Source organism: Muricoprocola aceti (genome assembly GCF_025567005.1).
GTDB classification, from domain to species: Bacteria; Bacillota; Clostridia; order Lachnospirales; family Lachnospiraceae; genus Marvinbryantia; species Marvinbryantia aceti.
In genome coordinates, this window is record NZ_JAOQKE010000015.1 from 1 (window position 1) to 45,051 (window position 45,051).

At 43.1% G+C, this 45,051-nt stretch carries 23 protein-coding genes, 2 pseudogenes, 2 riboswitches and 1 other annotated feature; of the genes and pseudogenes, 3 read left to right on the plus strand and 22 right to left on the minus strand.

The features are described 5' to 3' along the window. Positions 1–353, plus strand: a pseudogene (locus OCV47_RS16225) (transposase); the annotation flags it as partial. Here OCV47_RS16225 and tnpA read toward each other — a convergent pair. From tnpA to OCV47_RS16230, 9 genes and pseudogenes are all read right to left on the minus strand, one after another. Continuing rightward, positions 341–703 carry an IS66 family insertion sequence element accessory protein TnpA gene (gene tnpA / locus OCV47_RS11100; RefSeq protein WP_262655134.1) on the minus strand — a complete coding sequence of 121 codons (363 nt, stop codon included), beginning with the start codon at positions 701–703 and terminating at the stop codon, positions 341–343. The pseudogene OCV47_RS16225 and the gene tnpA overlap by 13 nt on opposite strands. A 424-nt stretch (positions 704–1,127) precedes the next feature. Continuing rightward, the gene (locus OCV47_RS11105; protein ID WP_317244331.1) at positions 1,128–1,472 is read right to left on the minus strand and encodes a type II toxin-antitoxin system RelE/ParE family toxin; all 345 of its coding nucleotides are present in this window, start codon (positions 1,470–1,472) and stop codon (positions 1,128–1,130) included. An 8-nt stretch (positions 1,473–1,480) separates the two neighbouring features. After that, complete coding sequence (locus tag OCV47_RS11110; protein ID WP_262655135.1) at positions 1,481–1,639, minus strand: hypothetical protein; 159 nt, start codon at positions 1,637–1,639, stop codon at positions 1,481–1,483. Positions 1,640–1,750: 111 nt separating this feature from the next. Beyond that, positions 1,751–2,089 (minus strand): annotated as a pseudogene (locus OCV47_RS11115) (tyrosine-type recombinase/integrase); the annotation flags it as partial. A gap of 99 nt (positions 2,090–2,188) precedes the next feature. Continuing rightward, positions 2,189–2,408: riboswitch (cobalamin riboswitch) on the minus strand. Positions 2,409–2,474: 66 nt separating this feature from the next. Beyond that, complete coding sequence (locus OCV47_RS11120; RefSeq protein WP_262655136.1) at positions 2,475–3,815, minus strand: MATE family efflux transporter; 1,341 nt, start codon at positions 3,813–3,815, stop codon at positions 2,475–2,477. A gap of 163 nt (positions 3,816–3,978) precedes the next feature. Then, positions 3,979–4,167: riboswitch (cobalamin riboswitch) on the minus strand. An 881-nt stretch (positions 4,168–5,048) separates the two neighbouring features. Next, positions 5,049–5,537 carry a leucine-rich repeat domain-containing protein gene (locus OCV47_RS11125; RefSeq protein ID WP_317244332.1) on the minus strand — a complete coding sequence of 163 codons (489 nt, stop codon included), beginning with the start codon at positions 5,535–5,537 and terminating at the stop codon, positions 5,049–5,051. Between the two features lie 354 nt (positions 5,538–5,891). Next, positions 5,892–7,181: an IS110 family RNA-guided transposase gene (locus OCV47_RS11130; protein ID WP_262655137.1), complete on the minus strand. Its 1,290-nt coding sequence runs from the start codon at positions 7,179–7,181 to the stop codon at positions 5,892–5,894. Between the two features lie 281 nt (positions 7,182–7,462). Next, positions 7,463–7,996, minus strand: coding sequence for a recombinase family protein (locus OCV47_RS11135; protein ID WP_331481296.1), 534 nt, complete (start codon positions 7,994–7,996; stop codon positions 7,463–7,465). Then, complete coding sequence (locus OCV47_RS16230) at positions 7,968–8,099, minus strand: recombinase family protein (protein WP_320812851.1); 132 nt, start codon at positions 8,097–8,099, stop codon at positions 7,968–7,970. The genes OCV47_RS11135 and OCV47_RS16230 overlap by 29 nt, the downstream gene beginning before the upstream one ends. Before the next feature lie 187 nt (positions 8,100–8,286). Between OCV47_RS16230 and OCV47_RS11140 the strand changes: the two genes are divergently transcribed. Then, positions 8,287–8,541 (plus strand): helix-turn-helix domain-containing protein, encoded by a 255-nt coding sequence (locus OCV47_RS11140; RefSeq protein ID WP_262655138.1) that lies wholly within the window; start codon positions 8,287–8,289, stop codon positions 8,539–8,541. A gap of 441 nt (positions 8,542–8,982) precedes the next feature. Here the strand turns inward: OCV47_RS11140 and tuf are convergent, their stop codons facing one another. The 4 genes from tuf to rpsL form a co-directional block, all read right to left on the minus strand. Further along, positions 8,983–10,170: an elongation factor Tu gene (gene tuf / locus OCV47_RS11145; protein WP_117447976.1), complete on the minus strand. Its 1,188-nt coding sequence runs from the start codon at positions 10,168–10,170 to the stop codon at positions 8,983–8,985. 124 nt (positions 10,171–10,294) lie between these two features. Further along, positions 10,295–12,412, minus strand: coding sequence for an elongation factor G (gene fusA / locus OCV47_RS11150; protein WP_262655139.1), 2,118 nt, complete (start codon positions 12,410–12,412; stop codon positions 10,295–10,297). 15 nt (positions 12,413–12,427) lie between these two features. Continuing rightward, positions 12,428–12,898 carry a 30S ribosomal protein S7 gene (rpsG, locus tag OCV47_RS11155; protein ID WP_249307005.1) on the minus strand — a complete coding sequence of 157 codons (471 nt, stop codon included), beginning with the start codon at positions 12,896–12,898 and terminating at the stop codon, positions 12,428–12,430. Positions 12,899–13,090: 192 nt separating this feature from the next. Beyond that, positions 13,091–13,513 (minus strand): 30S ribosomal protein S12, encoded by a 423-nt coding sequence (gene rpsL / locus OCV47_RS11160; protein WP_117447979.1) that lies wholly within the window; start codon positions 13,511–13,513, stop codon positions 13,091–13,093. A gap of 232 nt (positions 13,514–13,745) precedes the next feature. Here rpsL and OCV47_RS15795 point away from each other — a divergent pair, with 232 nt between their 5' ends. Next, complete coding sequence (locus OCV47_RS15795) at positions 13,746–14,684, plus strand: VanZ family protein (RefSeq protein ID WP_317244330.1); 939 nt, start codon at positions 13,746–13,748, stop codon at positions 14,682–14,684. A gap of 68 nt (positions 14,685–14,752) precedes the next feature. Here the strand turns inward: OCV47_RS15795 and rpoC are convergent, their stop codons facing one another. From rpoC to OCV47_RS11210, 9 genes are all read right to left on the minus strand, one after another. Then, on the minus strand, positions 14,753–18,460 hold the full coding sequence (rpoC, locus tag OCV47_RS11170; protein ID WP_262655140.1) for a DNA-directed RNA polymerase subunit beta': 3,708 nt from the start codon (positions 18,458–18,460) through the stop codon (positions 14,753–14,755). Between the two features lie 14 nt (positions 18,461–18,474). Further along, positions 18,475–22,323 carry a DNA-directed RNA polymerase subunit beta gene (rpoB, locus tag OCV47_RS11175; protein ID WP_262655141.1) on the minus strand — a complete coding sequence of 1,283 codons (3,849 nt, stop codon included), beginning with the start codon at positions 22,321–22,323 and terminating at the stop codon, positions 18,475–18,477. A gap of 288 nt (positions 22,324–22,611) precedes the next feature. Beyond that, complete coding sequence (locus OCV47_RS11180; protein ID WP_262655142.1) at positions 22,612–23,676, minus strand: PTS sugar transporter subunit IIC; 1,065 nt, start codon at positions 23,674–23,676, stop codon at positions 22,612–22,614. A 217-nt stretch (positions 23,677–23,893) separates the two neighbouring features. Next, entirely contained in the window at positions 23,894–24,601 is a 708-nt protein-coding gene (gene deoD / locus OCV47_RS11185; protein WP_262655143.1) for a purine-nucleoside phosphorylase, read from the minus strand. Positions 24,602–24,801: 200 nt separating this feature from the next. Beyond that, positions 24,802–25,593: an alpha/beta hydrolase gene (locus OCV47_RS11190; protein ID WP_262655144.1), complete on the minus strand. Its 792-nt coding sequence runs from the start codon at positions 25,591–25,593 to the stop codon at positions 24,802–24,804. Positions 25,594–25,746: 153 nt separating this feature from the next. Further along, positions 25,747–26,121, minus strand: a complete 375-nt coding sequence (gene rplL / locus OCV47_RS11195) for a 50S ribosomal protein L7/L12 (protein ID WP_117447984.1) — start codon at positions 26,119–26,121, stop codon at positions 25,747–25,749. A 116-nt stretch (positions 26,122–26,237) separates the two neighbouring features. Next, positions 26,238–26,726 carry a 50S ribosomal protein L10 gene (rplJ, locus tag OCV47_RS11200; RefSeq protein ID WP_117448002.1) on the minus strand — a complete coding sequence of 163 codons (489 nt, stop codon included), beginning with the start codon at positions 26,724–26,726 and terminating at the stop codon, positions 26,238–26,240. A 44-nt stretch (positions 26,727–26,770) separates the two neighbouring features. Continuing rightward, positions 26,771–26,911 (minus strand) — a sequence feature (ribosomal protein L10 leader region). Positions 26,912–26,946: 35 nt separating this feature from the next. Further along, positions 26,947–27,333: a hypothetical protein gene (locus tag OCV47_RS11205; protein ID WP_262655146.1), complete on the minus strand. Its 387-nt coding sequence runs from the start codon at positions 27,331–27,333 to the stop codon at positions 26,947–26,949. 122 nt (positions 27,334–27,455) lie between these two features. Next, on the minus strand, positions 27,456–44,513 hold the full coding sequence (locus OCV47_RS11210) for a PKD domain-containing protein (RefSeq protein ID WP_262655147.1): 17,058 nt from the start codon (positions 44,511–44,513) through the stop codon (positions 27,456–27,458). Positions 44,514–45,051 lie beyond the last annotated feature (538 nt).

Below are 45,051 nucleotides of genomic sequence, written 5' to 3' on the forward strand. Positions count from 1 at the left end.
GTCCTACCTGCGGGAACAAATACTCTATGGAACGTGCTACCAGTATGTCCTTTAAGCTCATTCCTGTCCAGCACCGGCACTGCGTTTTTACTATTGATGAAGACCTCAGACACTTTTTTCTAGACTATCCCGATCTTCTTCACTGCCTTTTCCACTCTGTTACCAGCGTGATCTGCCGTATGTTTCACAAACTCAATAAATCCCAAAATTTTACTCCTGGATTTATTATGGTTCTTCACACCTTTGGCAGGGATTTGAAATGGAATCCCCATATTCACTGCCTTATCTCTGAAGGCGGCTACAGTGATGACGGTTTCTGGTGTAATGTTTCCCATTTTGATTATACTTTCCTACTCTGCAACTTTTCAGCAGGCATGTCCTGAAAAATATCTATGGAGATACCTGCACGGTTATGGATCCGCAGCAGCGGCTGGCCATCCATGGCTGGCAGTTTTTCAGGTGATTTCGCTGGTATATGATCAGCCATTGCTATTTCAACAAATGCCGGTGTTTCCGGTATCTGTTCGAGACAGGCTTCCCTGACTCTTCGGAGGCGGTAGTAATAATTCGCCTTTGTGATGTTGTTCTGGCTGCACCACGTTTCGACATCCATTCCTTCTGGGCGGTTACGGCAGGACTGTATTTGTTCAGCCCATTGGCGTAATCGTACCTGCTGTGCAACAATACTTGGTTGTGTAGTCATAATTCTGCTCCTAATTATAGGGAGTATAAAAAGTTGAGACTTAACTTTTTATACCAGTGTAGTATTTATGACTATTATTGCAGAAATATGTGGTATAGTAAAGGTACTCAGGTTGCACCGTTTACGAAAAACCCCGGAAACCTTGCGGTTCCGGGGCATCTTACGCTACAGTACGATACACACGAAGTGTATACTAAAATATATAATTATTATCTGTCAATCAGTGATTACTCGATGATAGAAGCAACACGGCCTGATCCTACAGTACGTCCACCTTCACGAATTTAAGAAAGTGTTTATCTGGTTCATTTTCCTTGATTTTAAGCCTTTTTTATAAACTCTATCGCTTGAAAATCATATTCAAAACGACCATTTTTAATTTTTCAGGGTCAAAACGAGGTCAGGCACTGTATATATTTTCCAGTTAAATGTTACCCTGCTCACTCAGCCATCGTTTCAATATGTACTCCCGGTTCATTCCATCCTGCAGGACCCTAAGCACCGTCAGTACTGCTTTTTCCTCATCTATCACATAGAAAAACAGATATGACTTATATGGTTTCAAATGAATATCGTAACCTCTATATTGAAATCCTACTGTATTATAACCAGCCGGTAACACTTTCAGGCTTTTTTCCGCCTCTTTCATTTTTTTAACGAAGCTATCACCTAACTCACGATACTTAAAAGTATCTAGAATGTATTTTTTCATACCCAACATGTCATCTCTGGCACTATAAGTATATTCAACACTGTATATGCGGCTTATACATCACCTTATACTCTTTCTAATTCTTTCCACATATCTTCTGCCGAGATAACTCTTCCATTTTCCATATCATCAATCGCAGAATCCAATTTAGAAAAAAGAACATTTACAGCATCATCTAATGTATATCTCTCATCTGATTTTCTTACTGTCTGTACTGCTTCCATTCGAATTACCTCCTCCGTTTTTTTATAGTATATCACGTTTTCTACAATTTCACCACAAAAAATACTGTGATACCAAAATACTTCTTTATATACAGGTACCACAGTATCTTTTCATTTTTTTGTGTTAAGCATTTCTGCGAGTTTTTTCTGTTCATTTGGATACAAATGTCCATATGTATTGAGCGTGATCTTAATGTCTTTATGTCCCAGTCTCTCTTTTATCATCAATGGTTCAACACCCTGATGGATCAAATAAGCGACATGACTGTGCCGGAGATCATGCACACGAATTCTCTTTACTCCTGCTTTTCCAATATGATTTTTCATTTTATGCTGCACTGCCTCAGCTACCACAGGAAAGATTCTCTCATCATCTGGATATTTGTACAAGCGATTAACATAATCCCTGATTTCATTTTTAAGAAATTCCGGAATATCAATCGTCCTAACAACGCGTAAAAAAGAAAAAAGTCATAGAAGCTGAACGTAAATCAGCTACTATGACCGTCTTTTTTCATAGCAAAAACGTCTAACAAATTACTCGCCTGTCAAACTCTCTCCCATGCAGCAGTTCTTCTGACTCGCACATTTCCGAAAACTCATTTCTTCGAACCAATCTGCCTTCTCAGGTTTCCCCAATGACTGGCTTTCACCGTGAATGGTTCATCTGTGCTTACGGCGGCGGTACCGTTTGTGGTTCTAACACAATTCTCTATTCTCCGGCTAAGGCTAAACGCTCAAAGCCGACACTGCAATTCTGATATTTATTTCTATTAGTTAAATAGCTAACACTTATGCTTTAGTTTGTCAATACACTAACGTGTAAAAGTGCATTTTATTTATTCCATTTATGATACAGGAACTGGAACATAACAGTAAATACCACGCCCGTTACGATCCAGGATGTAATGTAGATCCAGATAATACATTCCATGCTTTCGAAGTGAGGTAATACAAAGAAAATTGCAAGCACACGAAGCACACAAGTAAAGGTAAGTGTCAGCACAGTTGGGATCAGTGTCTGACCGGCACCGCAGATTGCTCCACTGAATGCTGCATATAAACCATAAAACACATAGAATGGCGCCATCAGACGCATATATTCGATCACCAACGGAATAACTGCCGGTGCATCAGAATCCGGTACAAAGAGATACCCAAAAGATCCTGCTGCAAAGAAAAGCCCTATGCTTACTAAAGCAACCGGAACTACCGTCAATGCAACACCTATAAAAGTACCCTTGTATGCTCTCTTATGCTGATTTGCGCCCAGATTCTGAGCCACAAAAGTAGACTGAGCAGATCCCATAGAGTCGGCAATCAGCCAGATCAGCAGATCCAGAGTTCCACATACTCCCCAGGCAGCAATGACATCCGTGCCTCTGCCATTGACCGCAGAAGCTACAATAGAATTGGCTATCGGGAAAAGAATCGACTTGATACCTAAAGGAATACCAAGCGTTACCATACTTCCTGCGTGGGCAAAAGAGAATTCCGGATAGAGGAAGATTTTCTGCTTTTCTTCTTTGGAAATCCTCTCGATCACATACAACGCAATGATCGCACTGATAACCTGTGACATAATGGTAGCATATGCCGCTCCGGCAACACTCCAGCCAAATACACCAACAAAGAGATAATCGGCTGCCACATTAAACAGACCACACACAATCAGGATGTATAAAGGGGTTGCAGAATCTCCATAGGCACGCAGAATACCTGCTGCATTGTTATACATAACGGTAGCAAAAATGCCTGCAAAATAAACTCGTACATAAGATAAAGTCAGTGCAAAAATATCTCCCGGTACTTTCATAAGTGTCAACATCCACGGTGCCAGAGATACACCGATCACAGAGAATACAATACCCATCACAATGGACATCGTCAGTGCAGTACGAACAGACTTGCCAAGTTCATCCTTATTTTTAGAACCATAATATCTGGAAATGATAACGGTCATACCGCCGGAAAGACCTCCCATAAAATTAAGCGGGAATTTAAATAAAGTAGCGACCGAATTAATCGCCGCAAGTCCAGTCTTTCCCACAAATCTTCCAACAATAATCGAATCTACCGTCGTATACATCTGCTGAATGATGCTGCCGGCTATGATCGGCAACACAAACATGGTCAGTACAAACCATACTTTTCCTTCTGTCAGATCCTTCTTCATCGTTGTTTTTTTCCATTTCTTTTTCCGAACATTCTGTATCTCAACAACAATAATTAATAAAAAGGTCTATCCCGCAAGGAACAGACCTTTTGTATCAAAAATAAGCATAGTAATCAGAATTACCATACCGATTTGCACAAGGTTCCTGTGACCCGCAGGAAGTATCTCAATAACCAATCAGGCCTGTCTTCTGACTTACAGATTTGCGATCTTTTTCTCCTTCCCAAAGACGAATCTCATCTTCAGTGGATCTACGAAAAAATCTCCCTGCTTACAGCGGCGGCACCGTGCGGGACTTACACCCGGCTTCCAGACTCTCCTGTCGGAGAGCACCTGATGGCTGCATCGTTATTTTTATTGCTTATAATAGCACATTACTGTCCAACTGTCAACGCAACTTCTTCCGATCTTTTTCAATAATTCAACAATTAAATGGGAATTCTATTTTACAATAAACAATTTTAGTATCAAAAAAATTTGCAATCTTATAACGAAAAAAGAGCTTCCCGATTTCTCGAGAAGCCCTGTAAAATCAATGAATATTTAATTATTCGATGATAGAAGCAACACGGCCTGAACCTACAGTACGTCCACCTTCACGGACTTTGAGATTGTTATATCTGATGATAAACGGCTGCTTTCTGTGGCTTTATTGTTTTTAATTTATTATTTTATGTAGGATATTGGTAATTCTGAGAAATTTTGTAGCCAAAATGTAGCCAGTTTTATAAAGCAACCATTTTCTTAAAAAATGAAACAAGGTCTTGCAGCCCTATGAATCCATTGATATAATCATTGCATGGGTGCTACCAAAAAACGGTAGGCGGTTAGTCCTTCAACGGAGGGTTGCAGAGTGCCAGTGGCACTCGTTTTGCAACGACCGAAGTGAAACGAAGAACTGTGACCCTCCGATTACATAGAAATCCCCAGAGCTTTCTGGTGGAAATCTCTCGAAAGGAGGGCTAAGCCATATGAGTATTGTTGACCTCATTGCAGTCATAAGCTTCGGCTTAACCTGCTTTGGAATAGGATATACCTTTGGTAAGGATATTAACAAGACACAAAAATAGCCGCCCCGGTCTGCTAAACTAGGCGGCAATTTTTGCCAAACTATTTATCGGACTAACCGTCTATCGGTAGCACTCTTTCTATAATCATACTAACACGATAAATCAAATATGTCAAAATCTTTTTTCTCATTACAAGCAGCTGGTATTGCCAGCCACCTGCTTTTTATTTCTTATAAATTGCCTTTCCACTCATTCCTTTTGATTTTAAAAGCTTCTTATACGCATTCAACTTTTTCGCCGGAACTCTGACCGTCGGTTTTAAATATGTTCCTGTAAAAGCTTTTGTACCAATGGTCTTGCTGGACAATGCGCTTGTCTTAAAGGTAATGGTTCTAAGTTTTTTACAATTATAGAATGCCTGCTTTCCAATACTTTTGACTGTGCCAGCAATTGTAATACCGTTCAAGCTTACACAGTTAGCAAATGCTCTGCCTCCAATCTTCACAATACTATTTCCACCGCTTACTTTACTCAATTTTTTGCATCCATAGAATGCATTTGCTCCTATTACGGTTACGTTCTTTCCAATGGCAACAGTTTTAAGTACTGTATTATTCTTAAACGCATTTGTAGAAATTCCCGTAACTTTATTTCTCTGTATCTGGTACGAAAATAGTGAATTTTGGGTGCACGAAGTAAAACGTCTTCTTATTTCATTTTACATGGCCTTGTGTGTACCCATCCATCTACGGCAGCGAACCTCCCATGTCTACCAGGATCATCAGTCTATGCCGAGTCCTAACTTCTCTCGTCCCGCCTGTCCATAACCAGGGTGTCAGCTCAGCTCCTTTACAGGGTCATGCCCTCTGGAATATATTCCTGCCGACTACTGGCTCATTCTTTGTTTGTTGTATTACTGACTTCTTTCCTGTAACAGCACCTTCTGGTGGACGCTTTCCTGTTACATTCCATTTACTTCTTAATTCCAGCTATCATGGCTGGTCTCAGCCTTCCAGTTCCCTCTCTGAAGGGCTCAGACCGGCCATGATACACTGTTTCTTTCTCTTTATGCTGCTGGCTGTATTTCTGGTCTTACGATGTCATTCAGCATCTTCTGACCATCATAATCCACACCTTTGGTTAGTATCGTATAAAATATCCGGATCAGCTTACATGCCACCGCTATCACTGACTGCATCTTTTTCAGTGGATTTTTCTCCCTTGTCCGGTAATAACTATGGATTTCTTTAAACTCTTTGTTTTTTCCGATCACGGATATCGCAGATTCATATAATGCATATCTCGAACGCTTTCTTCCTCTGTGACTGATCCGGCTTTCTCCGTTATGTTTCCCAGAGCTGTCCGCAACAATCGCATAACCGGCAAGCTTCTGCACTTGTTTCGGATTATCAAAACGTCCAATGTCTCCTACTTCTGCAATAAAGCAGCTCACTGTCTTTATCCCTATCCCATTGATCTCCATCAGCTTATCTATATAGGGAATCTCAGAAAGCGTTTTCTCTATTTCTTCCATAAGTTCATCCATCCGTTTCTTATATCCTTCGTAATCTTCCAACAGGTTTCGGATCTCTTTTCTGACACTTCTTGGTGCTTCCGTATTTCCGATGCTGTGCTCCGCTGCTGTTACCAGGGTCGTTGCCCTCTTAATCCCAGCGCCTTTCAGCCTTGCATCTCTCCATATCTTGTTTACACCTTCCACTCCAAGTTCCCTGATATCACAGGGCAGCGATGCCTGTTTGATTACCATCAGTCCGCTTACTGCATCCGGATTCCTGTAAACGTCTTTGATCTCCGGAAAATAAATGCTGAACCAGCGGGCCATCCTGTTTTTGATCCTTGTGATCTCTTCCTGTGTCTGAATTCGAAGGTTAGACAGATTTCTGATTTCTGCATAGATCCCGGTTGGAATATATGGATATGAGAATCTTCCTTCATTTACCAGACCTGCAATTGTTTTTGGATCTTTACGGTCATTTTTACTTGGATTATTGTCATCCAGCTCTTTGGATTTCTTGACATGATGCGGATTCACATGTACCGGCTTCATTCCCTGTTCCTGCAGGTACGCTCCAAGGTTCAGCCAATAGTGACCTGTTGGCTCCATTCCTGGAATAATAACTTCCATTCCATGTTTCTCTACTATATCGTCCATCCATTCTTTGAATGCTGCAAATCCAGCTTCATCGTTACTGAAAGCAAACGGCTTCTTTGAGTACTCATAATTGCGCCAGCTAAAAGCCCTTGCATAATGGGTTTCACTTCCCACATCAATACCAATGATTAAAGTTTTTTCCGTAATAGATGCAATTTTTGCGTTCTGTGTGTTATAATTCATTTCAAGTACCTCACTGTTTAATAAGATTTTTTACTAACCGTGCAAAGTCAGTAATCTTATTTTACTCTGAGGTATTTTTTTCTCAACCTTCTTTCTCGGAATTCCTTATATTTGAATTATACAAGAAGCTCCTTTATTTTCATAATAAGAACAGCTCATATTCATTTTCCCCCTATTTTTCATAAAGTAGACATTAAGAAACATATATGATACAATCAAATACAAAAGATAAATCACAAAAAAAGCATGAAAAACAGTATTTTTACTGCTATTTCATGCTGCTACTCAGATGTACCAAAATGTCTACTATTCGACACGTTTTCCTCAACTTCTTTTCTATATCTCCTATAAAATGTCGTGTGACTGATTCCAAGTATATCTGCCGCCTGCCTTGTCGATACTTCTCCATTTTTACACTTTTGACATATCTCTTTAAATTGATCAGGCATTTTCTTTTCTGGTCTGCCAAATCTCTTTCCGTTACGTTTTGCTGCTGCAATTCCTTCTGCCTGCCGTTGGTTAATAAATTCCCGTTCTGTTTGTGCTACATATGCAAATATCTGCAATACCAGATCTGCGATCAATGTTCCTGTTAAGTTTCCTGCTTTCTGTCGAGTATCCAATAATTCCATATCCAACACCAATATATCGGCTTTTATCTCTTTTGTAATATACTGCCATTGGACCAGAATATCGTTATAGTTACGCCCCAGTCGATCAATACTTTTGACAATCAGTAAATCTCCGGGTTTTAATTTTTTCATCATTTTCTGATATGCCGGTCTATCAAAATCTTTTTCCCGACTGATAATCACAATATATATTTTTCTTTTTAACTTTGTAAGGTTCCAGAGCCAACAGCTGCCTGTCTACACTTTGTTCCTTAGTGGATACTCTAATATATGCATACTTCTCCATTTTCTGTCCTCCTGCATTTTTTATAATACAGTAGACATTTGTACATCCAAATTACCTACAAGTAGGTAATAATTCAATATTATTCTTTAATTTGCTTAAAGTCAACTATGCAAAGGTAATTTTATAATTTCCCTCTGTTATGATGATTTCAACTTTACAAAGGTAACTACTCATAACAGGTGACCATATGAATTATTCCGATATTTATGCATTACGCATTCGACAATTATGCAAGAACCGTAAAATCACTATAAATAAACTTGCAACATTAGCTGGACTGAAGCAATCTACGATCGATAACATTATAAGAGGAAAGAGTAAAAATCCTAAAGTAAGAACACTCCATAGAATTGCTAATGTATTTGGCATGACCTTAAGTGAATTTCTCGATTTTTCAGAACTCAATGACTATTCCATTGATGATGAAGACGAGAATGAATAATGACAGGACGAACCCTCACTGATCTTCTTCCAGAAGCCGGCGGGCTTCTGACCAACTTTTGGCCAAGTTCTATATACTGGATGAAGAAGGCCGCAAACAGCTTTTTGACTATCTGGACTATCAGGCCATACGGCATACGGATAAAGAACATGAACGTAATCTGAAAAAAATTTAGAATATACGAATTGCCAATGACGAAATGTAGCCATCATGTAGCCACTTTATTTCAGTAAAGTGATTACATGGTGGCTTTTTTGTCCTAAATATCTTAGTTTGAATATGGACATTTTTGTATTTAAGATTGGTTCGACAGTGTCGCACCTATTTCTTTCATACAACAGAAAAACCCCGGAAACCTTGCGGTTCCGGGGCATCTTACGCTACAGTACGATGTACACGAAGTACATACTAAATTATATATGATGATCTGTCAATCAGTGATTACTCGATGATAGAAGCAACACGTCCTGATCCTACAGTACGTCCACCTTCACGGATAGCGAAAGTAAGACCCTGTTCCATAGCGATTGGGTGGATCAGTTCGATTGTCATTTCTACGTTATCACCAGGCATGCACATCTCTGTTCCTTCTGGAAGAGTGATCAGACCTGTTACGTCAGTTGTTCTGAAGTAGAACTGTGGACGATAGTTGTTGAAGAATGGAGTATGACGTCCACCTTCATCTTTTGTCAGAACGTAAACCTGAGCTGTGAACTTTGTATGGCATGTAACTGTACCTGGTTTAGCAAGTACCTGTCCACGCTGGATATCTGTTCTCTGAACACCACGAAGAAGAGCACCGATGTTATCACCAGCCTGAGCTTCATCAAGGAGTTTACGGAACATTTCTACACCAGTTACAACTACTTTACGAGTTTCTTCTTTGATACCAACGATTTCAACTTCGTCAGATACATGAAGAACACCACGTTCTACTCTACCAGTTGCAACAGTACCACGACCTGTGATAGAGAAAACGTCCTCTACAGGCATCAGGAATGGCTGATCTGTAGCACGCTGTGGATCTGGGATGTATTCATCGATTGTGTTCATCAGTTCCATGATCTTGTCTCCCCATGGTCCCATTGGATCCTGCAGAGCCATCAGAGCGGAACCTTTGATGATTGGGCAATCTGTGAATTCGTATTCTTCCAGCTGTTCTGTGATTTCCATTTCAACGAGTTCAAGAAGTTCTTCATCGTCTACCATATCACATTTGTTCATGAATACTACGATGTAAGGTACACCTACCTGACGGGACAGAAGGATATGTTCCTTTGTCTGAGCCATAACACCATCAGTAGCAGCTACAACCAGGATAGCACCATCCATCTGAGCAGCACCTGTAATCATGTTCTTAACGTAGTCAGCATGACCTGGGCAGTCAACGTGTGCGTAATGTCTCTTTTCTGTTTCGTATTCTACGTGAGCTGTAGAAATTGTGATACCACGTTCTCTTTCTTCTGGAGCTTTATCAATGTTTTCGAAATCTGTAGCTGTGTTACCAGCAACTCTTTCAGACAGAACTTTTGTGATAGCTGCTGTTAAAGTTGTTTTACCATGGTCAACGTGTCCGATGGTACCGATATTACAATGTGGTTTGGTTCTCTCAAATTTAGCCTTTGCCATTGTGATTTTCCTCCTTAAAACTATGCGCTTTATGCGATTATGATTGTTATAAAATATAACAGGCTATCTAAGATTATATTTCAAATCTTAGATATTTTCAAGCCCATTTTTATTTAATTCTTTCTTATTTAGCCTTTGCACTCAGTACTTTTTCCTGTACGGACTTTGGAACTGGCTCATATTTCTCGAAGAACATTGAGTAGTTACCACGTCCCTGTGTTTTAGAACGAAGGTCTGTAGAATAACCGAACATTTCAGCAAGAGGTACATATCCACGAACGATCTTTCCGCCGCCGATATCATCCATACCTTCGATACGTCCACGACGAGAGTTGATATCACCGATAACATCTCCCATGTATTCTTCCGGCATAGTTACTTCAACCTTCATGATCGGCTCAAGTAAGATTGCTCCGCCCTTCTTCATAGCGTCCTTGAATGCCATAGAACCGGCAATGTGGAATGCCATTTCAGATGAGTCGACTTCATGGTAAGATCCGTCGTATACGTTAGCGTGTACACCCAGTACAGGGAATCCGCCAAGGATACCAGACTGTGCAGCTTCTTCGATACCTTCTCCTACAGCTGGGATGTATTCCTTAGGAATCGCACCACCAACTACAGTAGACTCAAACTTGAAGGTTTCTTCGCCGTTTGGATCCATAGGTGTGAAGATAACTTTACAGTGACCATACTGTCCACGTCCACCGGACTGTTTTGCATACTTGCTGTCAACATTAACTTCTTTTGTAAAGGTCTCTTTGTAAGCAACCTGAGGTGCACCTACATTCGCCTCTACCTTAAATTCACGAAGCAGACGGTCAACGATGATTTCCAGGTGAAGTTCACCCATACCAGCGATGATGGTCTGACCTGTTTCCTGATCAGTATGAGCACGGAATGTAGGATCTTCTTCTGCAAGTTTTGCAAGAGCTTCACCCATTTTGCCCTGACCAGCTTTGGTCTTAGGCTCGATAGCCAGCTCGATAACTGGTTCTGGGAATTCCATAGATTCCAGAATTACCGGATGCTGTTCATCACAGATGGTATCACCTGTCGTTGTGTTCTTGAAACCAACTGCTGCCGCAATATCTCCTGAATATACTTTATCCAGTTCCTGTCTCTTATTAGCGTGCATCTGAAGGATACGTCCTACACGTTCCTTTTTGCCCTTTGTTGCGTTCAGTACATAAGAACCGGAATTCATAGTACCTGAGTAAACACGGAAGAATGCCAGTTTACCAACAAATGGGTCAGCCATAATCTTGAATGCCAGAGCGGAGAATGGTTCTTCATCAGAAGAATGTCTTTCCACTTCGTTTCCTTCCATATCCACACCCTTGATAGATGGGATGTCGATAGGTGATGGCATAAAGTCGATAATAGCATCCAGAAGTTTCTGAACACCTTTGTTACGGTAAGCTGTACCACAGCAAACCGGAACTGCTGTACATTCGCATGTACCTTTTCTCAGAGCCTTCTTCAGGGCTTCAACAGATGGTTCTTCACCTTCCAGATATTCCATCATCAGATCATCATCCAGTTCGCAGATTTTTTCAACCAGCTCTGTATGATACAGTTCTGCATCTTCCTGCATATCTTCTGGAATGTCTACGATAGAGATATCTTCACCCTTTTCGTCATTGTAAATATATGCCTTCATCTCGAACAGGTCGATGATTCCCTTGAATTCATCTTCCTTACCGATTGGCAGCTGAAGAACAATAGCGTTCTTACCAAGTCTTGTTCTGATCTGATCTACTGCACCATAGAAGTTAGCGCCAAGGATATCCATCTTGTTGATGAATGCCATACGTGGTACATTATAGGTATCAGCCTGACGCCATACATTTTCTGACTGAGGCTCAACACCACCCTTTGCACAGAAGACGCCGACAGCGCCATCCAGTACACGAAGGGAACGTTCTACTTCTACTGTAAAGTCAACGTGTCCTGGAGTATCAATGATGTTGATACGATGTTCCAGAGCACCTGGCTGAGGCTTACAGTTTTCCTGATGTGTCCAGTGACAAGTTGTAGCTGCTGAAGTAATTGTGATACCTCTTTCCTGTTCCTGCTCCATCCAGTCCATGGTTGCAGTACCTTCATGAGTATCACCGATTTTATAGTTAACACCAGTGTAATACAGGATACGCTCTGTCAGTGTGGTCTTACCAGCATCGATATGAGCCATAATACCAATATTTCTGGTTCTCTCCAACGGATATTCTCTTCCAGCCAAGGTAAATTCCTCCTATTAGAATCTGTAGTGAGCGAAAGCTTTGTTTGCTTCTGCCATCTTGTGCATGTCTTCTTTTCTCTTTACAGCTGCACCTGTATTGTTGGCTGCATCCATAATCTCATTCGCAAGTCTTTCTTCCATAGTCTTCTCGCCTCTCTTGCGGGAGAACATGGTTAACCAGCGAAGAGCTAATGCCTGACGTCTGTCAGCTCTTACTTCGATAGGTACCTGGTAGGTAGCTCCACCGATACGTCTTGCCTTTACTTCAAGTACAGGCATAATATTGTTCATAGCTTCTTCAAATACTTCGATAGCTGGCTTTTCAGTCTTCTCAGCCACTCTATCAAATGCTCCGTATACGATCTTCTGAGCTACACCTTTTTTACCATCTAACATGATGTTGTTGATGAGCTTTGTAACCACTTTGTTATTGTATAACGGATCTGCTAATACGTCTCTTTTCTGAGTATGTCCTTTACGTGGCACGTTACTTCCCTCCTTAATATATTCATTAATTCATCGGTACTCACATGTGTCGTTCTAATGTGTTCGTGCTCGAAAGCTTCTATTTAAACCTGCAACCACCTGGTAATAGAACCCCGGCACTAATACTAGTTCTGTTTGTGATACGAATTATTTTACTAATTTATATTACTAACTAAAATCGATATCTAAGAATTATTTCTTAGCGTCTTTTGGTCTCTTTGCTCCGTATTTGGAACGAGCCTGTCTTCTCTTAGCAACACCTGCTGTATCCAGTGTACCACGGATGATGTGGTATCTTGTACCTGGTAAGTCTTTTACTCTACCACCACGGATAAGAACTACGCTATGCTCCTGCAGATTGTGTCCTTCACCTGGAATGTAGCTTGTTACTTCGATGTTGTTTGACAGACGAACTCTGGCGATCTTTCTAAGAGCTGAGTTAGGCTTCTTAGGTGTAGCTGTCTTAACAGCTGTACAAACTCCTCTTTTCTGTGGAGCAGATGTATCAGTGCTTTTCTTCTTCAGGGAGTTAAAGCCTTTCTGAAGAGCTGGAGCAGTAGATTTTTTGGTTGTTGTCTGTCTGCCTTTTCTTACTAACTGATTAAATGTTGGCATTCTTTTTACCTCCTGTGTTATTCCCCCATTGGGGTGTGGTTGCCGGCTATTCATTCTTGAATAATTCCGTATGTGCGCACTTCTACCTTGATTGTTTTGTCACGCACGGTTAAATTATAGTAAGTTCGTTTCTGTCTGTCAAGAACTTTCTTATTATTTTCTAAAAACAATAGACTTATTTTTCTTCCCATGGTATCATAAGGGACAAATTTAAAAATAAAGGAGTGTTTTTATGATCCGAACTTTATTAAAACCCCTTTCTTTCATTCCTGCCATTTTACTGATGGTGATGATCTATCAGTTCTCTGCTCAGCCTGCTGATGTCTCTTCGCAGTTGAGTTATAAAGTCAGTTATAAGATTGTCGAGACTGCGGACAATATTTTTGAAACAAACCTGGATTATTGGCAGATGGATAACTGGGCTGTGAGAATCAATGGTGTTACCCGTAAATTGGCTCATATGACAGAATATTTTGCTCTTGCTGTTGCCGTATCCTTTCCATTATATGTATATGGAGTGCATGGTATCTGGCTGATGCTTCTGGCCGGCATCATCTGTGTGGGATTTGCTGCCGGGGATGAGTACCATCAATCTTTTATAGCCGGGCGTGGTCCTTCCGTAAGAGATGTAGGAATCGACAGCTTTGGTGTTTTCTGGGGAATCATTCTGGTACGAATCATTGGATGGACCGGAAGAAAGACTATTTTCCGTCCCCGTAAGAAAAAAGTAAAGGTTAAGAAAGTTAAGCAGTATAACAAAAACTATCAATATAACAACTTTGAAGATGAGGATGATCTTCCTCCTTATCAGCCGGGCGGTGCATATCCACCTTATCAGGGACAGCCTCCGTATTCAGAATGGCCTCCTTATCAGCAGCAACCGTATCCGGGACAACCTCCGTATCCGGAGCAGCAGCCGTATCCGAATCAACCGCCTTACCAGCAGCAGCCGTATCCGAATCAGGTTCCTTATGAACCGATGCCTGATACCGATGAAATTCATGATCATGACGAGTTTGATTCCGATGTACATTCAGACCACCATAAGGAACCTTTCTTTATGAAGAGTGCCTACGATGGAGAGCCAAAGGCTTATGATCCCAAAGATCCTTTTCAGGATTGGATGGATGATTATTTTCCAGTAGATGATGAACATCCTGCTTCTAAATAGTTGTTTTAAAAAAATGAGCCATTCACATATGTGAACAGCTCATTTTTTTATCTTTGATTATCTGGATCTTATTCTTCTGTTTCAGTAGCTTCTTCCACTTCTGCAGTCTCTTCTGAAACATCTTCTGTTACTTCTTCTGCTGCAGCATCAGCAGCCATATCTTCTACTTCATCATAATCCATCTCGTCATCAAAAAGAATATCATCATCTTCTGCTTCATCCTGCATATATTCGGTATTCAGATGAACATTGCGGTATCTCTTCATACCGGTACCAGCTGGGATCAGTTTACCGATGATTACGTTTTCTTTCATACCAATCAGTGGATCGATCTTACCCTTGATCGCTGCTTCTGTCAGTACCTTAGTGGTTTCCTGGAAGGATGCAGCTGACAGGAAGGAGTTAGTAGCCAGGGATGCTTTTGTAATACCAAGCATTACCTGTTTTCCTTCTGCAGGCTCTTTGCCTTCTTCGATCATCTTTTCATTGGTATCTTCAAAGTCAAGAATGTCAACCTGTGTTCCCGGAAGGAAATCAGTATCTCCAGCTTCCTCAACTCTGATCTTCTGCAGCATCTGACGTACAATCACTTCGATATGTTTATCGTTGATTTCTACACCCTGCAGACGGTATACACGCTGTACTTCCTGGATCATGTAATCCTGTACGGCACGAACACCCTTGATTCTTAAAATATCATGTGGATTTACGCTACCTTCGGTCAGTTCATCACCGGCTCCCAGTTCTACGCCATCCAGAACTTTAATTCTGGAACCATATGGGATCAGGTAAGTCTTAGACTCTCCTGTTTCCTGATTGGTCACGATAATTTCACGTTTCTTCTTCGTATCACGGATCTCAACTTTACCGGCGATCTCAGTGATGATTGCAAGACCCTTTGGTTTTCTCGCTTCAAAAAGCTCCTCAACTCGAGGAAGACCCTGTGTAATATCTCCACCAGCCACACCACCGGTATGGAAGGTACGCATGGTCAGCTGTGTACCAGGTTCACCGATAGACTGTGCTGCAATGATACCTACGGATTCACCTACCTGTACCGGTTCACCGGTTGCCAGGTTGGCACCATAACATTTTGCGCAGACACCGATATGTGACTTACAGGTCAGCACAGTACGGATCTTAATCTTTTCGAATGGCTTGCCTTCTGCATCTACACCTTCGGACATGATCTTTGCAGCACGCTTCGGTGTGATCATATGGTTAGCCTTTACAATCACTTCACCATTCTTATCACAGATCGTCTCGCAGGAGAATCTTCCTGTGATACGTTCCTGAAGGCTTTCGATCTCTTCTTTACCATCACGAAGTGCCTGTACATACATACCAGGTGCTTCCTTACCTTCACAGCAGTCTGTCTCACGAATGATCAGATGCTGTGATACGTCTACCAGACGTCTGGTCAGGTAACCAGAGTCAGCGGTACGAAGAGCTGTATCGGACAGACCTTTACGAGCTCCATGAGCAGACATGAAGTATTCCAGTACGTCCAGACCTTCACGGAAGTTGGACTTAATAGGAAGTTCGATGGTGTGACCGGTTGTATCGGCCATCAGTCCTCGCATACCTGCCAGCTGTTTGATCTGCTTATCAGAACCACGGGCTCCTGAGTCAGCCATCATGTAGATGTTGTTGTACTTATCCAGACCATCCAGCAGAGCTTTGGTCAGAATATCATCGGTATTCTTCCAGGTCTCAACAACTTCTTTATAACGTTCTTCTTCTGTGATCAGACCACGTTTGTAGTTTCTTGTGATCTTATCTACAGTATCCTGAGCCTCAGCTATCAGCTGTGGTTTCTGTGGTGGCACAGTCATATCGGAAATGGATACGGTCATGGCCGCTCTGGTAGAATATTTGTAACCCATGGACTTGATATCATCCAGCACTTCTGCTGTCTTGGTAGCTCCATGTGTATTGATAACTTTCTGAAGGATCTGTTTCAGGCCTTTCTTACCTACATGGAAATCAACTTCCAGGGCAAGATCATTGTCATGATTGCTTCGGTCTACAAATCCAAGGTCCTGAGGAAGGATCTCGTTAAAGATAAATCGTCCTAGTGTAGAGCTTACTGTTCCTGTCTTCTCTGTTCCGTCCGGCATTGTCTTAGTAACACGAACGTGAATCTTTGTCTGAAGAGTAATTACCTGGTTCTCATATGCAAGAATTGCTTCGTTGACACTCTTGAAGAACTTACCTTCTCCCTTTGCTCCGGGTCTTTCCTGTGTCAGATAGTAAATACCAAGGACCATATCCTGTGAAGGAACGGCTACAGGGCCGCCATCAGACGGCTTCAGAAGGTTGTTCGGTGAAAGAAGCAGGAAACGGCACTCTGCCTGTGCTTCTACGGACAGCGGAAGATGAACCGCCATCTGGTCACCATCGAAGTCGGCGTTGAACGCGGTACAAACCAGTGGATGCAGCTTAATCGCTTTTCCCTGCACCAGAATCGGTTCAAATGCCTGAATACCAAGTCTGTGCAGTGTAGGAGCACGGTTCAGCATGACCGGATGCTCTTTAATAACCTGTTCCAAAACATCCCATACCTGCGGTTCCAGTCTCTCAACCATCTTCTTGGCATTCTTAATATTGTGAGAAGTACCGTTTGCCACCAGTTCTTTCATAACGAAAGGCTTGAACAACTCAATCGCCATCTCCTGTGGCAGGCCGCACTGGTAAATCTTCAGTTCAGGACCAACAACGATAACAGAACGCCCGGAATAGTCAACTCGTTTTCCGAGCAGGTTCTGACGGAAACGTCCTGATTTACCCTTTAACATATCCGACAGGGACTTCAGTGGTCTGTTACCCGGTCCGGTTACCGGACGTCCTCTACGTCCGTTATCAATCAGAGCATCCACAGATTCCTGCAGCATTCTTTTTTCGTTACGAACGATGATATCTGGTGCGCCCAGCTCTAACAGTCTTTTCAGACGGTTGTTACGGTTGATAATACGACGATACAGATCATTTAAGTCAGATGTGGCAAAACGTCCACCATCCAGCTGTACCATCGGACGGATATCTGGCGGGATAACCGGAATGACAGTCATAATCATCCACTCTGGTTTATTTCCAGATTCACGGAATGCTTCTACGACTTCCAGTCTCTTTACGATACGGGCACGCTTCTGGCCTGATGATTCAGCCAGAGCAGCCTGTAATTCTGCAGATTCCTTGTCCATGTCAATTGCTTCCAGAAGCTCTTTGATGGCTTCTGCACCCATGCCAACACGGAATGTGTCTCCATAGGCTTCTCTTGCTTCCTGATATTCTTTCTCTGTCAGCACCTGCTTATACATCAAGTTAGTATCACCGGCATCCAGTACAATGTAGTTCGCAAAGTACAGGACTTTTTCCAGTACACGCGGTGATAAGTCCAACATCAGACCCATTCTGGAAGGGATACCCTTGAAATACCAGATATGAGAAACTGGTGCAGCCAGTTCAATATGACCCATACGCTCTCTACGAACGCTGGATTTGGTAACTTCTACACCACAGCGATCGCAGACAACACCTTTATAACGGATTTTCTTATATTTACCACAGTGGCACTCCCAGTCCTTGCTAGGTCCGAAAATACGTTCACAGAAAAGTCCGTCTTTTTCCGGTTTCAGTGTTCTGTAGTTAATGGTTTCCGGTTTCTTTACTTCTCCATGGGACCACTCTCTGATTTTCTCAGGAGATGCCAGGCCAATCTTGATCGCATCAAACGAAATTGGCTGATAAACTTCTTTATTTGTTACTTCTGCCATGAATGGTTCCCTCCCTATTCTACATCGTCATCGAAGCTGTCATCCACATCAACGGTTTCTTCATCTTCGGACTCCTGTACATCTACAAGTTCATCACCGGAGAATTCCTGCTGGCTGAATCCATAGCTGCCAAAGGAATTTTCCTCACGCTTATAGCCTCTGTCTCCTTCAATGACGGAACGGATATCTGTTTCACCATAATCAACAGTTTCCATAATCTCTACTTCCTGCTGGTTCTCGCCAAGGACTTTCACATCCAGACCAAGAGCCTGCAGCTCTTTCAGCATAACCTTAAAGGATTCTGGAATACCCGGTTCAGGAATATTCTCACCCTTAATGATTGCTTCATATGTCTTCACACGACCAACAACGTCATCAGATTTTACTGTCAGGATTTCCTGCAGTGTGTAAGATGCTCCGTATGCTTCCAAAGCCCAAACTTCCATCTCTCCGAAACGCTGACCACCGAACTGAGCTTTACCACCCAGAGGCTGCTGTGTTACCAGTGAGTAAGGACCCGTAGAACGTGCATGGATCTTATCATCAACCAGGTGATGCAGCTTCAGATAATGCATGTGTCCAATGGTTACAGGGCTGTCAAAGAACTCACCTGTTCTACCATCACGAAGTCTTACCTTACCGTCTCTGGACAGTGGCACACCCTTCCACAGTTCTCTGTGATCTCTGTTCTCATACAGATAATCCAGAACTTCCGGAAGCAGCTCTTCGCCATGTTTTGCTTTAAATTCATCCCATTCCAGATTGACATAATCGTTTGCCAGATCCAGAGTGTCCATGATATCAATTTCGTTTGCACCGTCAAATACCGGAGTAGAAATGTTAAATCCAAGGGCTTTTGCTGCAAGACTCAAATGAATCTCCAGCACCTGTCCGATATTCATACGAGAAGGCACACCCAGAGGATTCAGCACGATATCCAGTGGACGTCCGTTTGGCAGGAATGGCATATCTTCTACTGGTAATACACGGGAAACGACACCCTTGTTACCATGACGTCCGGCCATCTTATCACCAACGGAAATCTTTCTCTTCTGTGCAATATAGATTCTGACTGCCTGATTTACTCCAGGTGCCAGTTCATCTCCATTTTCTCTTGTGAATACTTTTGCATCTACAACAATACCATATTCACCATGAGGTACTTTCAGAGAAGTATCTCTTACTTCACGTGCTTTTTCACCGAAAATTGCGCGAAGCAGTCTCTCTTCTGCTGTCAATTCTGTCTCTCCCTTAGGAGTTACTTTACCAACCAGGATATCACCGGCACGAACTTCCGCACCGATACGGATGATACCTCTTTCATCCAGATCCTTTAATGCGTCATCACCCACACCAGGAACGTCTCTTGTGATCTCTTCCGGTCCCAGCTTGGTATCACGGGCTTCTGCCTCGTATTCTTCAATATGAACAGATGTGTATACGTCGTTCATAACCAGTCTTTCACTTAACAGAACCGCATCCTCGTAGTTATAACCTTCCCATGTCATGAAACCGATCAGTGGGTTCTTACCAAGAGCGATCTCACCATTAGAAGTAGAAGGTCCGTCTGCAATAACCTGTCCTTCTGCTACACGATTGCCTTTGAATACGATTGGCTTCTGGTTGTAGCAGTTGCTCTGGTTGCTTCGCAGGAACTTGGTCAGATGATATTCATCCTTCTGTCCGTCATCTGTTCGAATGACAATATCTTTAGATGTAACAGTCTCTACTACACCTGCACGTTTTGCTACCACGCAGACACCTGAGTCAACCGCTGCCTTTGTCTCCATACCAGTACCTACTACAGGAGCTTCAGTAGTCAGAAGAGGTACGGCCTGACGCTGCATGTTAGATCCCATCAGCGCACGGTTCGCATCGTCGTTCTGCAGGAAAGGAATGAGGGCTGTAGCTACGGAGAACACCATCTTAGGAGATACATCCATGTAGTCAAACATGCTTCGTTCGTATTCCTGTGTCTCTTCTCTGTAACGACCGGATACATTCTTACGGACGAAATGTCCGTCTGCATCCAGCTGCTCATTCGCCTGTGCTACATGATAATTATCCTCTTCATCAGCGGTCATGTAGACTACTTCGTCTGTGACACGCGGGTTCTTAGGATCTGTCTTGTCAATCTTACGGTATGGTGCCTCAACGAAACCATACTGGTTAATTCTTGCATAGCATGCAAGAGAGTTGATCAGACCGATGTTCGGTCCTTCAGGAGTCTCGATAGGGCACATTCTTCCATAGTGGGAATAATGTATGTCTCGAACCTCGAATCCGGCTCTGTCTCGTGACAGACCACCAGGTCCCAGTGCGGACAGACGTCTCTTATGAGTCAGCTCACCAAGAGGGTTGTTCTGATCCATGAACTGTGACAGCTGGGAAGATCCGAAGAACTCTTTCACTGCTGCAGTTACCGGCTTGATATTGATCAGGGACTGTGGGGAAATACCTTCCAGATCCTGTGTGGTCATTCTTTCACGAACCACTCTCTCCAGTCTGGACAGACCGATACGGTACTGATTCTGAAGCAGTTCACCTACCGCGCGAATACGTCTGTTACCCAGGTGGTCAATATCATCATCATTTCCAATGCCATATTCCAGATGCATATTATAATTAATAGAAGCAAAGATATCTTCTTTTGTAATATGCTTTGGAATCAGGTCATGAATATCTCTCTTAATTGCATCTTTGATATCATCCAGGCTTTCATTTTCTTCCAGTATAGAAGCCAGCACCGGATAATATACTAATTCTGTCACGCCAAGGCTTCTTGCTTCATCCTCATCAATATCTACCCATTTGGTGATATCTACCATCATGCTGGACAGAACTTTTTCATTGCGTTCTTCTGTCTGAATCCAGACAAATGGAACTGCCGCATTCTGAATATCATCAGCCAGTTCGCGTGTTAACTTTGTTCCTGCTTCTGCCAGGACTTCACCTGTAGAAGGATCCACTACATCCTCTGCCAGTACATGTCCTGCAATACGGTTACGAAGCATCAGCTTTTTGTTGAATTTATAACGTCCGACTTTTGCAAGATCGTATCTTCTCGGGTCAAAGAACATTGCTGTAATCAGGCTCTCTGCGCTCTCTACTGCTAATGGTTCACCTGGGCGGATCTTCTTGTACAGTTCCAGAAGACCTTCTTTGTAGTTCGTAGAAACGTCCTTGGTCAATGTCGCAAGAATCTTTGGTTCCTCACCAAATAATTCCAGGATCTCAGCATTCGTGCTGACACCAAGGGCACGAATCAATACGGTAATCGGTACTTTTCTGGTTCTATCTACACGAACATAAAATACGTCATTGGAGTCTGTCTCATATTCCAGCCATGCACCACGGTTTGGAATCACGGTAGAAGAAAACAGTCTCTTACCAAGCTTGTCATGTGCAATTGCGTAATAAATACCCGGAGAACGAACCAGCTGGCTTACGATAACACGTTCTGCACCGTTAATAACGAACGTACCTGTAGCTGTCATCAGTGGAAGATCTCCCATGAATATTTCATGTTCATTGATTTCATCAGTCTCTCTGTTGTGCAGTCTGACCTTAACTTTCAAAGGAGCTGCATAAGTAGCATCACGCTCTTTGCACTCTTCGATTGAGTATTTGACATCATCTTCGCAAAGCTTGAAATCTACAAATTCCAGGCTGAGCTTTTCGCTGTAATCACGAATTGGTGAGATATCATCAAACACTTCATTGAGGCCTTCGTCCAAAAACCACTGGTATGAGTCCTTCTGAACCTCGATCAGGTTCGGCATCTCAAGAACCTCTTTCTGTCTTGAGTAACTCATTCGGAAACTGTTGCCGTTTGTGATAGGACGTATCCTGTTTTTCTCCATATGACGTTTCACCCCTGTCTTTTTATATAAATGTGCTGGTGTGCTCTTGCTCTTTTCCATACAAATACACCAAGTTTCTTTTTGGGTATACTCCACCCAAACGCATACTCTCGCACAATAATGCAACTTATACTGTATCACCAATTTTCAAGCTTGTCAAATGGTTTTTGAAATTTGTTTAAAAAAAATAACTGTTCAGTGCTTTCACAGTGGGGTCTGAATAGTTACTTCCGTTCATTAAAAATGTAAAAATGGAATCCACGTCACTGCGGATTCCATTCCATTTCTTTACATATCCAGTTTCATGTCGCCATATTTGATCCAGCCTTTTTTTCTCATGTATTCGGAGATAGCCAGGGTGATGAGTGCCGGGAGAATGATCTGGATCAGCAGTATCTTAATCAGGACGATGGTTCCAGATTCTGCAGGTACCATCGTCTGCCAGGTCATGATCTGTCCTACCAGTCCGGCTGTTCCCATGCCGGATCCGGTGGCATTGCCTGTCATCTTGAAGATCATGGTTCCAACCGGTCCTAAGATGGCGCTTGAGAGAATGGCCGGGAGCCAGATCACAGGCTTACGGACAATATTGGGTACCTGAAGCATGGAAGTTCCGATTCCCTGCGCTACCAGACCACCGATTTTATTTTCACGATATGAAGCTACTGCAAATCCTACCATATTACAGCAGCATCCAACGGTAGCTGCCCCGGCCGCCAGACCAGACAGGTTCAGAATAATACCAAGTGCTGCTGAACTGATCGGAAGAGTCAGGATCATCCCCATCAGAACCGATACCACGATACCCATCAAAAATGGCTGCTGCTCTACGCCCCAGTTGATAATTGCGCCAAGGCTTGTCATGATTTTTGACACGCCCGGTCCCACCAGAAGACCAACCAATGAACCGGTTCCAATGGTCACAATCGGTGTTACCAGAATATCCACTTTCGTCCTGCCTGCTACCAGATGCCCACATTCAATTCCAATGTAGGCAGCCAAAAACGCCCCAAGTGGTTCTCCCGGTCCTGCAAATACCATCGTTCCATCCACAAGAACCGTACCGGCCAGCAGCTTGCTGGCAAATGCGCCCACCATACCGGCTGTCGCCGCAGATACCACTACCAGATAGCTTTCTTTAAACTTCGCAGCCACACCCACGCCGATACCGGCACCGGTCAGTGCTGCCGCAACTTTCCCTACCGCAAAGATCATATCTCCTCTCGGGCCACCGATCAGTGTACCGATCTGCTGAATAATTGTGCCTATGATCAGTGTGGCGAACAGCCCCTGTGCCATGCCGCTCAGACCGTCAATAAAAATGTGATCCAGTAAATCCTTGATTTTCTTCATGTTCTCTCCCTCCTGCGTTCTTACGTGTCTTGTCACCTGTCATGTTATTAGGTATCATACCGTAACATATGAATAAAATCAAGCAAATAAGTCTTACATTTTCTATGTATCGTCACGCAAAATGCCTTGCAGGGCTTTTCTGTGGACAGTAACCATACTTTATAACGCACAAAAATCATGCCGAAGCATGATTTTTGTACGATATATCTTTTTCTGTTTAAAGTCTGATGGCAGTCTCTAATGCCACTTTCATCATATTAGTGAACTTGTTCTGTCGTTCTTCTGCAGTAGTTGCTTCGCCCGTTACAATAGAATCAGATACTGTAAAGATGCCAAGGGCTCTTACTCCCGCTCTCGCTGCTTCGCAGTAAAGTGCATAACTTTCCATTTCAATACCAAGCACTCCCATCTTCGCCCACTGCTTCCATTCTGGTGTCTCAGTATAGAAAACATCACTGGACAGGATGTTTCCCACAATGTACGGGAATCCTTCTGCTTCTGCCATCTCCTGTGCCGTTTTCAGCAGGGTAAAATCAGCAATCGCGCTAAATGTTCCAGGCAGGTTGTACTGATGTACATAATTACTGTCTGTACATGCGCCCTGTGCCATCAGAATGGTTCCAAGTCTGGCATTTTCCTGTGTTGCTCCACAGGATCCTACACGAATCAGATTTTTCACTCCGTAAAACTGAATCAGTTCATGGCTGTAAATGCCAATAGACGGCATACCCATTCCAGTTCCCATGACAGATACTTTCTTTCCTTTATATGTTCCGGTGTATCCAAACATATTACGCACTGTATTAAACTGCACTGGATTTTCTAAAAATGTCTCTGCGATCACTTTTGCACGAAGCGGATCTCCCGGTAATAAAATCGTTTCTGCTATATCGCCCATATTGGCCGCGTTGTGTGGTGTTGCCATAATTTATTCCTCCTGTATAAACGTTTAGTCCAGGCTATTGCCCTGCATTATATATTATGTCGTGATTTCATCACTCAATAATATCGCCACCCACCAAATGCAAACAAACCTGCATTTTTTCTCTTGGCTCATTATATCATATACAAATGCTGTTCGCCTACTCTTTCACTTAAATTTTATAATTGAATAAACAGCCATATCTATTTATCTATCTTTTCCATCACATGATCCAACCATTCCAGGCACAGCGGCATCCAGCGTGCAATATGCATATCTGGTTTTCGGTTCTTCTCCAGTTCCTGTACTTCTTCCGTAGCCAGGGACAGACCATGTATTCCATCCGGGAACAGATGATATTCCACCGGAATCTTATGCTTTGCCAGCTCGGTCAGCAACAACAGTGAATTTTCCACCGGAACTGCATCATCCGCAAAGGTTCCCCACAGAAATACCGGCACACAGCTTTCATCCACCTGCTTTTCCAGACTGTATGTCTCCTGCGCCTGCCGCTCCTCTCCTGCCAGTCTCACAAAGCTGCTGCGGTGTGCATATACACCAGATGAGATCACCGGATAACACAGAATCATTCCATCTGGACGGTGTTTCTGCAGATCCTCTCCTTTTTCAAAATATTCCGGACGGTTCCACATCACCCCCAGGCTACCTGCCAGATGGCCGCCTGCTGAAAATCCACAGGTATAAATATGTTTTCCTTCCATCTGATATTTTTGTGCGTTATCTCTTAACCAGCATACTGCACCTGCCAGTTGCTGAAGTGGTACATTTTTCAGCACCGGAGCTTTTACTTCATACCAGAGCACAACAGCCAGATAACCACCTGCCACAAACTGTTCCGCCACCGGCCCTGCCTCACGTTCACACAGATTCTCATATCCTCCTCCCGGACAGATCACTACTGCAGCCTTTGGTGCTTGCTTCGGCTGGTAAATATCTATGCAGGCACCATTTTTGTCTATTATTCGTTTCTCCATTCCAGATTATCCCCCATTTTCACTTCTTGGCCTTCTTGTTGCCAGATATCGTTATCTTGCAACTACCATATTTTACCATAAACGAGCATAAAAAAACCACAACATGTTTCCATGCTGTGGTTCTTATAAATTGCATTGCTCTGTTTGCTCAAATTATTTAAGAGTAACTTTAGCGCCTTCTGCTTCCAGTTTTGTCTTAAGTTCTTCAGCTTCAGCTTTAGAAGCGCCTTCTTTAACAACCTTTGGAGCGCCATCTACAACTTCTTTAGCTTCTTTCAGTCCAAGACCTGTTGCTTCACGAACAACTTTGATAACTTTAACTTTGTTTGGTCCAACTTCTGTCAGTTCTACGTCGAACTCATCTTTTTCTTCTGCTGCTTCAGCGCCTGCTCCTGCTGCTGCTACTACAACACCTGCTGCTGCAGATACACCAAATTCTTCTTCACATGCTTTTACTAAATCATTTAACTCTAATACTGTAAGCTCTTTGATAGCTTCAATAAATTCAGCTGTTGTTAATTTTGCCATTTTATTTTCCTCCATTTTTTGATTTATTCGTTTTTGCTTCGCCAGTCATGCTGCCAGCGAGATTCGTTTAAAATAATCAGGCTGCCCATTGGGCATCTGACTGTGCCGTATTCGACTTAAGCCTCTTTGGACTCTGCGATCTGGCTGATAACACGTGCAAAGTTTGCGATTGGAGACTGAATGCTTCCAAGCAGTTTGCCAAGCAGTTCTTCTCTTGATGGAACGTCTTTCAGTGCCTGAATAGCCTTCTCATCATAGTAGCCGCCTTCAACAACACCAGCAACCAGCTTCAGTGCCGGAACTGTCTTTGCATGTTTTGCAAGAATACGGATAGGAGCTGTAGCATCAGTCTTGCTGATTGCGATAGCGTTAGGTCCTTCCAGATTCTCAGAAAGTGGTTCGCAGTCTGTACCCTTGAATGCAAAGTTCATCATTGTGTTCTTGTAAACTTTGTAAACAACACCAGCTTCTCTCATCTCTTTACGAAGAGCTGTATCCTGCTCTACAGTAATTCCGCTGTAAGTAACCAGAACAACAGACTGTGCGTCTTTGATATGCTCGCTGATTTCTTCAACGATCGGTTTCTTCTGTTCTACTTTTGCCATGAATGGTGCACCTCCTTTATAGTTTGTGTACCGCCGCATGAATTCCGGAAAAATAAAAATCTCTCTATACTGCGTACAGAGAGATTCATAAATCATTCCAATAAGAAATTCTTTACTCCTCGGCAGGCGGTTTCATCCTTATGCCTTGCGGCACCTGCTGTCTTCGGCAGTTCTTTTTGAAGATAACACACATTACCGTGTGTGTCAACCACTTTTTATCCTAAAATCCGATTTTTTTCAGGATTTCTTCTTTCAATGCCGAATCCATCTCTTCGTTCACGGAATTGGACATATCCAGATTCTCTACAATCAGTGCGCTACTGTTTTCAGCCAGTAAAATGGCGTGGCGCTCTGCCTGCTCCACCAGTGTCAGTTCTTCTCTTTTCAGTTCTTGTATGTGATAATCTCTGCCATCTGTACTGGTCACCAGCCATCCCTGTCCTGACAGCAGAACAAATCCTTCTTCTGATTCCATGTGACGTCCCCACTGATGGAAGGATGGTACTCCATTTACTTCTGGCTGTGATGCGTGAACAGCCACACGCCATGGGGTACTGTTATGGATAACTTCAAAGCCTTTTTTATTGGTAAGTTCGTATGCCTTCATAATGATTCTCCTTTGTTTGATTTTCTCCTGTATAGATCATATCTTTTTTTCTGTCAATATCTGCAACTAATCAGGGCGGCTGAAATAAATCAGCTGCCCTGATGTCACTATCTTATTGCTTTTTATTTCATAACTTTTACTTTGACTTTTACTGTCTTCTTTCCAGCTTTTACCGTAATCACTGCTTTTCCAGCTTTCTTTGCGGTAATGACGCCCTTTCTGGATATTGTGGCAATCTTCTTATTAGAAGTCTTGTAGGTCACCTTATCCTTGGATGTAATCGGGGAAATCAGTGCCATCAGTGTTCTCTTACCTTTCACCTTTAAGGTTACGTTTCTTTCAGAAACAGTAATCTTTGATGTCGCTACTTTCTTTTTCTGAACTGTAATTGTTACGGTTCTGGATATTCCAGATGCAAAATTCAGAGTAATCTTTACCTTTCCTGCCTTCACACCTTTCACATTTCCCTTGTTATCCACTGTCGCAATCTTCTTGTTCGCGCTGGTTGCAGATGCAATGTAATCGCCTTGTGCCATGTTTGTTACAATCTTGCTTAAGGCTACCTTCTGTTTGATCTGCAAAGGAAGTTTTGAGGTAGTCAGTTTCACATTACTGATGAGTTTCGCCACTTCTGCATTTTCTGCATAGCCGCATACACTACAGGTTCGCGTCTTCACACCTGCTGCCAGCGCAGTCGGATGAACCGTTTCTACATAACCGCCCATCCTGTGTGCTACTTTTCCAAGTACCTGATTGGCAACGGTTGTCTCCATGTTTCCTGCCTGATCTGCAAATACCTTGCCGCAGGTACCACAAATCCAGTAGCCTCTGGTTCCTTCTACCACACAGGTAGCTGCCCTTGCATGGGTCTGATTCAGCTGATGTCCTGCTGCCGGAATGGTCAGTTCTTCTGGTGTGGTTGGCTGTGTAGCCGCCGCATCTGCAAATACCTGATGGCAGGTCGTACAGGTCCAGTAAGCATGATTACCGGCAGTAGTACAGGAAGCTGCTTTTGCCTGGGTAGCAGTAAGTGTATGTCCGATTGCCGGAATCACCAGTTTTTCCAGTGTTGTCTCCGTCTGTGCTGATTCATCTGCAAAAACTTTACCGCACGCCTCGCATGTCCAGTATACCTGATTTCCATTTTCCAGGCAGGTCGCTTTTCTTGCTTCCGTCTTTGCCAGCCTGTGTTCTGCAATATCCAGCACCTTCACAACCTGTGTTTCTTCACAGTTCTTACAGATCTTAAATACCATTCCTTTTTCCATACAGGTGGCTGTTTTTGTCTGCTCTTCGCCCCAGTCATGGGATGGCTCACCCGTTGTCACTTTTTTGGTAATTCCGCAGACACTACACTTTTGCTGCTCCACCTGGAAGCAGTTTACACTTTCTGGCTCGACACTGCCATCCTTCACAAATGTATGTTCATTCGTCTTTGGAATCGTTCTGGTCTCCTTTTCTGTGTATCCTGCATGCTTACAGCTTCTTGCTTTTTCGCCGTCCTCTTTACAGGTTGCCTGCCTGGTAACTGTCCATTCACTGTATTCATGTCCCAGTGCCTCGACAGATCTGGATGCACCAGTCACTTTACAGATTTCACATACCTGTTGTTCCTTTCCAGTTTTTTTACAGGTTGCTGTCTCGCCTGGCACTGCTATCCATTTATATTTATGACCAGTCGCCGGAATGGTCTCCTGACGTGTCTCTGTGCATCCATTGTGGCTGCAACTATAAGTCTGACTTCCATTCTCTGTACAAGTTGCCGGTGTCGGTTCACCTTTTACTGTATAGTCATGTCCCAATGACGCCAACGTTCTTACCTGTACTTCCTTACCACAAACCGTACAATTTACAGTCACTTTTCCAGGTTCTGTACAGGTTGCCGATATCGTATTTTCCTTCGCTCCCTGTATATCATGCTTTCCATCTATACAGTCCCCCTGTACGATACGAAGACCTGTAAAGTTTCTGGTAGTAAAGGTGATAGCGCCATCCACATTCCGCTTAAATGCTACTTCTTCTGTTGCTCTCGTCGTTGCAGATACTCTGACCAGCTTATAGTCTGTCTGTGTGAACAGATCTGCCAGCTTCAAGGTAAATACCACCGGTGATTCTACAGACGTATACTCTTTTAACTCTCCATTTGGCTGCAATACCTTTAATGCAATAGAAAGATCCTGATATTTCTTCACAGTTCCTGCAATCTCCTCACTTTCTATTTCACCGGCATTAATGGATATCTCATTTTTTGCTGACTTTGTATCTTCCTCAACACGATCCGCCAGGGAATTCATATCTGCTGTCTGATCCATCATCAACATCGGTTGCATCTTTTCTTCTGTCTGTGTTTCCGTAACTGACACAAGAGCAAGTGTGCCTCCGACCACTGTTGCATCGTCGCACATATTTCCTGTTATCTGAGGTGCATCTACTGTAATCGGCATATTGCGTTCCACTCCCGCAATCTGTTCAGCTGTCACCAATTCCTCATCCACGTGTCCCATTACTCCCAGAACATCTTCGAAGTCCGTTCCATCTGGTCCATAATCAGGTCCATACTCACCATAACCGCCGATAAAGTCAAGGTATCCTGCCTGGCGTTTACTTGGTATAACTCGAATAATATCTATTCCACCGCACCGATAACAGGTTCTGAATTCTTCACCATTTTCATCCAACGTAGAGTCTATTGTGATGATATCTTCACTCCAGTCATGCTCCAGAGCTGACTGCACTTTGTACTGCTTTCTTCTACAATATCTGCATTCATAGGTCATCAGACCATCTTCTTCGCAGGTTGCAGCCTGTGTAACCGTCAAATCCATCCTGTGACCTGTTTTTTCTATCTCCGTCGTTTCAACAGTTCCACATTTTTCACAGCGTTGTTCCTGAATTCCATTTTCTGTACAGGATGCTTCTCGAATCACCGTTGTTTCCCCATATCTATGTCCGGTTGCCGGAATGGAAGTAAAACTATCTGCTTTCACCTGATGACAAATTGTACAAATCAGCTGGCTATGTCCGGCAGTTGTACAGGTTGGTGCTGTTTTCTGCTCCACATAATCATGTGCTGTCATTGGAATCACTTCTGTCAGTGCTTTTGCTTTGCAGCGTGTACAGATCTTGGAGCGACTTCCTTCCCTTGTACAGCTTGCTGGTTCATCGACTGTCCACTCTACATTTGTCAGATCATGACCACGAGCCGGCATCACTTTTGTTTCTGTATAACGGTTTCCATCCTTACAAATCGTACAATTCTGATAGGTACAAGTCCTCTGCTGTAATCCGTCAGTGGTACAGTCAGCTTCTGTCACAATTTTCCATTCACCCATCTGATGTGCTGTCATCGGGATAGCTGTACGGCTGTTTTTCTTTTCTTCCCCACACACTTTACAGATTAGTGCCTGAATACCTTCTTCTGTCGCAGTCGCCGCTTTTATCATTCGGCTCTCCCAGCTATGATCTGTCAGATCCAGTTCTTTTGTTTCTTTTTCGCTGCATCCAGTATTGCTACAAGTTCTCTCTGCCATACCTTTTTTCTTGCAGGTGGAAGGTGTGATCGTATTCCACTCACCAAATGCATGACCCGAAGCTGCTATTAATGTGTAATCTTTTACAGCATCACATCTTATACATTTCTGCTGTGTATAACCATTCTCTGTACAGGTTACCTCTTTGCGATCTGACTTATACTCATGTCCCAGCATTGGTTCCTGCCCGGATATTGTTTCCTTACACCGGTTACAGATCTGTGTATACCTTCCGTTCGTGGTACAATCTGCTTCCTGTGTATAAATCTTTTCATGCAAGTCATGTCCCAGTGCCTCGATAACTTCATAATCTTCTACCGCTCCGCACCTCTTACATTTCTGCTGCGTATACCCATCTTCCGTACAGGTTGCCTTTTTTGAGTCCTCTTCATACTGATGCCCTGTCATATTTACAATTGACAGGAATACATATCCGCATCTTTTACATGTCTGTGTCATCTCACCAAAGGTGGTACAGGTGGCTTGTTTCACCGTTACCCATTCACCATAGTCATGCTCCAATGCAGGAATGCTCTTATAACTGCCTGTCCTTATCTCATTACAGTTGCTGCATCTTTCCTGTTCATAACCAGAATCTTCACAGGTTGCCTCTTTTCGCTCCGTCACATAATTATGACCAAGTGATGGAACCTCTGCCGTCTCCGACATATCACAACTTTCATTTTGGCAACTTCTCTGCATAGAACCAGGCTGCTCACAAGTGGCAGCTTTTACTTCTTTCCAGTCTCCAAATTTGTGGCCTGTTGCAGGAATCATCCGCTGTTTTAACGTTGTTTCCTTCTGTGCATCTGCATCTGCAAATACCAGCTTACATCTCTCACAGGTCCAGTATTCCTGATTTCCTGTTTCTGTACAGGTCGCTGCTTTTGCTTCTGTCCTGTTCAGTTTATGGCCTGCCGGAAGTACTTCTGATCGGATTTCCGTACAACCTTCTACTGTACAATGATACAGCTTTTCTCCAGTTGTGGTACAGGTTGGTTCTGTTACTATTTCACCATCATCCCATGTATGAGTATGTGCCTGTATGGTTTCATCCAGATCTACAATATCATTGATTCGGATCACTTCGGTATTATTCTGTTCATCCGTTTCTTCTGCATCGCAGGTGATCGTTGCCAGGATACTGACATCAGACAGATTTTTATCAACCAGGAAGCTTACATCTCTTTCATCGCCTCCAGCCAGATCTGGCAGGGTTCCTTCATAGAGAAGTTCTTTGCTCTCCAGGTTTTCTGCTTTCAGACTCATACCGCCACTGGATACAATTCCTCTGTTTTCCAGTCCGATCAGCAATTTTGCACCTTCTGCAGTGGTTCCCATGTAAGAGCCATAGGTGATCGCCACCTCTCGCATCTGGCCGCCAATATCAGTCGCATTATCTTCCATGTTCACATCTTCTAAGGTACTGTCAGCTGGTAATACTACCAGATAGTAAGTATTTCCATTGTATGCTTCCGGCACTTTCCAGATAATGGTTCCATTCAGACCATTTTTCACTGTGGCCTCTGCTATCGGAGCACTGCCATCTTCCTTCTCTGATATCACAGCTTTCACTCCGGTTACTGTTCCCGTTCTCACATTGGCTGCTTTAAAGTCTGTGCGCATTTCTGCGCCTGCATAAAGCACTCCATCTGTACTGCTTTCCATCAGTTTCAGATCCGTTCCTAAAGGAATGGATTTGGATTTCAATTCATACCGCACACCATTTTCGGTAATCGCCTGCTGATATACCAGCAATATCATACCATTTTCCACTACAATCTGAGGTGCCGCACACAGTCCAGCCTGCTCTACTGCTGCAAATGGTTCCGTCCACCTTACACCATCCTGAGATACTGTCATATAAATAGATCCATCGTATTTGCTTTCTGACCAAGCCAGAATGATTCCTTTTTCTCCATATGCTGTCGCTGTAAAAGATTCTACATCTTCCAGTGAATCGCTGCATACGATCTGTTGAATCTTCCCGTTTGCTGCGCAAAGTATCTTTCTGTCGCTGATATAATACAACTTTCCTTTGATATATTTCGGATCATATACAGTATCAGAAGAACTGATCGTCTCTGCCTTTTTCCATCTGTTTCCATCATAAGCGCTGTAAAAGATCTCTTTTCCGCCTTGCTGATTCCGGATATTGGCAGTGAGCAGATAGCTTCCATCGGCTTCTTCCAGTGCCAGCTCGGAGATCAGATAACCAGGTACCTGAATTTCGCCCTGACCAGATACTACTTCGCCCTTTCTGTATACAAAGTGTAAGGTATCCGGCTTCTCTACTGTTGCAGTTTCTGCACCTGCTGCATTTTCTACCCATACGCTCAGACCACTCTCTCCATTGCCTGCCCAAACTGGTTTGCTGACAAGTTTTCCATTTGACGCAATTTCCTGAGTTGTCCAGGCATCCGTTGCCGGATCATAATATGCCTGGTAGACAGTCATCTTATCATAGAGTGCATTTGCAATCTGTTCCTCTGTATAAGTTCCACTCATATCTCCGAGGCGCTCCTTCAGCTTTGTCCAGATCAGGCTTGCACCGTTCTCTGTCTTCGTCAGCTTCGGGGACATTTCTATGGTTCCATCTATTGAAATCCTCTTTGGTGTCGTCCAGGAGCCATCCACTTTTCTGGTGTAATAGATACCAACCGGATTATCTTTATCCTCGGTATAATTTACAAATACCATTAAAGTTGTTCCATCTGCCAGAGGCACCACCTGTGGCTGAACATCATAGTAGACACCCTGCGCAAGTGTTCCTGGTTTTCCTTCTGTTTCCTCCGTCTGTCCAAGCCACTGGCTGTCAGCCGGAGCAGAATCCAGAACATATCCTCCTGCATTTTCCTGTGCCGCTTCTGCCACAGCCAAAATCGCTGCCTCATCTGACAGCACACTATATTCCTGGTCAGATAATTCATGCGAAGTTGTTCCGGAATCTGCAAACAGCTCATAATTCTCATTCAACCAAGCTCCTCCGTTCTGGAAACACAGTAAATGGCTTTCCCACCCAACTTCTACTGTTGACAGCATCTTCATATATGGCATAAAGCCCATTTTCAGGCCAACCTTGAAATATGCGCCAAGAGAAGCGAGTTCCTTCATTCCTACCATTCCACCTGCGGAACCTTTTACCTTACCTTCTATGGTTCCACTCTTTAATGCGAAAGAATCTGACAGTTCTTCCAGGAACTGATCTCCTACTTCTGTTTTGCATAACTGCAGGTCCAGTTCTCCGTTTCCTTCAAAGCCAACTTCCGCATAGGCAAGTTTCCACTCACCTTTTGCCAGAGGAACACTCACATTTCCTTCCAGTATAATATCAACCGCCACATCCCATACATTTTTTATCGTATTATAGGTAAAGGTCAGCTGAATTTTAATATCACCGGAAAGTGATGTTCGTTCCGGTTTTCCGTCCTTATCATTGCTAATCGCATAAAATCCAGACTGTTTCTTCGCCTTTTCCTGTTTCAGTGCATAAGCAATGGTTACTTTTCCTGAAGTATCGTAGCTTGCGGTGACCGGAAATTCTTTCTCATTTTCCACTTCAAAGTCATACTGATGAAGCAGCTTCAGTAAAGTATCCTCTTTCTCATCATCAGAAGAATCTTTCGTTCCGCTTCCAATGTTGACCTTGGTATCTTTTCCCTTCTTGCTAAACAGTACTTTTACTACATCACTTCCCTTTAAGAACCATTCTTTTCCATCTGTAGCCTGATTCAGGTCATAAGTAAAGCTATTCAGGAAATTCGGGCGTTCAATTACCAGAAAATGAGCATCTTGGTATGGCACCTGGTAAATCTGGCCATCAGCGGTTTTCACTTTCATTCCAAAGTACAGTTTTTCCCCGGCATCCATATCATTCATATCCAGAAGGAATGTATTACTGGTAAACTCACCTTCTTTTACCACTTTATCTTTGTTGGAAATGCGATATGTATAATTCTGAAATTCTTCTCCATCTACAATCTCCTTATCCAAGGTGAATGTAACCTTTCCAGATGCAGTACCCTTTGGAATAATGGTGATATTTCCAAGCGAATTGGAGCTAAGACTGCAGGACAGATTCTTAATAAAAGAATGTCCCAGTCCATCATCCTTATACAGATAATAGGTTTTCTCTGTCTGTTCGCCTACTGTTACAATATCTTCCAACGGATAATACCCTTCAGCAGTAATACGGATGGTATTTTTTCCTGTCGGAACTGCTTTACCAAAGATATCCACCTTTCCTTCTTTGCCCGTAACTGCACTGGTATTTCCAACCGTTACCGTTGCACCAGATATATTCGCATATCCTCCGTCTTCTTTTTCAACCTGCACACACACGGTCAAATTGCCGGTTGTCGCTGTCTTGCCTCTGACCACGACCGATACAATCTTCCTTGCTCTGCTGCTGTAAAAGCCGATATCATACGCTTTGTAGTTTGTCTTCGTATTTCCATCTGCTGCGCCATCTGATATTCCAGGCAGCCAGTCCGTAATCTCGTATCCTTTCACGATACATGTACCATTTTCATCTGTAGTGACTTTCTTTACATGGCTGTTGCCAGGTTTGTCATCTCGCATGAGATAGCCATCCCGAATGGTCACTTCCATAGAAGTCGGAACATCTTTTCCATACTCATCCTGACGATAAGTCTTAATCATCAGATCCGGCATTTCTGCTTTGAACACTCCGTTTTTCTGCAGATCCAATAATTTTACTTCTTCGCCCACTTCCCCTGTTTCACTGTCATATTCATAGACTTCTATCTTATCTGGGGATATGGTTAACGGTTCTACCGTCTTCATCGTAAAGTTTACGTCAACTCCGGAAAGCTGTTCTGTAATCTGATTTACCAGATAGAATGTAGTATCTTCCGCCCCGATCAGTTCTTCCCAATCATCCCGGTCAATGATGTAATCGTACCAGAGTTCTTCTCCCGTCTCCAGTACTTCACGGCTGGTATTCACAGTACTTGGTCCTGATGCCTTCCAGGATTTTACCAGCTGTACTTTGTCCAGCTTCAGATTCGGACAATATACCGGGTTCTCATCTTCATTTCGAATACCTACTCGAATGGCACCATCAGTGTAATTCAAAATAGCACTTTCTGTGATAATGTCCACCCAGATGTTTTCTCCGCCTCGTACCTTAAACGGCTCTTTTACTTTAAAGGACGCATGGATACTTGCTCCAAAATCTCTCAGTGTACCGGAGAAATCTGCACCTACTTCATACTCACCTGCTTCATCACCACGCAGAATCCAGTGTGCAGATGCACTCTTTCCACCCTGAATTGTTCCCATGGAAACTTCAGGACTGGCAGTTGTATAATTGGAATCCATTAACGTCAGTCCGGAAGGTACTTTTAAGGTTGCCTTACAGTTATCTACATAGAATGCAGAATCTGCCTGATTCAAAACCGTAAGTTCCACATCAAAGAAGTCCTTCAACCAGCTTCCTTCTCCAGGGATTTCCAGCACGGCAATCATCGGCTCTTTGATCGTCATCTGACTGCCATCCCCACCAGAACCGCCACTGCCTCCGCCGGAATAATTCCAGTAACCATCGAAATCCGGAATAGGAATCGGCACCGGTTTGATAATCCGGTCATCTACTTTATATTCTTCATCTTCCCAATGCCACTGGCCACCACTATAGGTACCTTCCACCGGGATTTCTTCTCCTTTGTAATACAGCGTCGTTTTAAACTTGAAGACATTCTGATTGGCTTCCTCGTCCAGCTTGATTCCAGCTGCCTTGATTTCCTCCAGCGTCATACGTCTCACCGTCAGATCACCAACAATCATATCTTTTTTCACCAGAGTAAGAGAAACCTCTGTTGTCTGCTTTTCGGTAATCTGTACTTCCTTCTTAACCGGAAGATAGCCGTCCTTATATGCTCCGATCGGATACATACCCTTGGTTGCGGTAAGTTCTGCATAGCCATCACCGTTGGTATTGATCATTCTCATCTGCTCTGACCCCAGATCAAAGTAGACTCCGGCATCCGATACTGCCGCTCCATTTTCATCATGTACTCTGACACGCACGAATCCTGTACTGTCTTTGTCGTAAATCGTTACATTCATCTGCACAGTTGCCGTATTTTCAGCTGCATCTGCAACCGTAAGTGTTACCTCATAGGTTCCGGCCGTCTCATAAGTGTGAACCGCTTCCATCGTATCTGCCGTAGATCCATCACCAAAATCCCACTTGTAGGAAACGATTCCTGTATCGTCATAAGATGACGCTGCGGAAAATGTCATTTCCACGCCAAGTTCGCCTCTGGAATTAGCTGATATATAGGCATATGGATCTGTCGTATCCACCACCTGAATCAATGGTGCTGTAATCATCACTTCGTTACTGTCCGCAGAGTTGCCATATTTGTCTATAGATCTGACAAAGTAAATATAACCTGTCAAAGACTGTACCGTCGTATCTTCAAATGTATACTGTTCCTTATCTTCCGCCGACTTCTGTAATACACAGATGCTGTTATCCTTTGTCTCACCGGCAGCTCTTCGATACAGATAGAACCCGGCCAGATCCTCTTCCTGTCCGCTTGTCCAAGTCAGTTCGATAGCACTCTGGTCTTCTTTTACTGTTGCTGTCAGATCAGATGCTTCTGGTGCCACATCATCGATGGTATAGGTTCTGGTTACTTCTTCACTGATATTTCCAGACACATCCACGCAAACAGCCTTCAGATAAAACTGTTTCTCTGCTCCCAGGTTGATCTTGTCCCAGTCAACATTGATCGGATATACTCCATTTTGTGCATTTACGCTGATATCAAAAATCGTCTGCCAGTTTGCCCCGTCGGTACTGTAAGATGCCCGCAGGACTTCTACCTCATTATTGTCTTCCACTAATGCCCTGATCTGGCTCCTGATCCCAATCCTGCCACTTGCCGGTGCAATACTGTGAATCACCGGTTTCTCAGTATCTGCCGGAATGGTGACTTCTAAAGATTCACTGTCTTCACTGATATTGCCTGCCAGGTCAGTCACACGAATGCGATATGCATATCTCTGACTGAATTCTACATTTCGATCCACATAACTTAACGCAGTGTAATCCGAAACAAGGATTTCTTCTTTTCCGGTATCCAGACTGGTTCGTACCACCTGATATCCGGCAAGATCTTCTTCCTCGCCACGTTTCCAGGATAGCATTACTTTTTTGCCTTTTGGTTCTGCCGCTTTCAGTCCCTGCGGTGCTGCCGGAGCAGTGCGGTCTATCACATATTCCACAAAAGGTGCTGTCTGCGTACTGTTTCCCTCATTGCCATACAAGTCTGTCGGAATGGCACGTACAAAAACAGATCCTTCTTCTAACATATCCGTGTCCAGTGTATAGGATACTACAATTGTGGTTCCACTCTTCTGCACTTCCAGACTGGCAAGCTCTGTCCATGCAGACTTATCCCTGGAAGTTTGAATCAACAGCGCATTGACTCCTGTATCATCTGATACCGTAAACTGCATCGAAATTGTGCCTTTACATCTCATTGCTTCCGGCGAAATATCATAGATCACCGGTGCTGTCATATCCTTTGTTGTAGATGCCTCGATCGGATCCGACTCGGTTCCCCGGTTTCCATATGCATCGTAAGCTACTACGCGATATGTAGCTTTTGTTTCCGGAGAAAGGCCGGAAATATTAACTCCAAGAGTACTGTCTGCTCTCTGTATTGCAGTCCAGCTTCCATCTTCCTGCTGCTGTTCTACCTGGAAATAGCCAAAATCCTCATCTGGCACATCAGCCCATGATAAGGTAATGTTCGTAGAAGTAGCAGAATATGCCAGTCCGGTCACTTTTTCCGGTCCCTGATTATCAATGGTATACTCATATACGGCTGTGCTGTAAGCACTATTTCCATAGATATCTTCTGCCAGGAATCGCACCTTAATCACAGCTTCTTTCCAGATTGTGGTACCCACTGAAAAGATTCCTTCACTTCCGGCGATTACCTGATCCAGTGTTTCCCATTCTAATTCATCTGCGCTGACTGCCCATTCCATCTTGATGGATTTCACTGCCGTATCATCACTGGCAGCTACTGCAAATTCTTTCACACCATTTAATACACTGTGATTTTCCGGCGAAACACGCTCAATCTCCGGTGCCGCACTATCTGGTATATAACTGATATCATCTCGTTCAATTACAAAACTATGCTTTTCTTCATTTCCAGAGTTGCTCCAGAGTCCATCTGCATGTTCCAGCAGATAGATTCCTTCTCCATTCGGCACCTCAGCAAATCCGGAATAAGAAAATTCCTCTCTGGTTATCCATTTCCACTGACTGCCGTCTCGGAATCCGCCAATCCAGCAATCCGTAACAGCGGCTTCCTCCATAAGCTGTCTGATATAGGTACTTTCTGCCGCAGTCGTAACGGTTGCCAGATGTCCACCGGATTCCTGCGCTTTTGCAACGGCCTCCGTCCAGGACAACGCTTCCGAAACTATTGTGTAAGTATGGCCTTTCTTTGGAAGGATCTTTGTGCTGTTTTCCTGTACTGCTTCACAATTTTTGCAGACAATCGCTGTCGTTCCTTCTTTATCTTCCGTTGGCTCTTCCAGTACTTTTTCTTCCCACTGATGTCCTATAGCAGGAAGAATCTGATCCTCTGCCGTTGTTTCCGTATTGCCAGCTTCATCTGAAAAAATCTTGCCGCATCGATTACAGATCCAATAAGCGTTATGACCATCCTCCGTACAGGTAGGTGCTACCTCTTCTATCTTCGTCATATCATGACCAAGAGCTGCTGTCACCTGATTCTTGGCAGTCGTCTCTGTGCTTCCGGTTACATCTGTATAACTCTTGCCACACCGATTACAGTTCCAATACGGATCCAGGCCTGGCTCCGTACAGGTTGCCTCATACCCTTCCGTCTCTGTCATATCATGTCCAAGTACCGGAAGTTCTTCTGTCTCTGTATACCTTGTCCCATCTTTACAATATACACAGTATTCATTGATACAGCTCCTGCTTTTTTCTCCTGCTTCTGTACAGGTTGCTTCTGCCGTAACACTCCATTCACCCATCTTGTGGCCGGTCATTGGAATCGGCTTACGACTTCCTTCTTTTTCCTCCTTACATCTGGAACAAATCTCTGCCTGCATACCATCTTCGGTATCTGTAGCTGCCTGCAGCACTACAGTTTCCCAGTCATGCCCTAATGGTTCACGTATGATCATATCCATGGTTGTCGGTATAAAAGTAGTCTCCATCAAATCAAATGCACCCTTACATAACGGGCAATACCAGTAAGACCAATTCCCAGCCTCTGTACAGGTTGGCTCTTTTTCTTCTATCCATTCCATCTCTCTGAAATCATGCCCAAGAGACGGAAGTACACATGCTTCTACGGTTGTTTCTACTGTCCCATCTGCATCTGCAAATACCTTTCCACAAACTTCGCAGATCCAATAGCCTTTTGTTCCGTCTTCGATACAGGTTGCTTCCTTTGCCTTTGTTTCTGTCAGTTTATGTCCCAGTGCCGGAATCTCCTCATAACTTCCTTCCAGCAATTCTCCACATACACTGCACTTTTTCTGAGTATATCCTTTTTCCTCACAGGTAGCTTCTTTTCTGTCCACTACATAATTATGAACATGTTCGCCTGGCTCTTCCGCTTTTTGTACCGTTACCGTATGATCCTCTTTCTCCTCGTAGTAATGAAATGCCACATTATAAGTTTTATCTGCTTCCAGCGTATAATATCCATACTGCGGAAAAAGAGCCCTCTGTGTTTCACTGTCGTAGACTTCAGCAAACATATTTTGCTCTGTTCCGGTTATACAAAGCTGATAGCTGCCTTTTTCTGGCGGTGTGAAAGAATACATTCCAAAGTTTTCTCCCGCCTTGATAACCACAGCTTTTTCCAGTTCCAGTATGCCGGTATAATCCCAGGCTTTTACCGGAAGATCCACAAAAGTACGATACTGGTTGCATTCCACTTCTACTCGAAATGTATCCATGTTTATCCATGAACCTTCTCGCTGTAAAAACATTCCACTGTAACGTTCCTTTTCCTCATCCATCAGAAGCTCTGTACTTCCGTCTGAATAAGTTACTTCTGTTTTTAACCAACGGTAATCCAACAATCCTATCCCGGCATAAGCTGCCAGATCTTCTGGTACCTCTACAATTTTCAGACCTGCCACATTCTTCTTTATTTTCGAAATGGAAAGCGTATAAGGAATCACAGGATCTCCTCTGTTTTCTGCCACATTAAAATAATAGGTTCTTCCTCTCTGCTGCTTTACCGTTGTCCTGTTGACGCGGGTATCATTTTCATCAAAACTGTTTCCATTCGAAAAAGAGGCATTTTCTATAAAGTTTCCAAAGTACACACCATATCCCTGTGCCGTTGTCTGAAACACATAATTTCCTGTTTCTTCCGGAACAAACTTAAAGTAGGCAGGTGCAGATGCCTGCACTTCTTTCTCGGCAGTCACTTCTGTTGCACAGTCTTCCACAGCTCTGATCGGAAACCGGCCTTCTGTCACACCTTTTTCCTCTGTACGCACAGACACATTCAGATCACATTCCCCGTTCGTTTCCGATTCTACTTTTTCTACTTTAATATCATAAAATCCATTTCCATAATCATCTGATTTATCCGTTACTGTTCCATTTGAATCACAAAAAAGAGGCACCATCCCTGTTGTATCATCTGTATAAGTCACGTATAGATACAATTGTCCAATGTACTGCCGCATGGAATCTCCATGCACGTAATCAAGTTCTGAACAAATCTCTACACTCTGGATCGTCTTTTTCACCGTTTCTTCCGTCGCTGTGTTTGCCTTTATAATACGGAACTGATAATCTGCAGCATGTTCCGCCATCACCACATATCTTGTTCCGGCTTCTGCATTTATGATATTTCCCAAATTGCTAAGCTGATTATCCAGATTCTCATAGAATGTAATATTCGCATAGTCTGTCCCCTGATATTTTACGGTATATGTTCCAGCTTCTTTCGGAATAAAAGTATAAAAATATCTTCCGCTTCTGCCAGTCACCTCCACATTCTTCTCTGTGGTAATCTCCGTCATCGCAGCAACATCTGGTTTTACCACTTTTACTGTCGCAGATGTAATGCTATCTTCTTTCATCACTTTTTTCAGAATCTGTGAGGAAAGACTGTTTTCATTCCAACTATCCATACCAGCACGAGACACTTCCGGAATAACTGTATAGGTTCCTGTCGGACAGGTTTGATACATATTCCAATTATTCCCCTGCATATCCCTGATTTTATATTGGAAGCGGTTTCCATAACAGTCTTTTTCCATGTACTGTATCCATCTTCTGCTTCCATCAGTGTACGTTACATCAATTGCCAGATTCTGCCTGTTCCATGTATCCGGTCCCGAAAGCAGGTCGTCTCCGTCATATATCACAGACATACTGGTCGGTAAGATTGCCTTCTTTACGGACACTATCAGACTGGTCACATCTGAATCCAGATCTGCCACTGCATAATACGTTCCGGCTGGCAGTGCCGCATATTCCGTATATGTATCTCCATTTGCTGTTATTTCCACTTCATTTTCATTTGTATCATATACTTTCAGATTTTCAAAAGGAACATTTGCACTCAGCTGATAGATCCATTCATCCGCAACTGTAAACTGATAACGCATAGTATGCGTTTCATCCACGTCCATCTTCTGTTCCTGATTCTCTGTTACCACCTGCTTCGTATACTCTGCCAGTGATACCACCCGGAACCTTCCTACTTCTACAGTCTGTCCTTCTCCATAGCGAATCTGATAAATGTAGGCACCACCCTCTTCCAACGTATCCACCGGATCGCCTGTTTCTTTTATGACTTCGCCTGATATTTCGCTGCCGTACTTTTCTCCTTTATAAAAAACATCATTACTACCATCTTCACAGGTAGCTTTTAACAAAATATCCGGATTTGGCATATCGTTTCCCTTCCGGTAAACTGTTTTCAGATTATGCTCCACTACTTCCAGCGATTTTATATTTTTATGTTCGGTAAGACAAACCTGATAATCTCCTGCTTCTCCTGTACTGCGTAATCTTGTTTTCAGGTAATAGGTCTTTCCAGCCTGCAATGTCATCTGTATAGAGAAATTTCTTTCTTCTGTATCATTCTCGTTGTTTGCTAATTTTGTACCAGTTTCATCATATAACTCCCCATACACATCACAAGAGCCATAAGACTGCAGCTGCACGGTTTGATCTTTTTCTGGTGTGTAAGAAAACCATTGCGCTATTTTGTCTTCATTAAGAGAAACCGCATACTTCTTATCTGGTCGCATTCTCGTTACACTTACTGCACCGCCGTGAAATGGTGTAGGCTCCTCTTTGTTTATCTGTATAACGTAAGTATCCTCTATCTGTGAATCTGCCTGACACTGAATATGAACCGTATATTCTCCCCGTGGCAGTTTTTCCCACATACCATATCGCTGGCCGTCTGTTCCTTCCACATACGCATAGATTCCATTTCCATTGCCATCGATATTGTCCCAACTTCCAATTTCCGTGAATTCTTCTGATTCACCATTACTGTAACGAAATTCCATCTTTTGTAACCGTATATGGTTCTGAGATACTCCGGCATAAAACTCTGTTTTACCTGGTGTTACCTTGATCGCTTTTACCGTTTTGATTTTTCTTATTTCTGTTCTCCATGTATAGTCTGTTCCATCTGATGGATAGGGACCACGAAAACCAATGTAATAGGTGTTTCCTCCTGTAGCCGAAAATGTACCATTCTGTGTGTATCTAACTTCTCCGTCACTTGTGTAGATATTCAGATTATTATATTTATCAATCTTATAAGTTCCCGTCTCAGCCGGAGTAAACCGATACCAGTTATGGAAATGTTCTGAATCCATACTGATAATCTCATTTTCTCCAAGACTCAGTGCAGGTAATTCTGCATTCGCTGCTTCTCTCAAATGATAGACATCATCACTGGCTCCGATTTCTTCTCCATCTACCAGAAAAGATACTGCATAATCTCCCTCTTTCAATATCTCTTCCTGGCTGTAAATTTCAGAATCATCTTTTCTCTTTAATCTTATCGAAATTGCATTTCCTGTTTCATCTATATAGGTCTCAGCATCTGGCCATTTTATCGTTTTGCTCTCTCTGTCCGGATAATGGATCGTAATCTGTGAACCGGCTATGATATGAAAATCCATTCCATTCAGATATACTTCTTTCTCTGGTGTGATATCTGTCACGGATGTTATTTCTCCATGCACCTGCGCCAATTCTGTGGTCCAGTCATTACCCCAACATCCGGTTGTTTCATTCTTTGCCGGTCCTTGGAATCCAAGATAATAGATCACTCCCGCAGTCGTCTGAAAACTTTCATGAGAATACCCTGCTTCTTCTATCCCAGCCTCTGTCTTTTGGAAAACAGAAAAGCTGGTGCTTGTTCTGAAATAGTACTTTCCTGTCTCTGGAGCAACGAACTGATACCATTGCTTTTCAAGCTCTCCGCTGTGAATCGTCACAGGTCCTACTTTCAGTACCGGTATCTCTGCATCCTCCAAATTTACCACATGATAAGCTACCTCCGTCTGGAACTCTTTTCCATTTATCTTACAGATCATATACCAGGTGCCTGCTGACATAGGCGTCATCTCTGTATCCTGCTTGGTCTCACCTGTATCTTCATTTTTTTAATAAAACGGAATCGTATTGCCATATCGGTCTGTGAACTTATCATTTCCAACCTCACAATTTTCTGTAACACCATCAGAATATGTTACAGACAGTTTGGTATTAAAGGCGATTCCACAACCGTCCAGTTCACTGATAAACTGTTCTTTTTCCGAAGTTCCGGTAATCCTGGTAATCGTTACCGTTTCTGCTGATTCACTGGAAGATTCCTCTCCTCCGGCCGACGTATCCTATCCGGCTGTATCTACTGAGCTATTCTCCGATTCTTCATCCGTTTCTCCTCCAACGATCTGTTCCCCTTCACTTTCAGAGTCATCCATCTGTACCAGCGTTTCTGTATTATTGTATTTTTAGACGATAAGACATACTTTCTTTCCATTTTGTCATTTTTTATCCGTCACAATATACAGTTATATAACAAAATGTTAACTTGAATTGTTCACCATGTCAATCTGCACAAGAAAACTTTTTTTGTATTCTATATATACAAGAACGGGG

Excerpts from the sequence above, each read along its gene's own strand:
- rpoB (WP_262655141.1), bottom strand. The coding sequence starts at position 22,323 with ATGGAGAAAAACAGGATACGTCCTATCACAAACGGCAACAGTTTCCGA.
- OCV47_RS11110 (WP_262655135.1), bottom strand. The coding sequence starts at position 1,639 with ATGGAAGCAGTACAGACAGTAAGAAAATCAGATGAGAGATATACATTA.
- rpsL (WP_117447979.1), bottom strand. The coding sequence starts at position 13,513 with ATGCCAACATTTAATCAGTTAGTAAGAAAAGGCAGACAGACAACAACC.
- tnpA (WP_262655134.1), bottom strand. The coding sequence starts at position 703 with ATGACTACACAACCAAGTATTGTTGCACAGCAGGTACGATTACGCCAA.
- OCV47_RS11180 (WP_262655142.1), bottom strand. The coding sequence starts at position 23,676 with ATGAAGAAAATCAAGGATTTACTGGATCACATTTTTATTGACGGTCTG.
- OCV47_RS11205 (WP_262655146.1), bottom strand. The coding sequence starts at position 27,333 with ATGAAGGCATACGAACTTACCAATAAAAAAGGCTTTGAAGTTATCCAT.
- OCV47_RS11130 (WP_262655137.1), bottom strand. The coding sequence starts at position 7,181 with ATGAATTATAACACACAGAACGCAAAAATTGCATCTATTACGGAAAAA.
- OCV47_RS11210 (WP_262655147.1), bottom strand. The coding sequence starts at position 44,513 with ATGACGCCTATGTCAGCAGGCACCTGGTATATGATCTGTAAGATAAAT.
- OCV47_RS11140 (WP_262655138.1), top strand. The coding sequence starts at position 8,287 with ATGAATTATTCCGATATTTATGCATTACGCATTCGACAATTATGCAAG.
- rplL (WP_117447984.1), bottom strand. The coding sequence starts at position 26,121 with ATGGCAAAATTAACAACAGCTGAATTTATTGAAGCTATCAAAGAGCTT.
- rplJ (WP_117448002.1), bottom strand. The coding sequence starts at position 26,726 with ATGGCAAAAGTAGAACAGAAGAAACCGATCGTTGAAGAAATCAGCGAG.
- rpoC (WP_262655140.1), bottom strand. The coding sequence starts at position 18,460 with ATGGCAGAAGTAACAAATAAAGAAGTTTATCAGCCAATTTCGTTTGAT.
- OCV47_RS15795 (WP_317244330.1), top strand. The coding sequence starts at position 13,746 with ATGATCCGAACTTTATTAAAACCCCTTTCTTTCATTCCTGCCATTTTA.
- OCV47_RS11190 (WP_262655144.1), bottom strand. The coding sequence starts at position 25,593 with ATGGAGAAACGAATAATAGACAAAAATGGTGCCTGCATAGATATTTAC.
- deoD (WP_262655143.1), bottom strand. The coding sequence starts at position 24,601 with ATGGCAACACCACACAACGCGGCCAATATGGGCGATATAGCAGAAACG.
- tuf (WP_117447976.1), bottom strand. The coding sequence starts at position 10,170 with ATGGCAAAGGCTAAATTTGAGAGAACCAAACCACATTGTAATATCGGT.
- OCV47_RS11120 (WP_262655136.1), bottom strand. The coding sequence starts at position 3,815 with ATGAAGAAGGATCTGACAGAAGGAAAAGTATGGTTTGTACTGACCATG.
- OCV47_RS16230 (WP_320812851.1), bottom strand. The coding sequence starts at position 8,099 with ATGGAGAAGTATGCATATATTAGAGTATCCACTAAGGAACAAAGTGTA.